The organism is Adhaeribacter sp. (assembly GCF_057359045.1).
In genome coordinates this window covers 1-51,535 of the sequence record NZ_JBMQUD010000011.1, presented here as the reverse complement: position 1 = coordinate 51,535, position 51,535 = coordinate 1, and the positions used below count along the sequence as shown (strand labels likewise).

Genomic DNA, 51,535 nt, shown 5'->3' with positions numbered 1-51,535 from the left:
CGATACCGGGCTACGCTACACCCCGAACAACACGAAAAACAAATTCCTGGAAGCGGCTTTTGCTAATCGCGGTGCAAACATAAAAGCTTTTTTTTAGAAAAAAAACTTTATTTTAAAAATATTCTGGCGGAGAGGGGGGGATTCGAACCCCCGGTACCCTTTAGAGGTACGGCAGTTTAGCAAACTGCTGGTTTAAGCCACTCACCCACCTATCCATCTCTTTCGGTTAAAGAGTTCGCAAATATACAATAACAATTTTCAATTAGCCAAATCTTCTCCTCTATTTTATACGCTGCAACACAAATTAAATTTAAGAATTACTATACTTATAAGATAATCAGGTTTTTGCAAATGGCGCCTTTGGTTTGTAAAATGTAAATTATGTACCCAACCGCAAGCTACCGCTAGAAGTGGCTAAAAATCCTTTATATATTTGTAGCTTTAACCGGCGGCAAAATAGCTTTCATGAACTGGTACCAAACGCTTTCCTGGCCCGATGTTTTGTGGGGAATATTTTTTCTCGGGTTGTACGCGGGCTATATTTTCCGGATAAAAAAAGCCGCTACCTATTTTAAACAAGCAGCCAATAGTATCTGGATTAAGTTTGGGCTGCGCACTACTTACTTCTTGCTGTTAATTATTGCGGTGCTGGGGCCTTCTTTTGGTGCCATGACGAAAGAAATTAAAACCATTGGCAAAGATGTTTTGGTCCTCGTCGATTTATCAGCGTCGATGAACACCCGCGATATTGCGCCATCGCGCCTGGAGCGAGCCAAATTTGAAATTGCTCAAATGGTGCCTAACCTGGATGCCGACCGAATGGGCCTTATTGTTTTCTCGGCCGAGGCCGCAGTACAATGCCCTTTAACCTTTGATCAGGATGCTTTTTTGTTGTACACCCAGTTGCTCAATACCAACCAAGCGCCGACCGCAGGCACCAATTACGAACCGGCTTTAAATTTAGCCTTACGCAAACTACAAGAAAGTACCATTACTGATTCGCTCCGGACCCAGCTAATATTGGTTATAAGCGACGGCGAAAATTTTGGCGATAACCTTAGGCCATTATTACAAAAGCTTAAACAAAGCCAGATTAGGGTATTTACTTTAGGCGTTGGCACTTTACAAGGCGACCAGGTGCCGGTAGGAAGCCGGTACAAAAAAGACCGCAACGGGCAAAAAGTTATTAGCCGCTTAAATCCCGAACCTTTACAAGAACTGGCCCGCCAAACTAATGGAGCTTATTTTGAGATATCCGATGTACGAAACGAAACAGAAAGCCTGCTGCGGGCGATAAACTTAGTATCGGGCATTGTACACGAAACCCAAACCATCGACATCACGGCTAATAAATATATTTATCCGCTTCTTTTTGCGTTATTATTAATAGTGGCCGATGTACTGATAACCGTAAATGTTATTAAAATATGAGGTATATCCTCCTGGTGTTTCTTCTTTTTTCAACGTTGGGTGATGGACTAAAAAAAGCAGCGCGGGTAAATACCGGCGTGCAACAGGCCCATTATTTATATGGGTTAAAAAAATACGAACAAGCAGCAGGGGTATACCGGTTTTTAAACGATTCGCTGTCTGTAAAAGACGATGAATTGGTGATAAACCTGGCGCACGCTACCTACCAAGCCGGTCAAATAAAACAGGCTCAAAAATATTACCAGCGCCTCCGCAATAATGCTAACCCTCAAATCCAGGCTGCCGCTTTAAACCAATTAGGTATTTTATCTTTCGAGGAAGATAACCCCGAAAAAGCTTTATATTATTTTAAAAGAGCAATTATTCAGGAGCCGAGCGACGATGTGGCCCGTTATAATTATGAACTGGTACAAAAATACCAAGCCCAAAACCCGGTTAAAAAGAACAGCAAAAGTAAAGGCCAAAAGCAGGAACAACCGGCTCCCGAAAATAAAAAGTCTGAGGCTAAAGCAGGCCAGAAAGAATCTCCGGGGGGTAACCCGGATTACCAGAACGATTTTAATAACAGCGGCAAAGAGCCGGCTCAGCAAAAGCCTCAGTCAACCCCTGGAAATAATCCAGGAGAAAATCAAAGGCAGCCGGCAAACCAAGGCCAGGCTGAAAAGCTAAACCAGGGAACAAACGGCGGAGATAAAAAAGGATTAAACCAGAACAATCAGCCACCCGACCCTAATAGTTTAAACCAAGGCTCCGACGAGGCGGTAAAAGAAAAAGAGAGGCAAATGCAAACCTTGCGTCAGCGTTTAAGCAAAACCGATCTTACGCCCGAAAAAGCCACCATGCTGCTCGATGCCATGCGCCAGGCCGAATTACAATATTTGCAACAACTACCCCGGCAGCCAGCCAAGCGTATAGATAAAGATAAACCAGATTGGTAAGGGCTTGTGCCGTAAAACCAGTTTTGCCGAAGTTAAATTTTAAAGACTTTAAAGTAAAAGCATTATGCAAATAAAAGAAGTTTACCTTGTTGCGGCCGTCCGGACACCCATTGGAAGTTTTGGCGGCAGTTTAGCCGCTTTAACGGCTACCCAGCTGGGTGCAATTGCCATTAAAGGCGCTTTGGCCAAGGCCGGCGTAAACCCCGCCGAAGTACAGGAAGTAATTATGGGCAATGTATTACCCGCTAACTTAGGCCAGGCACCGGCGCGGCAAGCGGCTTTATTTGCCGACTTGGGCTACGAGGTAGAATGTACAACGGTAAATAAAGTTTGCGCATCGGGTACCAAAGCCATTATGTTTGGGGCGCAGGCCATTATGCTGGGGCACAAAGAAGTAGTAGTAGCCGGCGGTATGGAAAGCATGAGCAATGTGCCCTTTTATTTAGATAAAGCGCGCTTTGGCGCTAAACTGGGGCACGGCCAAATGATAGACGGCTTGCTTAAAGATGGCCTCTGGGATGTATATAACGATTACCACATGGGCAATGCCGCCGAAAATACGGCCCGCGAAATGGGTATTACCCGCCAGATGCAAGATGCTTTTGCCATTGAGTCTTACCGCCGCAGTGCCGCCGCCGCTGAGGCCGGTTACCTTAAAGACGAAATTGTACCGGTTGAGATTCCGCAGCGGGGCAAAGACCCCGTACTGGTTACCACCGACGAGGAGTACACCAAAGTAAATTTCGATAAAATTGCTTCGCTTAAACCGGTATTCGATAAAGAAGGTACCATTACGGCCGCCAACGCCTCTACATTAAACGATGGGGCCGCAGCTGTGGTGCTCATGAGCCGCGAAAAAGCCGAAGCCTTAGGCGTAAAGCCCATTGCCCGCATCCGGGGGTTTGCCGATGCCGAACAGGAACCCAAATGGTTTACCACTTCGCCGGCGCTGGCTATTCCCAAAGCCTTAAAAAATGCGGGCCTCTCCCCTGCCGAGGTAGATTATTACGAGATAAACGAAGCGTTTGCCGTAGTATCGCTGGCCAATAACCAAAAGCTAAACCTGCAACCCGATAATGTAAATATTTTTGGCGGCGCCGTCTCGTTGGGTCATCCGTTAGGGGCCTCCGGAGCCCGCATTGTAACCACCTTGTGTAACGTATTAGATAAAAAAAACGCTAAAATTGGTGTAGCCGGAATTTGTAATGGCGGCGGCGGTGCCTCGGCCCTGGTACTGGAAAGAATTTAAATGTATTCGCTTTTAGGCATGATTTTTTCGGTAGCCTTACATTAAAAAGTAAGGCTACTGCGTTTATAAACCAATTAGTAGTCATAAGCAGTAAGAACTTAGTACCCTGATATAATAGAAAAGAATATGACCGAATTCTGGGAGTCTAGCTTTCAAGATAAACAAACGATGTGGGGATTTGAGCCGGCTGATTCGGCAATGGCAACCGTAGATTTATTTCGAAAAAATGGCTTTCATAAAATTTTGATTCCAGGATTTGGTTACGGCAGAAATGCAAAGAGTTTCACCGATAATGGCTTTAGTGTAACCGGGATTGAAATTTCAGAAACAGCCATTGACTTAGCAAAAAAGCACTACGGAGATAATGTAAAAATGCATCATGGTTCTGTTAGTGCAATGCCGTTTGACCAGGAGTTGTACGATGGAATTTTTTGTTATGCTTTGATTCACTTATTAAGCGCAAAAGAACGAATAAAGCTGATAGATGCTTGTTACTATCAACTTGTACCTGCTGGACACATGGTTTTTGTAGCGATTTCAAAACAGGATAGCACTTATGGGGAAGGAGAAAAATTAAGTAAAGACAGATTTCTAACCAGGCATGGAGTAAAATTGTTCTTCTACGATTCAGAGTCAGTAGAAATGGAATTTGGGAAATATGGACTAGTTGAAGCCAAAGAGATACAGGAACCCGCACATAATACCGGGAACAGACCCTCTCAAAAATTCTGGCAAATTATATGTAGAAAAGAAGAAAAATAAAAATATACAGTTCAGGCATGTTAATGGTAAAATCAAGGGTAATTGCTTTGCTCAACTTTGGTATAATCTAGTAGCTGGTTCCCCCGCAATCAACTATTTTGTATTTCCGTGGCTATTGTCTATTATTTATTAATTCTGGCAGGGAACATTTAAAGTATTAGCACCGGTTAAATATTAATTACGCAACAAACCAATAACCAAAATAAACAAACAGTTTCGTCTATACATTTTCGTTTTAAGGTTTAGCTGCTCGTAAATATTATCTCATTTTAAAGTATGTTTAAATTTATTCGTTGGTCAGGTTGGTTGTTTATACTTTTTGTTTGCCATACGGCTGGTTGGGCCCAGGTAAAAAAAGTAGTAACTTACCACGACACCTTAAATCAGAAGGTTAAGGAAATATATTTTGTATTACCTTCCGATACCGTGCCCCACGGAAAATACCAGCGCTTTTACCGCAGCGGCAAATTACAAGGTATTGGTAAGTTTGTTAAAGGCAAACGCGATAGCATCTATACCGAATATTTTGAAGATGGAAAGAAAAAATTATTTATCACTTATGTCGATAACCAGAAGCAGGGGCCTTTTACCTCTTACTATCCCAACGGTAAAGTACTGCAGGAAGGCACTTACTTAAACGATAAACAAAACAATATTTTTAAAACCTACTACGAAAATGGCCAGGTTAAAACTGAAGCTAACTTTGTAAACGATGTTCCCAATGGTCTAGTAAAAGAATATTATCCCGACGGTACCCTAAAATCGGCAATTATGTATGCCCGCAACGAACAAAACGGCCCGGCCCATACTTATTACCCCAACGGCAAACCCCAATCAGAAGGCAATTTTAAAAACGGCTTACCCGACGGATTATTTAAAACTTACTACGACAACGGCCAACTGGAAACCGAAGCGCAAAATGTAAATGGCAACAAAAGTGGTATTTTTAAAAGCTATTACCGCTCTGGTAAAATAAAATCCGAAGTAACCTATAAATCGGTAGCTATAACCAATCCCAAAGAACAAGCGCGGGTAAGCACCAGTATTGTTACCGACCGTCAGGCTTTCCGGAGCAACAGTACCACTAGCCAAATAGATGGCCTAGCCAAAACTTATTACGAAAATGGCCAACTCTTGAGCAGTGTAAACTACCTGAATGGGGTTAAAAATGGCTTGGCGCAATATTTCTACGAAAACGGCACCTTAAAACAGGAAATCCGGTACGCCGATGCGGGTACTACCCAAAAAATTGCCTCTTATTACCCATCGGGCAACTTGCAAGCCGAGCAGTTTGTAAAACAAGAAGTTAAAACCGGCGATTGGAAAACTTATTTTGATGAGGCAAAAAAAATTAAAACAAAAGAAACCTATGCCAATAATAAATTAGAAGGCGACCGGCTGGAATATTTTGAGAATGGACAAATAAAAGAAAAGGCACCTTATCAGAAAGGGAAAATAATAGGTATTGCCCAAAGCTTTTTTCCATCGGGTAAAATACTTTCCGAAACTGAGTACAAAGCCGGACTCCGGAATGGTTTTTTTAAACAATATTACGAAGACGGTAAACCCGCTATAACGGGCCTTTATAAAAACAACAAAAAATCCGGCATTTGGAAAGAATTCGACGAAGCTGGTAAAATAACTAAAACTACAACTTTCCGCAACGGGCAAGAGGTTTCTGCCAATTAATGCATTTAAATACTCACCACATTATAGCCGGTAATCAGAACACAATAAATAATACACGGGTGTAGTAATCAGCATAAAAAGCTGTAGCCAGAATAGGTATATTGTCTGTAGCTGTTTATATAGCTTTTACTCATCTGTTTGCAAAAAAACTTACTGCTTTTAGCCTATCACAGATAGCTTGGGTAAGATGGTACTGGCATTAAATCCATTTACCGTTCAAGTTCCTCCCCTTCTACTTTACAACTTTACAAGCTTTTTACACCGGACCTTTATATAAATATTCTTCCTGGCACCCTTATAATCAATTTAAATCTTCCTTTCAATTAGGCTTTAAAAATCTCTTTACTTATTTATATAGGATTTTTTATATATAATTAGACAAATCCATATAACATGAAATTAATAATTAATGTATAAATAATTATATAATAAACTTATCTTACTTAAATATGTAAGTTGTACTTTTTCACAATAAATCGTTATATAATCTCCTATCACCACATATAACCACAAACACATCATTGTATTCCTTCCATACTACTTCGCCATAATACTCAGTTTAACGACATGTTTCATAAATTCGTCGAGCAAAATGGCATGTTCGTCGAAAATAATTATATGATTTTTTCCATGTAGTAAATTTAAACATCGAAAAACTAATAATGTATGAAATTAAACTTTACTAACATTTACGCTACAAGCAAGCAAAGCAAATTTTCTTACTTATGTTACATTGCCGCCTTAACCATCTGTATTTTACTGCTTTTACCCAATACAGGTACAGCCCAAATACCTGGTTATATTGTTCAGCCGGCAACCAACGGAGGCAATAAAGTTTTAGACCCTAATAGCGATGGCTACGTGTCTAAAACTACCGCCGGTTTTATTGGGAACGACATAGGTGCAGATTACAGTGAAATTAATTATCGCTTGTTTCCGCAGGTATTAATTGAACCACATTCTGATTTAAAGACCGGGGGTTCTACCAATTTTACCGACTTAATGAAAGACCCCTGGTACGCATTCTTCGATGGTACCAATTTTATTTTCCGGGTTCGGGTAGGCAACAACTCTGCGGCCTCTAAAGGCTTTAGTGTTTTAATCGATTCCGATAACATATTTTCGGGTACCGGTACCAATCCAGGTTTTGAGTACGAAGTTTTATTGGCCACTAACTTTGATGTGCGGATAATAAAATTATCGAATAACGCTACGGTATATACCGCCTCGCACCTCTCAAACTCACAGCGTTCAGTTGCTTTATCTACTACCAACGATAACCCTGATTATTTTATTGATTATTTTGTTCCGTTGTCTGGTTTCCAAGGTGCTATTACAGCAACAACGCCACTGCGTTTATCAGGCATTTCGGTTACCAGTGCCCAAAGTGGTATTACCGGTACCGCCGCCGATATTGGTGGCCTTAACGATTTAAATTACATAGACCGGAACCAGGCCTGGACGGCCGCTATTAATTCGTTTCCGCCAACCAGCCCTAGCGATATTTTAAACGGTGGTTTTAAGCCCTTGCTTACCAGTGCACCGGTGGTAAAAGGTCCTATTGCTGTTACCGATGTGGCTGTATTAGGTACTTCTACAGAGCCGGCCGGAACCGTTATTTCGGTTTATCAAAACAATATTTTATTGGGTACAACCACTTTAACCGCCAATGGTACCTGGTCGCTTGCGGTAGCTGCCAATACTTTGGTTGCGGGTAATACTATAACCGCAAAAGCTAAAAACGGTAACAATAGTTTATCTGATGCTTCTAACGCCGTACTGGTCGGACAAGCCGGGCAGGCAGGCCAGATTGCCTGTTCATCGCCACCACCCACTCCTACATTAGGTACTATACCAAGTAGCGGTAAAAATATACCGGTTACCATACCTGGCAATACCACCACCAGTTTTTACGTAAACCTTTACCGGATATCGGATACAGGGCCAGTGCTGGTATTTACCTCTGCCGCTCTGGCGGCTACTACTGCTACTTACACTTTCACTTCTACTTTACCTAGCAACGGCGAACATTACGCTGAATTAGTTTATGCGAATAATGCAAACTGTGTTTCTGAGCGTTCAAACTCATCTTGTACCGGTAATAGTACCAAAGCTTTAACGGCTCCAACTTTTGCAACCACTTCCATTACTGCGGCTACTACCAGCATTACCATTAACACTACCGCTAATACTTATGTTACCTTATTTGCAGATGATATAGAAATAGCCGAAGGAACGGCAACCGGCACCACGATTACTTTCAATAACCTAACTCTTAAAAACGACCAAGTATTAAACGTTAAAATAAGTGCCACCGGTAGCTGCGGTGCTTCCTCAGCTAACGTTACAGTTGGCCGCATTGCCCCGGTAATATTAGGGTCTTATTGTACAGTATCGGCTGGCTCTACCCTTACCTTTACCGGTACCAGCCCAGAAATTGGAGCCACAGTCCGGATGTATAATTCGGGGGGTACGCAAATTGGTACTACCACTACCGTAAATGCAAATCAGCTTTGGTCTTTAACCATTAGCGGAGTTACGCCAGGAAGTTATTTTGCCCGTACAAGTACCGCTAGTGGTACCAACCTGAGTGCTAACTCCAACACCATTTCTGTTACTTCCCAAACCGCTACTACCGGCCTGACCATAAACGCTCCTATAAACGAAAGTGCTGGTTCTAACGGTATAGTTTCGGGCAATGCCCCGGCCAATGCTACCGTAAAAGTTTACATAGATGGTACTTTGCTGGGAACTACTACTGCCCTATCTAACGGTACCTGGTCGGTAACTGGTTTATCACCGCTAGAGTTGTATCTGGGCGGTTTTGTAACGGCAACCGTAACCAGTGGCGGCCTATGCGAAAGTAACCAGGTAAATGGTTCGGCGGTGCAGTGTAGTATGCCGCCGGCCGCTGTATCGGCAACCTTTGGCGCCGCCTCTTTATCGGTTTGTAACGAAGGTACAGTTAGTGCCACCATCACCAATTCTGAAGCCAATATTGCTTACCAAATAACTCTAAACGGTGTAGTAACTGGCAACGTGACCATAGGTAATGGCGGAACCATAACCGTAACCTCCGGACCTATTACCGCTGGCGGCACTTTGCAAATTGTAGCCCGCCGCAACTACTCGGCCGCTTGCCAAACCACTTTGAGTGCCAGTGCCACGGTAACTTTGCTTACGCCGGTACCCGCTAAACCAGTTATTGCAGCGGCCGCCAGCCAGGTATGTTATAATAGCAGCACTTTAATTAATATTACTTCTGGGTTAGTGGCCAACGATAAATATCAGCTTAAAAAAGATGGCGTCTTGTTTGGGGCCGAAGTTACGTATACCTCGGGCACATTAAGCTTAAATACCGGTGTAATCAATACCTCGGCTACTTTTACAGTAGTACATAAAAACACCAGTGGTTGTACCGCTACCTCTGATGCGGTAACCGTTAGCCCCCAAGGCCCGGCCAACAATGTAAGTGTTACCGTAAATAAAAACTCTTTATGTATTAACGAACCCGTAACCATTAGTGTAGCCACCGAATACAACAATACCAGCACCTATACTTACCAAATATTCCAATCGTTTAACAATGGCACCCCTACCCAGGTGGGTACTACCTTAACCGGCAATGGATTGGTGCAATCAGTTACTACGCCCAGTCTTACCACGGCCGGTACCTACGTATACACCGTGCGGGTTTCGTCGCCGACTTGTAGTAACGTAGCATTAACTCAATCCCAAACAGTTGTTGTGGGCTCGTCAGTAAGCATTGCCACTGTAGGCTCTACCATGAATGCTTGTTACTCAACTACCTTAACCGGAAACCAACCTGTTTCGGGTCAGGGAACCTGGACCCTGGATTCTAAGCCAACCGGCGCGTCAAATCCGGTATTCTCGAATGTAAACCAAGGCAATAGCATTGTTATGGGTTTAACTTCCGGCACTTACGTATTCCGCTGGACCATTAAGCAAACCTGTAACGATGGGTCTACTTCGTCTAGCTATGCCTTGCTTACCGTAAATGCCAACTGCCCTACTACGTACAATGTAAATCAACCGTACTACGTAAACGGTTATAACAATAACGATGTACTGGCTTACCCTTATGACAGCGAAGGTTTTGACCAAACCAGCACCAACAACTTTAGTTTGGTATCGGGCAATTTACCTGCGGGCGTTGCTTTAAACCCAACTACCGGTAGTATTTACGTATCTAATAATGGTGCGCTGGCTATGTTTAAAGGTCCTTACACGGTAAATATTACCATAAATGCAACCGATGCCCTGAATAACCTAACCACCAATATTCCGGTTACCTTAACTTTTTATCCTGAGGCTTCCCAAAGTTCTATCGACAGAACCCCGGTTACAACCTTACCGGTAGAAATACTTTACTTTACCGGTAAATTCCAGGATGGACAGGCAAAATTAGTATGGGCTACTGCTACCGAAAAAGATAACCAATATTTTCAGGTAGAAAGAAGCCTGGATGGTACTAACTTTAAAAGCCTAGGCCAAATAGCGGGTGCCGGTAATAGCATACAAGTGGTAAAATATGCTTTCACCGACAAACAAGCACCACAAGGCACCGTTTATTACCGCCTGAAACAAGTAGATTATTCTACCAACTATGCTTACAGCAAAATACTGGGTATAAATTGCAGTAATACAACCCAAACCATGGTGCCGCAATTACTGGCGTACCCTAACCCTACTGGTGGTAAAATTAAATTATCAATCTCAACAGGTGTGGCTACCACTTACGCCATAGAAGTGCGGAATTTAACCGGTCAACTGCTGCTCACGCAAGCGGTAAACCTCGACAGCAACACCAGCGAAACCGAATTAAGTCTCCAGCATTTACCTGCGGGCACTTACCTGGTAACCGCCCGCTCTGCCGATAAACAGTTAGTTACCCGTGTGGTAAAAAATTAATGTAAATATTATAACTAAAGCCCGGCGCATTTTTGCACCGGGCTTTTTTTTTGTTTAACCTATATTTAACCCAAGCTAACATTCTGTTCTATTTATACCATTTGTTTACAAATATTTAGCCTGTGGGAATTAATTTAAACAGATATTTTCGCAAGTAATTTTTGCTTTTACCTTAACCAACGCGCTCTTAAAATAAAAAATGAATAAATCAACTATGTTCTGTACCGATTGCCTTTAATAATGCTTAACTTTGCGGCGCATTATTAAAACCTAATAAATTATACATGAAAGTTTTAAAATTTGGCGGCACCTCCGTAGGTTCACCTACCAACATGAAATCGGTGGCTCAGTTAATCAACACGCCAGACCCTAAAATTGTTGTGCTATCGGCTATGTCGGGCACCACAAACAAATTGGTTCAAATATCGGAGCAGTTGTACCAGGTTAATTCCGAAAATGCTACTGCCCTGATTAACGACTTGCATCAGACTTATAAACAGGTAATTGACAGCCTGTATCAGGCCGATAAATATAAACAGAAAGCCCTGGACTTTATTCAGTCTCATTTTGAATTTATAAAAGCCCAGGTTAAAAATAATTTTACCGTACACGAAGAAAGAGGTATTCTGGCCCAAGGCGAATTATTATCGACTGGTTTATTCCATTTATTCCTCGAAGAAAGCAACATTCCTTCGGTTTTATTGCCGGCTCTTAATTTTATGCGCATCGACGAAAACGAAGAGCCCGATGCCGCTTTTATTGCCAAGCAATTAGCCGAAGACCTAACCCAATATCCGGGCACGAACTTATTTATTACCCAAGGTTATATTTGCCGGAATGCCTTTGGCGAAATTGACAACCTGAAACGGGGTGGCAGCGATTATTCGGCTTCCCTGATTGGGGCGGCCATTAACGCCGATGAAATTCAGATCTGGACCGACATTGACGGGATGCACAACAACGACCCGCGCATAGTAAAAAACACTTATCCCATTGCCGAGTTGTCGTTCGACGAAGCCGCCGAGCTGGCGTATTTTGGTGCTAAAATATTGCACCCATCCAGCGTACTGCCGGCCAAACAAAAAAATATTCCGGTGCGGTTACTCAATACCATGCAGCCCGAAGCCAAAGGTACTACCATTTCGGCGCGTACTGCTGGCCGCAATATTAAAGCAGTTGCTGCCAAAGATGGTATTACGGCCATTAAAATTAAATCAACGCGTATGCTGCTGGCGTACGGCTTCCTGCGGCGCATTTTCGAAGTTTTCGAAGAATACCGCACCTCTATCGATATGATTACCACTTCTGAAGTGGCCGTATCTTTAACTATTGACAACACCAAGCACCTGAAAGAAATTGTTACGGAACTGCGCGAATTTGGTACCGTAGAAGTAGACCAGAACTTATCTATTATTTGCCTGGTAGGTGATTTTATTGAAGAAAAAACCGGCACTGTATTGCGTATATTCCAGTCGTTGCAGCACATTCCTTTGCGTATGATTTCTTACGGCGGCAGCAAAAACAATATTAGCCTGGTAGTTAACACCGAAGATAAAAACGAAGCTTTAATTGCTTTAAACGAAGGTGTTTTTACAAAAACAGAACAACCCGCTCATGCTTAAAGATATGGTAGAGAGTTGGCAACACGAACCAACTCCCTTTTATTTATACGACCTGGAATTATTACGCCAGACTTTAGAAAGCGCCAGAACAGCCGCCGAAAAATATAATTTTCAGGTACACTACGCATTAAAAGCCAACAGCAATAAACCCGTGCTAAAGCTTATCCGTCAATTTGGCTTTGGTGCCGATTGCGTAAGCGGCAACGAGGTAAAACGCGCTTTAAAACGTGGTTTTAACCCCGACCATATTGTATTTGCCGGAGTAGGAAAATCTGATGCCGAAATAAATTTTGCGCTGAAAAGAGATATATTCTGCTTTAACTGCGAATCGACGCAGGAAATTGAAGTGATAAATGAACTGGCGGGCAAGTTAGGTAAAGTAGCACAGATAGCTTTGCGCATAAACCCCAACGTAGATGCCAATACCCACAAATATATTACTACCGGCTTAGAAGAAAATAAGTTTGGAATTAACTTGTGGGAGTTAGAAGGTGTCCTGACTTTGTTACAGAGTTGCCCCAATATAAAATTAATCGGTTTGCATTTTCATATCGGTTCGCAGATAACCGATTTAAATGTTTACAAAAATCTTTGTTTGCGGGTGAATGAAGTGCAACAATGGTTCCTAGACCGACAAATTTCTTTGCCCCATATTAATGTGGGCGGTGGCTTGGGCGTAGATTATTACCACCCCGACGAAAAACCCATCTCGGATTTTGAAAGTTATTTTGCGGTGTTTAACGAACATTTGCACGTACAACCCGGCCAGCAGGTTCATTTTGAATTAGGCCGGTCGTTGGTGGCGCAGTGTGGTTCTTTAATATCGCGGGTATTGTACATCAAGAAAGGCTTAACCACCAATTTTGCTATTCTGGATGCCGGCATGACTGAATTGCTCCGGCCTATGTTGTACCAGGCGTACCACAAAATCGAAAACTTATCCAGTGCAGATGCTGAGGTTAAATACAACGTGGTAGGCCCTATTTGCGAATCGACGGATTGTTTTGCGAAAGATGTTTTCTTACCTGAAACCAAGCGCAACGATTTTGTAGCCATTCGTACGGCCGGTGCTTATGCCGAAGTGATGGCCTCGGAATACAACCTGCGCGACAAAGCCCCGGCGGTTTACGTTGGCCTGGAAGTTAAAAGCACTTATTAATAATTAAGAAACTATTAAAGTTTACTGCAGAGCGCATATTATTTAATAAATAAAAAGGGCACCTTACTCAGGTGCCCTTTTTATTTATTATTTACTATTCATTATCTATCTCTAAAGTTTATAGATTACAAATCCAAGGCTCGTTTTTTCAGTACCCGGAATTCTTCGTCGGTTATAGACCCGCGAACCCGTAACTGCTCCAGCCGTTCTATGGTCGAGATAGATTCTTCAACCCCTTTAGAATTGGAATTTGTATCGCCGCCGGAAACCGGTGGTGCCACGTAGCGGGCATCATCGCTTGTCCGGGTATGCGTATGCATATCACTGTTATCGTTCACCCGGTTTGAGTCGTAAAAACGCGAGTCGTTAAAACTTTCGTCCTGGTAAAAGTCGCTGGATATACGACGCGGTGCTACTGTGGCTTGCGACTCGGTTTGCGTATAATTAGCGTTGTTTACGCTCCGGTTACGGTCATTGGGGTGCATATAAGCTTCCCGCACCGAGTATTCATAATCTTCGGTAATGGCCCCGCCCTGGTAAGTAGGGTAACTGTTTATGGTATTCGAATCGATATTGGTAACAAAAACGTTGTTGCCTTTTTTATCGAGGGCGGCGGCCCCTATGGGTACCAGCAGGTAAGCTTCGTAGCCATCATTAAAAAACCGCTTATCGGCAGCCAACGATAAATACCGCACTTTCATCTCCTGGGTATCTACAATTAAATCTTTTACCACACCCAGGCTTTCGCCATCAGAACCTACTACGCGCCAGCCGCGCACATCGGGGTTATCTTTAGCTACTTTAAAATCTTTGGAGTTACTTAACGGAATCAGGCGGTCAGACCCGCTATTTCTTATTTCTTCGTTTTTCATAGTTTTTTCGCATTTACAGTGTTTCTAAACAATGGGGGTTTACACCAAAACCAGAGGTGTACTAACCGAGGTAACCATACCGGTAGCCGGCACATCGTCATCTATTTCGGTGGTTTCGGGTTTATACGCAAATTCGTAAACAGCCCAGGCAATTAATGCCAATAGCAACAGGAGCAGAAGCCAACGCCAAACCGGCGCTTTTTTTCGTTCAATATTAATTTCAGCCATAGTTTTAAATAAATTTTAATTTGTTTACAGGAGTTACCGCACAAGCGACGGACAAGTATTTCCAAAGTTCACCTCCCGGCCGTTTGCCGCCTAAATTTTAAATCTAAAAACAAACATGAAGGCCACTACTTTTACCGGCTTGGCGTACAAACCCAGAAATATTTTCCTGAATTTTTAATACGCTGACGATCAATAATATGTTTGCGCACGGGTAAAAGTAGGCCCTGCCCGATAGCTAAAACGGAATCATTTACCCCGGCAAAGAGCCAAAATTTTACGTACTAAACCGAAGAAGATAATAGGAAAAGTAAAGTGTAAATTTTATAAAAATATGAATGCTGCTTGCTGCTGAAAACCGCACGTTTAACCGTATTTGTTTTATTTAAAACGGGCAGGTTAGGCTCCAGTTAAATGCTTTGATTAAATACAGGCGGGTAATTAAAAATTAAAAGAGAAATAAAAAATCCGGCTCGCTGGTAAGTATGGGCTTAAATGCAGCAAACTCATTGGCCAGTTGTAAAGCATTTCCGGTCGCGTATTTATCGGCACTTAATATAAAAATATCTTCGCCAAGGGCCTCTACAATTTCGGTTTTGGTCCGGCGGGTTAATTTTTGCAGATCTTCGCGGGTATAGCCGGGCTTAAGCGTAAGAATAAACTGGTTGGTTATGCCCAATAAATTATCCCCTACCGGTGATTTAAAAGCCGGATTAGCGTAACGCACCACCTCGGCTTTGGCCAGAAGTACCAAAGCGGCTTCTACTTCGGTGCAGGTTAAACCATCTTGCAGTAACACAATGGTGGCATCGGCACTACCGGTATTATAACTATTTTCGATACCCGCCAGAAAAACATATTGAGCGATAAACGCTTCTTTTTCGGATAGCGTAATAGCAGGGTCAAAGCCAATAATTATTTTAGTTGTATTTACCGTACCCAGGTTTGCCGGGGCATTGTTATACAAATAAGAATATTCCGGACAAGGTGTAGTACGTTTTTTCCGTAGCCATTCGGTTTGCGCCGCCTGGCCGGTAAGCTGAGGTTCTAAATATTCTTTCTGGCAACCCATTGCCAGCACACAAAAAAGCCCCAAATAAATATTGGTTATAATTATCCGCCCCATACCAATTCCGTTATTATTTACCTTTAAGTTTACGCCCGCCCAACTGCATTAGTTAAACAAACCAGTCATTATTTAGGTTATTTACCAGTTTTGCGGTTAATACTAATTATTATGGGTATAAGTAGTTATTTTGAGGCTTGAAATATCTTTATAACTTTGCCTGCTTGTAGCCAAATAAAACAAATGAAGGCTTTAAAAGAAACCAATTTCCTGTTTCCGGAGCAAACCGGTTTTTATCGCGGCAAAGTACGTGATGTGTATTATTTCCAAGATAAGCTGGCCGTAGTTGCTACCGACCGAATTTCGGCGTTTGATGTGGTATTACCCCGGGCCATTCCGTACAAAGGGCAGGTACTAAACCAAATTGCGGCTTACATGCTGGCTGCTACCGCCGATGTGGTACCCAATTGGGTTTTGGCCCAGCCCGACCCCAGCGTAACCATTGGCGTTAAATGCGAACCGTTTAAAGTAGAAATGGTAATCCGGGGTTATTTAGCCGGGCATGCCTGGCGTGAATACAAAAGCGGCAAGCGCGAAATTTGCGGCCAGGCCTTACCCGAAGGGCTCCGCGAAAACGATAAATTGCCTCAACCTATTATTACGCCGACCACCAAAGCCGCCGAAGGCCACGACGAAGATATATCGCCCGAAAACATTATAGCTACTGGTCTTGTTACTAAAAATGATTACGAGCAACTGGCCCAATATACCCAGGCCTTATTTGCCCGTGGTACCGAAATAGCCGCCGCGCGCGGCTTAATTTTAGTAGATACCAAGTATGAATTTGGCAAAGCAAACGGCAACATATACCTTATCGATGAGATTCATACCCCCGACTCTTCAAGGTATTTTTACCAGGACGGTTACGCCCAACGCCAGGCCGCCGGCGAACCACAACGGCAATTATCGAAAGAATTTGTGCGGCAGTGGCTCCTGGATAATAATTTTAGCGGGCAAGCCGGGCAGCAGGTACCCGAAATGAGCGACGAATGGCTGGCCGAAATATCGGGGCGGTACATTGAGTTGTACGAAGTAGTAACCGGCCGGGAATTTGTTAAAACACCTTACGATAACGTTTTAGAACGAATACAAACTAGTATACACCAAAACATTTTAGCGGCAACGCCATAATAAATAGATAAATAATCTTTACCTTCGCACTTAGAACCATATTGCAATACGTATGAAATACACTATCGATAAAAAAGAAAATTACACCATCATTACCATTGATGAGAAAAAATTAGATACTACTATTGCTCCTGACCTGAAATCTGAATTTGTTAAATTAAATGCCGAAGGCATTAGTAACCTGATTCTGGATTTGAGCAATGTAAAATATACCGATTCTTCGGGGTTAAGCTCTATTTTGATTGCTAATCGTTTGTGTAACTCATCTAACGGTTTATTAATTTTGGCTGGTTTGCAAGACCATGTCATGAAACTGATTACCATCTCTAAGCTGGAGTCGGTTTTAAATATTTTACCAACCGTAGAAGAAGCCATTGATCGGGTATTTTTGCACGAAATTGAGCGCGATTTAACAAACAAAGAAGAATAGTTTTAGCACCGGCGGATATTGGATTTTGAGTTAAAAATATTAGGCAGTTCTTCGGCCACACCATCTCATAACCGTAACCATACCGCCCAGATATTAGCCATTGGCAACCAGTTAAACTTAATTGATTGCGGCGAAGGCACACAAATGCAGCTGATGCGCTATAAAGTAAAGCATCAGCGCATTTGTAATATTTTTATTAGTCATTTGCATGGCGACCATTTTTTTGGTTTGTTTGGTTTACTCTCTACCATGCACCTGCAACAGCGTACCACACCCCTTACCATTTACGGGCCGCCCGGTTTAGCTGATATTTTAACCCTACAGTTTAAATATTCCAACACCCAGTTTTCGTTTAAACTCGATTTTCACGAACTGGATACTTCGGTTTACAAAAAAATTCTCGACGACAAATTTATAACCGTACACACGCTGCCCATGCAGCACCGGGTAAGTTGTTGCGGCTTTTTATTCCGGGAAAAACCCAAGCCCCGCCATTTAGTTAAAGCAAAACTTCCCGGTTTTCTGTTGCCGCCCCAATTAATACGGCTTAAAAACGGAGAAGATATTCTGGACGAAGCCGGCAATATATTAGTCCGGAATGCCGATGTTACGTCTGCCCCCAGCCATAGCCGTTCGTATGCTTACTGCAGTGATACCCGGTATAAAGAAGACCTGATTCCTTATATAAAACAGGTAGATTTGCTTTACCACGAGGCTACTTTTTTAGATAATATGCGCGACCGGGCCGTTTATACCTACCACAGCACCGCTAGGCAAGCTGCCCTGCTGGCCCAGAAAGCCGAAGTAAAACGCTTATTAATCGGTCATTTTTCAGCGCGCTACAAAGATCTAAACGTTTTACTCGAAGAAGCCAAAGCCGTTTTCGATAATACCCACCTGGCTATAGAAGGTAAAACCATTGGCTTACTGGAATAATTTACCGGTTCTTTAAATCAGTGAACTGATACCTACCGCCTAAACACCTGCAGCGTTTATTTTTATATAGCAGTAGCTTAATACCCAAACGTAGTTTAAATTAGGCGCAGTAAAACAGATTCTTTCCCATCTATCTTATGTCGGCACCCGATTCTCTTTTGCAGCAGAAAAAAAATAATTTATTTTTAATCCTGGGTAGTATTTTCCTGGCCAATGCATTATTAGCCGAATTAATTGGTGTAAAAATATTTTCGGGCGAGGCCATTTTTGGTTTGCCGGGTGCGCAAATTCCGGTGCTCGCCAACTTTAAACTCGATTTTAATTTAACGGCTGGGGTGGTAATCTGGCCCATTGTTTTTATTACCACCGATGTAATAAATGAATATTTTGGGAAAGCCGGGGTTAAGAAAATAAGCTTAATTACCGTAGCACTTATTATTTATATGTTTCTGGTAATTACGGTTATTACCCATTTGCCTCCGGCTCCTTTCTGGATTGATGTTAATAATCCAGATGCCACCGGTCAACCTTTTAATATTGATTATGCTTTTAATGCTATATTCCGGCAGGGCGGCGGCATTATTATTGGTTCGGTTACGGCTTTCCTAATTTCGCAGTTCTTAGATGCCTCGGTATTTAGTTGGTTCCGGCAACTTACCGGCAACAAAAAAATCTGGCTGCGGGCCACAGGCTCTACTTTGGTATCGCAATTGATAGATTCTTTGGTGGTGCTGTTTATTGCTTTTTACGTTTTTGCCGACTGGAGTTTGGCGCAAGTACTTTCGGTAGCGTTTATTAATTACCTGTATAAATTTACCGTAGCCATATTACTTACGCCGCTGGTTTATTTGGCCCATTACCTCATCGATAAATATTTAGCTAACGGTACCCGCCAGGTTGTTGCAACTTTGGAAGAAGACCAGACTTTACGGGTTTAAACCGGCAAACAACTGCCGTTCTAATTTACTTGCCCGCAGTAGGTATCTTTAGTTCTTCTAAGTAAATTGCGCCAAATTTATTACGTATGTCCAGAATATTAACCGGAATACAAAGTTCGGGCCGGCCGCATTTAGGTAACCTGCTCGGGGCTATTTTGCCCGCTATCGAACTTTCTAAGCAATCGGCGAATGAGTCGTTGTATTTTATTGCTGATTTACACTCGCTTACCACCGTGCGCGATGCTGATGCATTGCGCCAGAATACCTACGCGGTAGCTGCGGCGTGGCTGGCCTGCGGTTTCGATACCGACCGCAATATTTTTTACCGCCAATCAGATGTGCCGGAAGTGTGCGAGCTTACCTGGTACTTGAGCTGTTTTACGCCCTTCCCTATGCTGGCCAACGCGCATTCATTTAAAGATAAATCTAGTCGGCTGGCCGATGTAAATGCGGGCTTGTTTACTTACCCGGTGCTCATGACCGCCGATATTATTTTGTACGATGCCGACTTTGTGCCCGTGGGAAAAGACCAGATGCAGCATCTAGAAATCGCCCGTGATATTGCCACCGCCTTTAATAATCGCTACGGCGAAACTTTTGTAGTGCCGCAGGCCCGCATCGATGAAAACGTAATGACAATACCGGGTACCAACGGCGAAAAAATGAGTAAATCTTACGGCAATATTATTGATATTTTTGCCCCGGAAAAAGAACTTAAAAAAGCGGTTAAATCAATTATTTCGGATAGTAAATCTTTGGAAGAGCCCAAAAACCCGGACGAGGATACTACTTTTAAATTATACGCTTTGCTGGCTTCGCCCACCGAAACCGAAACCATGCGCCAAAATTACCTCAATGGCAACTATGGTTACGGCCACGCCAAACAAGCGCTTTTTGAGTTAATTTTAAATAAGTTTGCGTCGGAACGGGAACTGTTTAATTATTACCAAAGTAATTTACCCGAAGTAGATCAGAAACTACAAATTGGCGCCCAAAAAGCCCGCGAAATTGGTTCTAAAACCTTAAACCGGGTCCGCGAAAAAATTGGTTATTTAACTAAATAAATCAGACTTAACTAGCTAGAAAGTTTTAAATATACAATTAGCTTAATTAAAAATCAGCATTAAAAGCGCCCCTAATTTAGGGCTCCTGTCAGGACACAAAGCAAAAATTACCCTGTCATGCTGAAAGCATCTATTGATTAGAAAGTAGAGTAGGGAATTAAAGTTATTACTAGAGGTACCTGTAAGGTATTCTAACCCAAAGTTCCTTTTAGGATAGCAATATGAATCTTGATTTATATAATTGAATTACCTTTAATCCGTGTCCTAATCGTAGTTAAATATAGGAGGAACAGGACAGGTAAAATTACACCTGCTATTAATACAAGATTATTTTCGTCGTACTACATAAAATAAAAATCCTGAGTTAACCTTCATGGTAAACTCAGGATTTTATATGCCAGTATTGCGGGTTTATTCTGCTTTCCAAACTTCTTCCTGCACGGTACTACCCACCAACAAAATCAACCGGGTAGGATTAGGTACCAACACCAGGCGCGATTCTTTATTCGGATATTTATCGGTATCAACCCATACGCCTTCGCCTTTTAGCGGCACATTGTTATCGGTATTGGTTAATTTGCTCGGTAAATAAGCCGTTGGCAAAAGTACATCCGAATCGGGACAAATGCGTTCATGCACTTCTTCCAAAACCCCTTCTAAATAATCGCCGTAGGTTTCGTTAAATTCATCTTCCATGTCATGAAGCTCTTCCTCTGCATCATCGTACCGCTTATCGTTATACGATAATTTGCTTAATTCCTCTTTTTTCCGGATTAATGATACGAGAGAAGTATTTAATTCTGTAATATTCATAAAAGCACGAGCTATAGATTTAGCACAAAGTTTAAAACATGAATCAGTAATTGCAAGTAAATATCTATATTTTACAAAATAACTAATTAAGTTCGAGAATTAAATTACTTAATTAATAAATTAGCAAAAATCAACCGGAAGAATAGTGGGCCAAACAAATGCAGCTTAAACCAGAATTACGGATTGCCAATTAAAAAATTTAAACTTACCCAGGTTAAATTTTCGGTAATATTTTACTGGTAAATGAGGCAAAATTTACTTTCCGTAAAAACGCTTAATTTTTACTTTTGCCCAGTATAAACTAAAACTTTACCCGGTACCAAATGCGTACCACAATGAATTAAAAAATAAAACTATGTTAGAACCAGCTATTCAGAGCAAAATAGACGCCTGGCTGAACGGGCCTTATGACGACGAAACCAAAGCCGAAATAAAACGATTAACCGACCAGGGCGAAACCGAAGCTTTGGGCGATGCTTTTTACCGCGACCTGGAATTTGGTACCGGCGGTTTACGGGGTATAATGGGCGTGGGCAGCAACCGTATGAATCGCTACACGCTAGGCGCCGCTACCCAGGGCTTGAGTAATTATTTAAAAAAATCTTTCCCGAACGAGCAAGTTAAAGTAGCCGTAGCCCACGACAGCCGCAACAACAGCCCGGAGTTTGCCCGCATTGTAGCCAGTATTTTTAGTGCCAACGATATAAAAGTATATTTTTTTGAAGCCCTCCGCCCTACCCCGGAGCTCTCGTTTGCTATCCGGCATTTGGGCTGCCACAGCGGCGTAGTGCTTACGGCCTCGCACAACCCCAAAGAATACAACGGTTACAAAGCTTACTGGAACGACGGCGGCCAGGTAGTGCCCCCCCACGACAAAAATATTATTCAGGAGGTAAATGCCATTACATCGGTAGAAGCGATAAAATTTGAGCCGAAAGAAGAAAATATTCAAGTAATCGGGGCCGAGGTAGACAATGCTTACATTGAGATGGTAGCCAACCTGGCGGTAAACCCCGAGGTAATTAAACGGCAACAGGATTTAAAAATAGTTTATACCCCTATTCACGGCACCGGCATTACTTTGGTTCCTAAAGTACTAGAGCGATTAGGCTTTACCAATGTAACTATTCTGGAAGAACAAGCTACCCCCGATGGCAATTTCCCGACGGTGGTTTACCCCAACCCCGAAGAAAAAGAAGCCATGAGCCTGGCCTTGCAAAAAGCAAAAGATTTGGATGCCGATTTGGTACTGGCCACCGATCCGGATGCCGACCGCGTAGGCATTGGTGTAAAAAACCTGGACGGCGAGTTTGTGCTCCTGAATGGTAACCAAACCGGCAGCTTGCTTATTTATTACCTCATTAAAGCCTGGAACGATGCGGGTAAACTAACCGGTAAAGAATTTATTGCCTACACCATTGTTACCACCGATTTGATTGGCGAAATCGCGAAGAAATACGGGGTAAAATCTTACCAAACCTTAACCGGCTTTAAGTACATAGCCGAAGTTATCCGGTCTTTAGAAGGCCAGGAGAAATTTATTGGTGGCGGCGAAGAAAGTTACGGTTACCTGGTCGGCGATTCGGTGCGCGACAAAGATGCTGTGGCCTCTTGCGCCATTATTGCCGAAATGGCAGCGGCAGCAAAAGACCAGGGTAAAACGCTGTATCAGCTCATGATTAGCATGTACCAGGAGTTCCGGTTTTACAAAGAAGATTTGATTTCGCTTACCAAAAAAGGACAACGGGGCCAGCAAGAAATTGCCGAAATGATGCAGGAATTGCGCCAAAACCCTCCCCAAACCATTAACGGCTCGCCGGTAACGGAAATGCGCGATTACAAAAGTGGCGTAATTACCCAATTAGCTTCCGGCGCAACTGAATCTTTCGAAATGGAACGGTCTAACGTACTGCAATTTATTACCGAAGACGGCTCTAAAATATCGGCCCGGCCATCTGGTACCGAACCCAAAATTAAATTTTACTTTAGCGTTAACACCGAATTAACCACAGAAGCAGATTTCGATAAAGTAAATAAACAACTCTCTGATCGTATCCAGAATATTATAACGGATATGAAGCTGAAATAAAAGTTTTATTTTTCAGAAAGCAGGCCCGGAATAGGGCCTGCTTCTTTTTAAAACTGATTTATGAAAAAGTAGAAATACAAACGGCTGGGATAAGCAGGAGCCATTATAAAAAACAGCTATTTACAAAATAATATTATTGGTAGCAATGGAAAAACATAAGGGAAGAAAGATAGGACTAATTCAAAACCGGCTTTCATTTAACATAAAAAGACTAATATACATAAATATAAGTTGTAAATATTAAAAAATTTATGTTAAATAGAATATTCCATTACTTAAAGAGTAGTTGGGCGATGGAGAAAATTAATTGAATAAACTTCAGTTTTTTACAATTGGAAATTTAACGATCTCTTATTCCCTACTGCTCTGTTTTACAATTAAACAGAGCTATATTAAATTAGTACGTACCTGAAAATACTTTACAGTTTATACAATTAAAGTTCTATTTAATTTATCTACTAACCGCACAGTTTCCTTATGCCTGCCAAGGATAATGCGTATTTAGCTGCTGAACTATCTGAAATCATACTTTTTCTGACTTATATTTTATACTGTTGCTTAGCTACTTTAATCATGGTCTCTAAGGCAGTATTCTGCAATTGTAATTGCGTTACTTGCGCTTACTTTTTTTCTGCTTCAGTACAATCTTTAAATAATGGCTTAACGTACCGGCTAAGTGTTGCAGCATTATAATCGTTACATTCTGCGTACAGGAATCAAGGCGAGTAATTCGTTGCCTAAATAAATTTAAAAAAGGATCAAAACCTTTACTTCTATCGGTCGCTTTAACTTCTTTGGCTCCTTAGTTAATTTTGAGCGCGAGACCATCAAGGAAAAACCAAAGCTGATTTAGTAGCAACCAAGACCAGAGGGAAACCGAGTGTTTGATTTTCCGAAGAAAATAGAATAAGCCATGTCGAATATAAATTTTTATTAATCCATTAGTAAGACTGTAATGTAGATGAAGACTTTAGGAACATGTAAAGCACACTAAGAATATATCAAAAAATTCTACCTCATATACCAATTTGGTACTTATGTCAATACTAAAAAGTAAAGCCAACAGAGGTCATAATGTTTCGGGGAGCTCCCGGGAAAGCCCGAACGTAATCGTAACCACCAACAAAGTAATATTTATTGAAGATGTTATTCAGATTAGCACTTAACCTGAATTTATTAACCTGGTAGAATAGCGCGGCATTTACAACGGTATAAGATGGCCAGTATTGCCACACTTTATTACCGGTTGTTATAGCATCAACCGGTAACTCCATCCGGCGGTTGCCCACGTAATTTCCACCAAAGGCAAACCCAAAACCTTGCAGTTCGGGACTGGTAAAGGTATACTTCGCCCATAAACCGGAGGAATGTCGGGGAGCATTAGGGGCCTCCTTCCCATTTTCAATTTCCAAATCAGATTCTAAAACCTGGGTTTGGTTAAAAGCATAATTAAAATTTAAACTAAGGTTGGTGGTTACGCGCCCGGTCAACTCCAGTTCGGTACCCTGTGATTTCACCCGGCCGTTTTGCCGATAGATAGGGTTGCCTGCATCCGTTATCAGACCAGTGTTCACCAGCATATCCTTTTTCTCAATGTAAAAGAAAGCCAGTGTGGCAAATAATTTCTCCTGTAAAAACTCGCCTTTAAGTCCGGTTTCGGCTTGAAAACTCGTCTCGCTTTTAAAAGGGGTGCTGCTGCCATAATTTTCGGGGTTGCGCACAAAGGCCGGGTCGATGGGCTTATAGCCCTGGCTGTAACTGGCAAAGTAGTTAATGTTGTTTCTTACCTTATAAGTCAGGCCAGCGCGCGGCAGCAAAACATTCTGGTTAATTTTTTCGGTTTCTGTCTGGTATACCCGCTGGTCGCGGAAAAATTCCTGGCGCAAGCCCAGCAGCAACTTTAACCGCTCGGTTACCTTAATTTGGTCTTGCACAAAAACACCGGTGGTGCTGTAGCCCGAATTCAGGTAATCGACGAAAAACAAAGCCAAGGGCCGGCGGATGTATTTACTTGGGTCGCGGAGCTCGTAAGTTGGCTTATTCAGGTCAAATAGCAGGGGCACTTTTTTGCCATCCATCTCCATTTCCCGGGCTTCCCACTGGTGGCCCTTCTGGTCTGTCTGAAATTTTATATGGTCGAGTCCGGCTATTAAATGGTGGTGCAGTTGGCCGGTATGGCCTTTTACTGAAAAGTAGGTAGCTATATTATCGGTGTACTCGCTTATCTTTTTCGCCATATACCGCATATTCATAATTGTATTGGCGGGCGCATCGGCAAAAGTGTTTAGGGTCCGGTGTTCGCTCAGGTCTTCGTGATAAATAAACTTCAGGTAAGCCGCATTAAAAGAAAGCCAATCGGTTAGTTTATGATTCAGCGTGGCATTAACCGAAATATCTTTTACCTTATAATAATCGCTGGGCTGGCTTAAGGTAAACGACCGGGGCAAGGCGTAAAAATCGCCGCCCCGAATGCCCATGCCGCGGTCCAGGAAACCATTAAAGGAACTGTAAACCAATTCGGCATTAACGGTGGTTTTAGAGGTTGGCCGGAAAGTTACGGTGGGGGCTATCAGCAAAGAGGTTCTGTCGTTTACATCCCGGAAGGTTTTGGTATCTTCAAACCCCACGTTGAGGCGGTAAAGCAAACTTTTATCTTCGTTTAGTGGCCCCGTAAGGTCTACGGCGGTGCGCACGGTCTGGAAGCTACCGACCGAAAAATTAACGGCTTTCCGGTGTTCTTCTAAAGGCTTTTTAGTTACCAGGTTTACGGTTCCGCCCGGGTTGATATCACCGAATAAGGCAGCGCCGGGACCTTTCAGAACCTCGATGCTTTCAAGGTTAACGGTTAGCGGTACCCGGAAAAAACTGGTGCCGTAGCCGTAGCCCGACCTTAACCCGTTTACCAGGCGAAAACCGGTGCCGAAACCATTCCGGAACCCCCGGATGGTCAAGTCGTCGTAGCTGGAATATTGGTTTACACCGGCCAGGTTATTTACTACCTCGGTAATCTGGAACGCTTGCTGCTCCTCTATTAATTCTTTGGTTACCGACGAAATTGTCTGGGGCACGTCTATTACCCGGCTTTCTATTTTAGTACCGATAAAACTTTGCTTATTAACGTAGTTGGTTTCTTTACGCCCCAATACTAAGACCTCCTGCATCAGGTTATCTTTTTGCGTCAGGGTTATATTTATTTGTATGTGCGGCGATACCTCCGATAAGGTAACCCGTTCTACTTTTTCAGAAAAACCTACCCCTCTGAGCAGCAGCACGTATTCCCCGTAAGGCAGGTTACCAATACGGAAATTTCCGGCCAGGTCGGTAGTGGTTCCTTGGGTTGTACCTTGCAGGCCTACAGAAATTCCCACTAAAGTATTTGCCTGCTTATCTGTTACCACCCCGCTTATGCTGCCCAGGTCTAGGGCAAAAGCCGGTACCCCGAATAAAAGGAGTAGCATGAATCCAAAACAATATTTCATTTTAATAAAACTATTAAGGTTAAATCCTTCAGGCATAACTAAAGGTTAATCCGGTTCTTTTAATTTGGGTTCCTGTTTCCTGGGTTTCGGTAAGCATAAAATCCAGATGCTGGGTTCTGAAGATAGAATCATCGTCCTGACACACCAGACGAAAGCCTTGTTTCTGCCAAAATTCCAGTGCTCCGGTTAAGAAAGGATGGGTATGTAGGTAAAGCGTTTCCACGCCTTTCTGGAGGGCTTGCTGCTTTAATGCTTTTACCAACCGGGTGCCCAAGCCGGTCCTTCTTAGTGCCGGCTCCACATAAAGCTTCAGTACTTCATTGGTGGCTTGGTTCGGGTAAGTTAAATGAGGAAACCGGTGGTCGTACGGGCGCATGCCAATGGTACCGACCAGCTGCCCGGCCGGGTTGGTTGCCATCAGAAAGTTTGCCTGTTTATCTTCTAAATAGCAGGCTTCAAAGTGGGCCAAATCGTAGGGCAATTGGCAGTTATTAATCATCGGAAAAAGCTCCCGCCGGAATTGCATGACGTAAGAAATTAATTCCGGAATCCTCCCCTTTTCTACTTCTTCTATTTTCAACTGCATAAAATATTATTTACCTGCCACCACCAAGGTTTTATTATTTACCTGAACGGTCGTGAAATTTACATTATAAACATGCTCCAGAAAGGTGCTATCGTGGTAGCCAAAGCCTGGCGGCGGAGATACAATCGTTTTATTCTTCATGAAAAAACAGTTATCGGCATACAGAAAGGCCAGATTGGGGTCATGCATAATAGCGATAATCGTATACTGCTGCTGCGCCAGTTTTTTCAATTTGTCCAGTACATAAGCCTGGTAGTACACATCTAAATGGTTGGTGGGCTCATCCAGCATAATAATTGAGGGGTTTTGCACCAGCACCCGGGCCAGCATCACCAATTGCTGCTCCCCACCCGAGAGCTCGGTATAAGGCCGGTCTATCAGGTGGCTAATGTCCAACTCCGCCAAGGCCTGCTCTACTTTTTCCAGGTCTGATTTTTTAGGGCTAAATGTAGAGAAAGCTGCCCGGCCCGTCAGTACCACGTCTCTTACATTAAAAGGAAAAACCGCCTTATGAAACTGCGGCAAAAAGCCAATAACGCTGGCGCACGCGGCATAGGAAAGCTCTTTGCGCTCTTTGCCCAGGAGTTTCACCGAACCGGTCCGGTATTTTTCCAAGCCTGCTATAATATTAAAGAGCGTGGATTTTCCGCTTCCGTTCCGGCCCAGCAATACCGAGAATTTACTGGGGGGAAAAGAAATATTTACCCCGTTCAGGATGGAAGTATTGCCGTACCCAAAACTTAAATTATTAACTTCAACTGCCTGCATCATACCCAATTAATTTTATTTCTTTTCATTAAGAAGATGAAAAAAGGTGCCCCGAACAGCATGGTAAAAATGCCAATGGAAATTTCGAACTGCATCAATGACCGGGAAAAGTTATCGATAATCAGCAGGAAAGAACCGCCAAAGAAAATATTGGCCGGTATTGCTTTCCGGTTGTCGGGGCCAACCAGCATCCGGGTCAGGTGTGGTAGAAAAAGCCCGTACATACTTATAATACCTGCTGCAGCCACCGCGGTGGCCGTGGTTAAGGTGGCCAATGCTACTAGCAAAATTTTATCTATCCGGGGGTTTACGCCTACCGCTTTGGCTTCCTGGTCGCCTAAAGCCAGCAGGTTAAGGCGCCACCGCAGCAAATACATACCCAAAACGCCAAACGCCACCGGGGCAGCCGCATTATTTACTTTATCCCAGGAGGCATGGTGCAGATTGCCCATGGTCCATTGCACAATGGCCTGCAGTTTATAAGGGTCGCTGATATATTGCACCACGGTAAGGGCCGCGGTAAATATGCCCGAAACAATCATACCCGAGAGCACAACTGCCACAATAGATGTTTTCTTATTTGAAAAGGCAAAGGAATAAGTAAGCAACACTGAAATCACGCCCCAAACAAAAGCCGAAATATTAATGTGGATGAGCGGAAACGCGATGGCCAGCGCTGCCCCAAAAGCCGAACCGGAAGAAATACCTAATACATAAGAATCTACCAGCGGATTGCGGAAAATGCCTTGTAATACACCACCCGAGGTCGCCAACCCAGCCCCAATAATAAATGTTAAAATTACACGGGGCAGCCGTATGTTCTCTATAATATTATTAATCAGGTGCAACCGGGGCGCCTCTTCACTAATATTGCCTGCCATTACGGCCTTGCTCCACTCCCAGTAATCAGCTAAATTAAGGCCCGGCGAAGGCCCAACCGTTAAGGAATATAACAACAGGGGTACCGGCAAACCATAAATAATAAAGGCTATGAGGGCTTTTTTCATTCAAACAGGGCCTTTGCTTTTGCACCGTACAGGTTTTTCATAATTTCCTTCCGGTTCTGCTCCAGGTTGAAAGTTCCCTTTTCGGCATAAGCCATATTATGCAGCTCGATGGCGGCATTCATGATTTTAAGCGTGTGCGGGTCGTAGAAAAACGGCGGGTCCAGCACGTAAACCGCTTTGTTTTTTACCGCCGACAGGACAGATAATTCTTTTTTGCTGTATAAAACGGCCGGGTCGGTGCTCCACAGCAGGATAAGGTCCGGGTCCCAGCCAATCAGGGTTTCGGGGTTTACATTGGGCTGGTCTATGGCAAAGGTGCAGGCATTAACTACGCCGGCCAGTTGAAAGCACTCGTTCATCCGGCTGTTCTGCCCCGAAGTGGAATAAATCCGGCCACCGGACCAGGCATAATAAACCGATTTTTTAGGTCCGCCATGACTGGATTTCTGTTTAATCTCATCCAGCTTTTTTCGGGTATAAGCCAGCAGTTCCTTCGCCCGCTCATAGGTGCCGGTGAGCTTGCCTATGCTTTCCAGTTCCTTAAATAGCTGCTCATTGGTTTGCGGCGACACCGCAAACACCTTTATCCCCAGGCTTTCGAGCAAATTAATGGCATCGGTCTGTCCTGATGCCATAATAACCAGGTCGGGCTTCAGGGCTAATACACTTTCCATATTGGTAGAGGTTTCCCAGTTTCCCGGCGTGGGCAATTCTTTGCGGGCAATACGAGGGTCTAGCCGGCTGAAATATTTAAAAGTTGCGGGCTCGGTGTATATTCTGTGCTGAATGCCCACTAACGTATGCTCCGCGTTTAGCATGTACATGCCATCTAAAGCACCCTGGTAGAGCACAATTACCCGGCGGGCGGGCGCGCTAAGTTGCACTACCTTGCCCCGTACATCTTTTACTTCAATGGCACTCTTGGTTTTCTGTTCGGAGCCATTTTGAGGGTTGCAGGAAACAATTAAACAAAAACCTTTAATTAATAACAGCCACCTCTGTAGCAATATGTAGTGCCTTTTACCAAATAAATAGTTAACAGCACTTGTTCCATCCACCATATACGTTTTTTTAGCTTAAAAATTTTGCTCCGTTACCCAGAGCAAAGCTGCTCCTTTAATGGCCGTTCACAGGCGGAAAGAGCAGCTTCATGCTTGAAAAACAAATCTACGGCGGATGGATTAGAGAGAAATAAGCGCAGGATTAGAGAGAAATTATAATTTGATTAGAGCCAAATTAGAATAAAATTAGAATTCTGACCGGGCATAACAGGTACGCTTGTTTTCTTTACGTTGGCTACAGCGCATTAATAAAATAAAGAAAGCCAACCGAAAACATATCTTCCCGTCGGGGCGAAGTACGTGGTATATTTTCTGCGCGGCCATTTAAATACGTGTTTAATGAAAAGTAATTGGCAAAAAATCGTAAATTCTGGTCACTCAACGGTTTATATTCCAGCCCGACCCAATATCCCACTTTATTTCTGAAATTATTGCCCAATGTTGAGTTATCTCTCATACCCGCTGACTCGTACCAGCCTTTTGTGGTAACATACCATTTAGGAATAACCTCGTAATCGAGCCGTAAAACCGCTGTATTATAGTGTACATTCCTGGCGTAAAATAAGCTATTATCCGGTAGCCCTTCCAGAGCGTTATAGAAAGGAGAAACAATATTGGCGAAATCAACGGCCTGATAGGTTGTTTGCAGGTCCAGGTAAGTGCTAAACCGGGGCAAAACCAGTTTGTTGCCCAAAGAAACCGACCTGTTTACTTTTCCCGCGGCGTATTCCGAAATATTAAAGGTGTAAAAGGTCCGGAATTTATTCTCCGCAAAGCCGCCCCGCCAGGAAGCATATAAACCCAGGGGCGTAGCGGATGGCTTTAGCCCATTTAAGCTATACCCCGAAGCGGCGAATGTACTCGCAAAGCTCCGGTTATAGGTATTGTACACTTGCAAACTTAAAGTCTGATTAGGAAGAAACTCGTAACCCAGTTTAGCGGCTACAAAGAATAAATTTAAAATATTATTAACATACTCAGTATAATGATATTCATAAGTCGGATTATTCTCAAACTCCCAGCTACCAACTTCAGCTGCCTGTTTTCCGGCGGTTAGTTGCCATTTATAATCTTTACCAAACTTGTACTGTAAAGAAGCAATATCTAAAGCACCGGGCGCATTATCTAAATTTTCCGGTGCATGCGAGCGGTTCATTCTATATCTGAAACGGAATGACACGTTTTTATTAATATCGCCCAGCAATTCAAACCGGGATTCATCCAGTTTTAGATGTGAAATATCTTTATTTGAAATTTTATTAGAGAAGTTTAACGAACTTCTAAGTAAAAAATTAATATCGAAGTTAGTGGGTCCATCATTCTCTCCACTTTTATCAGAAAGTTTATCGAACAACGTGTTACTGTTGTTGCCTTCCTGCGCAAAAAGAGAAAAGCACGTACATACGGTAGCAATAAGCAGGAGAATATTTTTTTTAACCATTATAAGCTGTAACTGGTTAGATTTAAATTAAATCTTTAGTTGTGGTTTAATACCAGAAGTAAGGCAGAAGATTCTTTCCTATTTTGTTACACCTGATGGTGCTGTATAGGAGTTTGCCGGAACACCATTCGTTCCGTTTTAATGCTACTCACAAGTGTTTCCGTAAGCTTTCACCATCTGCCCGGGATGCAGCACCCTGCTTTCCAAACGTAGTCCAAAATTACCGCCTAGTAAGAGCTGATACAGACCAGCATCATAAGCGACACTTACCTCCTGGTTTTGGTTGAGAAATATAGGTACGTGTTTATTCCCAATCTCAAAACAAACCCTGCCCATTTCATGGATGCTTTTGGGCTCCACTACAATACATTCGCAGGGTTTAATTTTAAGCAGCACGGTAATTTGTTTATCGGCGAACAGCAAAGCGCCATCCTCTAATACCGCCTGACGGTCTTTCTGGATGAGCAGTTCCAGACCCCGGTTTGTTTTTCTTTTAATCCGGGACCTGATAACTTCATACCACTCTACTTCCAGGTAATGGATTGTTTCTGCCGCTGGCTGGCTTTGCTGCTGTTCCCCGATAATCGTTACTTCAAAAGGCTGTTCTTCGGGCATCTTTTTAGAGCTGCGCAGCCTGCAAACTGGCTTTCTTTTCGGTTACTTTGTTTACAAGCCAGTCGCACCAGGCATCCAATCCATCGCCTTTTAAACTACTCATAGTTATTACCTCGAGGGTAGGATTTACCTCTCTGGCATCTTTTGTAACTGCCTCTACTGAAAACGGTACATAAGGGAGCAGGTCGGCTTTGGAAACCACCATTAATTCGCTGGTTAAACACATGCGGGGGTACTTTTTAGGTTTATCGTCTCCTTCGGTAGCTGCCAGCAAAGTAACCCGGAAATCTTCTCCCAGGTCAAAAGCAGCCGGACAAACCAAGTTGCCGACATTTTCTATAAATAATAAATCCACACCAGATAAGTCAATATGGTCCAGGGCTTGTAAAATCATCTGGGCTTCTATATGGCACATGCCGCCGGTAACAATCTGAAGGGCATTTATGCCTACATTTTTCATCCGGATGGCATCCCGGTCCGTTTCGGGGTCGCCGACCAGTACGGCAATATTTAACCGGCTGCTCAGTTTTTTACCAGTTTCCTGCAAGAGGGTGGTCTTTCCGCTGCCCGGCGACGAGCAAATATTAATTACCAGCACATCGGGCAGCTTTTCACGGATTGCTTTCGCGACAAAATCATTCGCTTTTAGTAAATTAAGCGTAGTATGGTCGCTTTGTACAGCGCCTACCGGCATTCTGTTACTCTTGGGTTGAGCTATATTATTCATGGTTTTCTTATTTTCTGATAAATTCTACTTTACTAATTTGTAATTCTTCTCCCTGAACGATTTTTTTACTGGGCGTACCACAAGAGCAAACAAACCGGTGCTGGAGGACCTGAAAGTCTTTCTGGCAACTGGTGCAATGGGCGATGATGGGCAGTAAACGCACTTCCAATTCTACATCTGCCAGTTCCGGCTCTTCCTGCATCAATGCTTCGAAAGCGTTTTGTATCAGAATCGGTTGAATATTGCTCAACAAGCCTGCCTCTACCAACACCTTCGAAATATCTTTGTACTTATCAGGATAAGCTTCCTGCAACGTACTGAATATGTTTCTTACAACTGAAACCTCATGCATACCTGTAATTCTTTAATTACCACTCTTATTATTATACTACCTGCCTTTCATGCAGCTTTATAGCTTTGATTTTTTTAAAAAAAGCTATTTTACGCTTCTACTGGTATTTTCAGCTTGCTAATAGCGGGCATCATACTCGGCTCTAAAACAGGCGCAGAATCCTTATTTTGCGCCTCTGCATTTGTACTTTCGGCCTCCTGAATTTTATCCAGGGTAAATTCCCAGCAAAGCTGCCCCATGGTTACCAGCCAGTCGTGGAGCATATTGCCGTCATTGCCCAGGGCCCTTATCATCACGGCATTAGGCGCGCACTGCGTAAAACCGAAAGATATTTCCTGGTACTGGCCTATGAGAATCTCATCGAGTTCTTTTTTCAATTCATCGCCGTAGGGAGAAACATAAAACAAGGTGGCCTGGTGGGTAAATCCTTCGTAGAACAAAATAGATTCTATCGGCTGCTTATCCGGCTCCAGCAACTGATTATCCAGCAGCAGCAGTTTGTTATCGACAAAAATTTTGGTAACACTATGCAACCGTGAAAACTGGAACGACTCGCCCGAATGTACCCGGCCCGAAGCAATAATATCGCCCCAAATCAGGCTGCCGTTTTTAGCTACCTTTATTAAGTTCACCGTTTTGAATATAGAACCTTTGAAAGGCGTTACCGGATGCGGAATGTATTGCAACACCCCTCCGGCCTTAATATTTACCAGCGTATCTTGCTGTGCCCCCTGTCGCATAGGATGCAACTTGTTGAAGGATTGGGTAAATAATCTGAGCTGCGCTTTTTTCTGCACATCAACCTGTATCGTCAATTCATCACCATCCATCATACCGGGAGAGGCGCTCATAATAATGAGCTCAAGATGGTTGTGGAGTAATTTACCGCCATAATGCACTATTTTATAGGGGGCATTATGAAAACTGTTTTTCAAAACAGTCCGCTCCTCTTCATACTCTGCACTAACGGTGATTTGACTTTTAAGCATCTGCTGTGTTGTTTTCTAATAAAGCATTTGTTTTAATCCAGGCAATCACTTTATCCAGGCCCTCCAGCTTCATCAGGTTGGTAAATACAAAAGGGCGGTCGCCCCGCATCTTCTTCGAATCTCTTTCCATTACGCCCAGGTCGGCGTTAACATAAGGAGCCAGGTCTATTTTATTTATTATTAACAGGTCAGACCTCGTGATACCAGGGCCTCCTTTACGCGGAATTTTATCGCCTTCGGCTACGTCAATCACAAAAATGGTAACATCGGCCAGGTCGGGGCTAAAGGTAGCCGAGAGATTATCGCCGCCACTTTCCACAAATACAATTTCGGTATCCGGATGCTGTTCTACCAGGTCTTCTACCGCTTCCAAATTCATCGAAGCATCCTCGCGGATAGCAGTATGCGGGCACCCACCCGTTTCTACACCCGCAATCCGGTCTGCCGGGAGGGCCGAATTTTTCACCAGAAACTGGGCATCTTCCTGGGTGTAGATATCATTGGTAACGACACAGATGGAATAATCATCTTTCATTTTTCTGGTTAACCGCTCAATTAAAGCTGTTTTGCCCGACCCCACCGGGCCCGCTACACCAATTCTTACATGTTTTCTATCCATGGGTAAATTATATTTTTAATTATTATGAGATATACAGTCTGGAATATTGTTTCTCGTGTTGCATACAGCGTATTTCCTGCCCTATACAGCACAGCCCTACCAGGTCTTCATCCAGCGTTTCCTGTTTTTCTATTAATTCCTGTATAAGGGGTTGTAGTTGAAACAAGATTTTTTGACCGTCGTTTTGGCTTATGGGTACCAGTTTGGCACAGTTGGTAACGATACCAGCCAAAGTATTGTAGTAAAAAGCACTAAGTGCATCTTGGCGGGGAATTTCGTGCGCATGGGCATACATGGCGAAAGCAACCGGATAATGGCCATGTAATTTGCCTTCCTGAATTTTTTTCAGATAGTTGGAACACCTGGCAACCGGCTTCAGGTCCTGGGTTAGTTTCAGAAACCTGATAGCCAACTTTTTGCTGGCCATTCGTATTTCCATCGGCGCTTTTAAAGCCGTAATAAATTCGTCTTGCTTATTAAAATGGGAAACCGGTTTACGCTCATCCAGCATTTTCCAAGTTTTCATTAGAAAAGCGGCATCGTTATAATAGGTCGTATGCATCAGCATATTCCTGGCATAGGTATAGGCAGTCGCAGAATCTTTTACAATGCCCTGGCTTACATAAGATTCCAGTCCATAGGAATGCGTAAAGCTTCCTATCGGAAACATAGAATCATTAATCTGCAATAATGTTAATAAAGGATTCATGCGATGCCTTATTTTTAATTTTGATGCGTTGGTGATAATCAACGGTATGTTTGTTGACGTTCAGCGCATGGGTTTTGAGTAATTTCCGGGTCTCTCTTTTGGGCTCGTATCCAAAACGCTGCAGCAATTGAAACAGCGGGTTTTCATAAGCTACCAGTACGTCTGCCGCTTCGTTAATAAAAATAGGAATGTGTTTATTACCTATTTCAAAACAGATGACGCCCATAGCGCGGTAACTTTTAGGCTTAAACACAATACAATCGGTTGGCTTAATTTCTACTACTATGGCAACCGACTCATCTATGTATAAAATATCCCCTTCTTCCAGCGGCGTGCTATCTTTCCGGATGCCCAGCTCTCTACCCTGCCGGGTTTTTTTGCGGATAATAGTTTTAGCGGTATCGAACCAATCTATATCTACTACATCTACCTCCAGACCCTGCAAGCGCTGTTCTTTAATATTTCCGATTACTCTCTCTATGCGAATCATGTCTGACAGATGAACACCGGGTTTTCACTGCCGGTGACCATGAATCTGGTTTGTTTTAGAACAAGAAATACAACTGGCCCATCGGCACTACTTTTATAGGCTCGCAGGTAAGAACTTGTCCATCGGCGGTTACCGTATAAGTTTCGGGGTTAACCTCAATTTTAGGCATCACATCGTTATGCACCATGTCTTTCTTGCCTACTTTGCGGCAACCTTTTACTGGCAACGATTTTTTATTAAGTTTTAACCGCTGAATGCTGCCGTTTTTAAGCGAAATTGCCGATACAAAATTGAAGCTGCATTGCTGGATGGCTTTACCGTAATGACCAAACATATGGCGGTACATTACCGGCTGCGGCAACGAAATAGAACCATTCGGGTCGCCCATCTTAGCCCCTACCACTAATCCTCCTTTTATAATCATATCGGGTTTCACACCAAATAAGCCGGTATCCCACAGTACTAAGTCAGCGTGTTTGCCTATTTCTACCGAACCTACGTACTCATCAATGCCGTGGGCCTTGGCCGGATTAATGGTGTATTTAGAAATGTAGCGCTTCACCCGGAAGTTATCGGCACCTGTTTTATCTGGGGCCAGCGGGCCTCTTTGTAATTTCATTTTATGGGCGGTTTGCCAGGTGCGCAGTATTACCTCACCTACCCGGCCCATGGCCTGGCTATCCGACGACATAATGCTGAACACGCCCATATCCTGCAATATATCCTCCGCTGCCATAGTTTGCGGCCTGATGCGCGAATCGGCAAAGGCTACATCCTCCGGAATACTTTTGTCCAGGTGATGCACCGACATTAACATATCCAGGTGTTCATCGGCGGTATTTACCGTGAATGGTTTGGTTGGATTGGTAGAGGCGGGTAGTACATTGGGGTACATGGCTATTTTAATAATATCTGGTGCGTGCCCGCCACCGGCTCCCTCTGTATGGAAGGTGTGTATGGTTCGGCCATTAATGGCCTTAACGGTATCTTCCAGGAAGCCGGCTTCATTCAAAGTATCGGTATGAATTGCTATCTGTACATCGTACTTATCCGCCGCTTGCAGTGCAATATCAATAGTTGATGGCGTTGACCCCCAATCTTCGTGTAATTTAAGGCCCAAAGCGCCGGCTAATATTGGCTCAGATGCTGTTTTAACGGTAGAGGTATTTCCTTTCCCAAAGAAACCCAGGTTCATGGGTATGGCCTCGGAGGCCTCCAGCATTCTTTCAATCCAGTATTTACCGGGGGTTACGGTGGTTGCCAGGGTGCCATCTACCGGACCGGTACCGCCGCCTATCATGGTGGTAGTGCCACTAAAAAGGGCCACATCTATCTGCTGGGGGGCAATAAAGTGAATGTGGGTATCAATGGCACCGGCGGTAACAATTTTACCGGCACAACCGTGCACCTCGGTAGCGGCCCCAATAATCATACCCTTGGTTACTCCTTGTTGGGTATCCGGGTTACCGGCTTTACCTATGCCTACTATTTTACCATTCTTTATCCCGATATCGGCCTTTACAATACCCCAATGGTCCACAATAATGGCATTGGTCAGGCACATATCCAGCACTTCATCCTCAGTAGCCGAGGTAGACTGCCCCATGCCATCCCGGATGGTTTTGCCGCCCCCAAATTTATTTTCTTCCCCGTAGGTGTTAAAATCTTTTTCTATCTGAATAAATAATTCAGTATCTGCCAGTCGCACTCTATCGCCGGTGGTTGGGCCAAAAAGCGCCGCGTAGCGGTCTCTAGGAATATACAACTCACCATCAATATATTTAACCGCTCCGGAATCTTTACCTATTGCATCCAATCCCAGCAGGGTAAGGCCGGCCGTAGAAAGTCCTACTACCTTAATCCATTCGCGTCTGTTCCAATTTGACATAGTTTCTTCTTTAAATGCTTAAACTTTATTTTTTGGTAGTTGCTCCTTTATAACCCAGACGCTCTGCTTTTTTCAGGGCTTCCTCCCGTACGTTTTCTTTCGAAACATCCCCTTCGGTGAGGTTATTAAAACCTCTTATAATTCTGCTGCCGCCTATTTCTACCAGTACTACCGTTTTCTTTTCGCCGGGCTCAAACCTAACCGCAGTACTGGCCGGAATATTAAGCCGCATACCGATAGCCTCTCGCCGGTTAAAATCCAAGGCTTTATTCGTTTCAAAAAAATGATAATGAGAACCTACTTGTATGGGCCGGTCGCCGGTATTGGCTACCTCAACGCGAACAGTTCTTCTGCCCTCGTTGGCCTTTATCTCACCTTTTTGTAATATATATTCACCTGGTATCATATCTTTAAATATTTGGTTCTGGATTTTGATTTGTGCTTACCGGACAGGATGATCGACCGTAATTAATTTTACGCCATCCGGAAAAGTAGCCTCTACCTGGATAAAGTGTAACATTTCCGGAACACCCTCCATTACCTGGTTCTTTTTTAAGAGTTTGGTGCCGTACTGCATGAGCTCGGCCACCGACTTTTTCCCATCCCGGGCTTCTTCCATCAGGGTGCCGCAGATGTAAGCAACTGATTCGGGATAATTTAATTTTACCCCTCTTTTAAGCCTTTTGGCAGCCAGTTCGCCAGCTACATGAAGCATTAATTTTTCGGTTTCTACTGGATTTAAATGCATGGTCTAATCTTTATATTTCTTTAAATAATGCTTGCCTATAAAGGCAAGAGATAACCTGATGGATATATCGCACATGAAGTTTCCGTTAGGATATAATACCAGTTTCAGACAGTGTCTTTCACACCGGATATAATCTAGCTCTATCTGCTATATTGCCAAAAGTAAACAGCCTGTATTAAGGCCATTTAAGAAAGAAATTAGAAATTGATTAGAAAGCGGGAAATAATGAGAGGAAACAGGGGTTGAAAATGGATTGGGCTGCCAGAAAATGTGTATTTATAACCAAGCCGGTCGACTTTAACTGGAACAGCTAATAAAGAGATTAAGCTAATAAATAAATTTAGATAATAAATTAAGATAGTGGTGAATAGGGATTTACCAGTGGTAATAAAACGGTTACCCTGGTACCTACGTCCACTTTGGAATTAACTTCTATATTGCCGGAATGCATTCTGATAATGTCCATGGCCAGCGGCAGGCCGATGCCAAAGCCATCATACCCGCCGGTATTAGAGGCCCGGAAATACGGCAGAAAAATTTGCTTTAACTCATCCTTGGGAATTCCTATACCCTTATCTATTATTTTTATAACAGCATTATTTCCTTCTATTGCTGCTTTAATCTTAATAATATTTTGGTTGGAATATTTTAAACCGTTTAGAATTATATTGCTTATGGCAAGGCTTAGCAGGTATTCATTTCCGTTTATATAAAGCAAATCAGAATCTTTAGGCAAAGCATTAAAATCTACTTTCAGATTATAACGGTTGTCCATTTTACGAATGGCCTGGTAAATTGTCCGAATCAATTCATCTATCCGGATAGTTTGCCAGTTATTTTTTTCTTTGCCGGTACCCGTCTTGGCTAATTCTAACAAAGTACTAATAATATGCTTTAACTTCTCGGTCTCCTGCATAATTACTTCCAGGGAATAATAGGCTTTGTGTTCCTGGTTAATCAACGACATGGCTATTTCGGCTTCGCCCGTAATAACGGTTAAAGGCGTACGCAACGAATGGGAGGTGTTGCCGATAAACCTTTGCTGGGCCCGGAAAGCGGCTTCAATTCTTTCGAGCATATCGTTTACCGTATTTTTAAGTTCAGTAATTTCCCCCGGACTGTTTTCTCCTTCCAGGCGTGTATTTAAATTAAAAGCATTAATATTATTTACCTTTTGTATGAACCGAACTACCGGGTCGAAAAGCCGGCGGGAAAAGACGATACTCGAAATTCCCATCGTGATAATGGCAATTATAAAGGCTATCAACAAGGTGGCACTGAGTCTTTTCCGGTAGGCGTTCCCTTCTATATCCCGGGCTTTGGTAAGCACCATAAAATCTTTCTGGCCTGCTTCTCCTTTAAAATAAACGCCTGTGTAGGCCGCTTTTTTTATCATTAACCTGGCATCTCCTTTCGTTAAGACTTCCCGGAAGAAATCTTCTTTCAAGGGCATGTTTGCTGCTACCGCTAACTCTTTGGGGGTTTGTTCCGGGCCAATTTCAAGAACAATATCTTCCGCTTCGAATATCCGGTGTATATGATTCTTAAGTACTTCATCCATTACCGGCTGATAATTTTTATTTTTATGGGAAATGGCAACAAGCACGGCTCTGTCTTGCATGCTTTTAAAGAAATTCTGTTTTCTAAAACCAGATGAAAGGGAGTACATCATCAGGTTAATAGATAACAGAAGCACCGCCATTAAACCGGTAAATATCAGCGTTAATCTGTATTGGACCGTTAACTTCATTGTACTTTCATTACATAGCCTATTCCCACCACGGTATGAATCAGTTTGGGAGAAAACCCTTTTTCTATCTTCTTTCTTAGGTAATTAATATAAACATCTACTACATTAGTACCCATATCAAATTCCCGTCCCCACACAGCTTCTAAGATTTCCAGGCGCTGTAAAACTTTCTTCTGATTAAGTAATAAATGTTCTAATAATTTATACTCTGTAGCTGTGAGCGAAATAATCTTGTTGTTGCGGGTAACCTCCATCGTCAGTAAATCCATCTTAAGATCGGCTAAAGACAAAGTATTATTCTCCAGGGTATGCTGCTTGGCCCTTCTGGTAAGGCTATGCATTCTGGCGCGCAACTCAGCCAATTTAAACGGCTTGGTCATATAGTCATCAGCCGTAAGGTTCAATCCTTTCACAATATCCTCAGTAGAGTCCAGAGCGGATAAGATGAGGATAGGAATATTTGGATCAAACCGGCGGATGTTGCCGCACACTTCCAATCCATTGATACCTGGAACCATAACATCCAATATAATTAAATCATAGGTATGTAAGCCCGCCAGTTTCAGGGCTGTATAACCGTCCATCACTATTGTAAAGTCAAATCCTTCATCCTCCAACCCTCTTTTAATGATGGATATCACCTTGGGCTCATCTTCTAAGAGCAATACTTTCATAACCGCAAATTTATAATAGGTACTTCACCATTTACTCTTGTATCAGAAAACATTTTGTTTTTCCGGAAGTAAATCATGTCTACAAAATCAAAGGAATGTTCTATATATAATAAACAAGAAAACCAGGCGGGCAAATTTAGTACCTCTATCAAGTATCCACTTTACTAGTTGCATTAACCTTCCAGCTGAAAGAGATTAGCTGGCCTGTTTCGGTTAATTCCCTGGTGTGGCTTTAGTTATTAATTTTTTATCCAGCGGCTTATGCCCTGATACCAGGTAGTGCCAACCGGGGCTAGGTTCAGGTAAATATGCTGGTATATAATCGTGAGGCAAAACCTTTCTTTAAAAATATTGTCTAAAGCTCTTCCTTTTCCACCCTATTGGTACGAATTTAAGCATTTTTCAAATACGCCAAATGTTTCTTACAAGTAAACTGATTTTCCTGGTAGCGGTTGACTATTTCAAGCTTACCATGCTCAGCCACTGCTGCATTAAACACCTGAACTTTAGCATATCTGAATAAGCCCCAGTCTACTGTATAACGACTATATACATCAATCACAGCTGTTAAACCCATAAATCCTTTCTGCATCGGCACCTAGGAGAGGTCAGTGGCCAATACCTGATTACCTCTTGCTATTGTTAGGTTCCTAAGCAGATAAGGATAGTGTACTTTTTATCTCCTAAAAATCCAATACAGTCAAAGTTAAAGTTCGTATTACCGGGTGTATCTTCAACTACTCCTGCGATAGTAATAGGCATTCCTGATTTCGACATCATGCTTACCGTCTGGTTTGAAATATCCCCACCATCGGGAAATAGTGCTTCAGCTGTTTGTTTAGACAGCAATACAGTAGGTAGCGTGCTGTTAGGGTCCAATTTGAACCCCTTTGGCTTAATGCCGAGTTTTTTGACGATGGAGTAATCTGCCCCGCCCTCTTTTTTTATCGGAAATCTTCCAGATGACGAATAGAACGGAATTTGAAACAAGGCTGTATTCGTCCTTCCAACTTCTTCAATTTCCGGACACTGACTTTTAATTTCACCAGCTAATGGGCCGGGGTATAGGGGGAAGTTCCATTAGGCAATTCTCGTTCGACTAAATAAATACGGTCGATGTTGCTGTTCCACTGGTCATAGCTGGTTTCATGATCGACATATAAGGTCACAAAAATAAATGCAGCTAATCCTAACGCTAATCCGGCAATATTTAAAAGGTTATACCCTTTGCCTTTTATAAATTCATCTAAACCTACGTTATATATGATTTTTTATATTTATTTCCACTATTAGGTTTAGCTTTACAATAGTAATTAGGCAATATTTTAAAACTGACAAAGCTATATTAGCTCCGGCTTACAGAAATTAAAGCCTTTCTTTATTCTTAGAAATTAAAAAGGAATAGCTACTTACCTTTATTTCACTCCCCACTTTTTTGCCCAGGCCGGATAATCTGTTTTCAGCAATTTAGCCGGGCTGGTATTATACCAACTATAACCTACCCGCCTTTCATTTTCGATTTCGGCTAAAGCGTAGTGTTTTACGGCATCCCGGCCGGCAAATATAGGTTTGTCTGTTTCTAATTCGTAAAAACGGGCCCACAACACAGATCCGGGCTGGGCTACTACTACCCTATCGCGGCCGGTTGGTTGGGCGGCATCTTTTACCAATTGCACCGACAGGTTCTGCACTTTTACCGATTCTAACCATTCAACTGCCGCTTTTACCGCTTTTTTTACATGGGCATCCGGATTGGGAATACTCATTAAAAAATAAATAATGCCCACCGACTCGGCACTGCTCAAAGAAGCCAATTCAAATTTTCTAGCCGAAGTGGGTACCAAGCTACGGTAATCGTGCTGTGCCCCCCAAGCTGTAAGCTTACCGTTTTGGTAGTACTGCGTTTTTAAAATACAGCCTATACCTTTATCCAGAGCTAATGTTGCCTGAGTCGTCAGCTTTTTGTCTACGGCCGCATAACCATCTGTTTTATCGACTACCCGCTTTATTACCCATAACACATCTACCATGGCCTGGTCGTTAAAAGTAATGTGTTTGTGATAGCTGCTGGTGTCCGGAAAAAACTGTGGCCAACCGCCATTGGGATATTGGGCGAGTAGCAAATAATTTATACCTTTTTCGGCGGCCCGCAAATATTCCGGGTTACGGGTTTCGGTGTAAGCCTTAATTAAATAATTTATTTCCAGGGTAGTAGATTTATCGTCGATGGTAGCATCGGTTTTATTTTTATCCTGGAGTAAGGTTCTTTTCCAGGTGGCCGCAATTGGTTTGGTATAATTAGTGGGGTCGCCGTGGTACTGGGGCCAGCCACCGTTTTGCCGCTGATACAAAAGCATTTTCTCGGCAGTACTATCGGTTTTACTTTCTCCAGACACTTTATTTTGGGCCTTTGTTGTACTTACTCCTTGCAAACAGCAGTTTAAGAAAATAACCAAACCAAACAGGAGCGCATTTCTGGACATTTTTACAGTAGCTTGTTAAAGAAATTTGGATTAAAGAATAAACCAACTATGGAGCTTTAAGAACCTGGTTTTGTAAGTAAATCTTTATTAAATCAATTTAGATAATAATTCCAGATTTTTATCTTACTTAAAGTAATAAACAGCAAAAAGCCTGCTTCATTTGCAGAAGCAGGCTTTTAATAAATATTGCCGAACTTAAGGTGGCTAATATATATATATATATATTAGCCCCGAAATATTACTTAGTAAGGTTTGGCTTCGTGCGAAACTTCTTGTGCTTCCTGCACGCCGGCAGATGGCGAAGTGGCACCTATTGGTCCTTTGTCATCCATCGCTTTCGCGGTATTTTTCAACCCTTCGGCCACGCGGTGGCCATAATCTTCATCGGCTAGCGTAAAGTGTTCAATCATTTTGTCTTGAATTCTTTTATCGCAGGTAGCCAAGGTATTTACCAGATTACTGATTAGCTCGTCGCGCTCCCAGTCTTCAAAATTGCGATACGTATCGCCGGCTTGTTTAAAGTCGTTGGTGCGGTCTATTTTTTGCTTCACCGAATTGGCTTCGTAACGAGGCGAGTAATCTTTACCGGCTTTGGGAGCTTCTTTTATATTGTTTAAAGTAGATGGCTCGTAGTTTACATGTTTGTTCTGGCCCGGCGCAAAATCTGATTTAAAAGACATTTGGCCACCGCGCTGGTTGGTTACCACCTGAACTTTTGGCGCATTTATGGGCAATTGTAAATAATTAGGGCCTACCCGGTAACGTTGGGTATCAGAATACGAGAAAGTACGGCCCTGCAACATTTTATCGTCCGAAAACTCCAGACCATCTACCAAAACGCCCGTACCAAAAGCCGATTGCTCTACCTCGTTAAAATAATCTTCCGGATTGCGGTTCAAAGTCATTTTGCCTACAGGCAGGAACGGAAACTGCTCTACCGGCCAAAGCTTGGTATCGTCTAAGGGGTCAAAATCCAATTCAGGGTGTTCGTCGTCGCTCATAATCTGCACGCACAGTTCCCACTCAGGGTAATCGCCTTTTTCAATGGCTTCGTACAAATCCTGGGTAGCATGGTTAAAGTTTTTGGCCTGAATGGCTTCGGCTTCTTTTTGCGTTAAGTTGCGTAATCCTTGTTTCAGGGGTTCCCAGTGGTATTTAATCAGTACCGATTCACCGTCGGTGTTTACCCATTTGTAGGTATTTACCCCAGAACCTTGCATTTGCCGGTAATTGGCCGGTATACCCCACGGCGAAAACAAGAAAGTTGCCATGTGCGTTGCTTCGGGCGTATTAGAAATAAAGTCAAAAATACGCTCACCGCTCTGAATATTGGTAATCGGATCGGGCTTTTGCGAGTGAATAAAATCAGGGAATTTCATGGCATCCCGGATAAAGAATATTTTCAGGTTATTTCCTACTAAATCCCAGTTGCCGTCTTCGGTATAAAATTTTACCGCAAAGCCCCGGGGGTCACGCAAGGTTTCCGGCGAATGTCCGCCGTGCCCTACCGTAGAAAACCGCACAAATACCGGGGTTTGCTTACCTTTTTCCTGAAATAATTTAGCCCGGGTATATTTGGCAATAGGCTCTCCGCCCACGGTACCGTAAGCTTCAAAAACACCGTGCGCCCCGGCACCCCGGGCATGTACCACCCGCTCCGGAATCCGTTCCCGGTCGAAATGAGAAATTTTTTCGATGAAGTGGTAGTTCTCCATGGTAGCCGGTCCGCGGTTACCTATGGTGCGAATATTTTGATTGTCAGTAACCGGATGACCTTGACGGGTGGTGAGATTTTGGGTGTTTTCTCCAGCTCCTGCTGCAGCACCGTTGCCGTTGGCAGCAGCGGTACCATTGTTGGGGGTTAAATCTTTTTCTTTATCCATGGTTAAAGCGTTTGTATACTCTTCTTTTAACCCTGATTCTAATTATAGGTTGCATCGATTTTATCTATTCTGTAATAGGTTTTATCTATAACCAGATATTTATAACTTATTGTGATTGAACAAATAAGAAAGATCTACCATTATTAGGGCTAATCTAAAATGACCTGCATAAAAAAACCTACTCTTTTGGAGTAGGTTTATAACAAAGCTTATAAAATGGCTTAAATTAATTTTTCTTTATTTCCTGAATCCGGATATTACGCCAGGCTACTTCCATAGGGCGGGCCACTTTGGTGGAGTGTACCTGCAGCGCAATAAAGCCGGTAGAGGTCATATCATCCGTCAGGTTGGCAACCGGTACGCCATTAATAAAAGTTTTAAGGGATGAGCCAATGGCTTCAATGCGGTATTTGTTCCATTGGCCATTTTTAAAGGCTTGTTGGGCCGTTTTGTCTTCTACTTTAAACAACCAACCCCGCCGGGCTTCGTCGTAAATACCGCCACTCCAGGCCCGCTTAGAAGGATCAATTTCTATTTGGTAACCATGCACCCGGCCATTCTGGTAAGTAGGTAAGCTGTTGCTCCGGATTTGAATTCCCGAATTCATCGCAGTATCTACTTTAACTTCTAATTCCAAAATAAAATCATCGTAATTACGCGGCGTACACAAAAAGGTATTGGGCGTATTTAATTTAGAGGTACCCACTACGGCGCCATTTACCAGCCGGTATTCGGCGGTGCCACCCCGCTTTACATAGCTATCCAGGTCTTTATCAAATAACCGCTCCCATTTTTCGCCACCTTTAATAGAGGCACACCCCGCAGCAAAAAAGGTTAAAACCACTACATAAAATACCCCAACTTTATTCCAGTTTATCATGCTTCTATTTTAAAATTATTCTGTTTAAAGCCAAATTCCGGCTTTTCGGGTAATGAAGCAAATTTTTCCGGGTGAATAACTTAAGTTTTTTAGCGGCAACGTTTGCGCAAGCTATATGAGCCTAATAATTTTTTAAGCCTATTACAAAATACCATCACTTTTTTAAACTATTTATAAACAAAAGAACAAATCAGTTTTGTCTTAAATAAACTTTGTTCTTCAATATCAGAGAAAAGTAAAAAGCCTCCGCAACCGAAGGCTTTGTAAAAAGATTAGTTATACCAGAATTTGAAGAGATTTTAAAAAGGCGGTTCTTCCGACTCGAAGTTTGATTTAGGTAAAGAGTCGCCGTTCATTTTACTACCCAACCTAATAGAATTACCCCCACCCGGCACATCGTCGAAGGTGCTGGGCGGCATACCGCCACCAAACGGATCGCCACCAAAACCTTGTTCTAAATCGCCGAACTTGGTAAACTTACCAATAAATTTAAGCGCCACGCTACCAATAGAACCGTTCCGGTGTTTGGCAATAATTACCTCGCCCACGCCTTGGGTGGGGTTACCCATTTCGTCTTCGGTTATGCCGTAATATTCGGGGCGGTACAAGAAGCACACCATGTCGGCATCCTGCTCAATAGAACCCGATTCCCGTAAATCCGAAAGCTGTGGTTTTTTATCGCCGCCGCGGGTTTCCACGGCCCGGCTAAGCTGCGACAGCGCAATAACCGGTACACTTAATTCTTTGGCCAGCATTTTAAGCGCCCGCGAAATAGAGGCAATTTCCTGCTCCCGGTTTCCGGCTCCTTTCCCCCCTTCGGAGTTGCCCGACATCAGCTGCAAATAATCTATAATAATCATCTGGATGTCGTGCTGGGCTTTTAGGCGGCGGCACTTGGTACGCAACTCCCGGATAGACAAACCCGGCGTATCATCAATAAAAATGGGGGCTTCCGATAATTTAGAAATTTTATGGTTGAGCTGGGCCCATTCGTAATCGGCCAGATTACCTTTTTTAATTTTTTCGCCTTCCAGCTCCGCTTCTGCCGAAATTAAACGGTTTACCAATTGCAGCGACGACATCTCTAAAGAGAAAATCGCAACCGGCTTTTTAAAATCTACAGCCGCATTACGCATAGCCGAAACTACGAAAGCCGTTTTACCCATCGCCGGACGGGCTGCCAGAATAATTAAGTCGGAGGGTTGCCAGCCCGAGGTTACGCGGTCGAGGGCGGTAAAGCCGCTGGGTACCCCGGTTAAGCCGTCTTTCTGGTTTTTCTTTTCTTCGAGTTCTTTAATGGCCTTGTGCATTAAAGAACGCATATCATCAAAGTTTTTCCGGATGTTCGATTCCGAAATGTCGTAGAGGTGCTTTTCGGTGCTGTCGAGTAAATCAAAAACATCGGTTGTATCTTCGTAAGCCCGCGTCAGAATCTCCGTAGACACCGATATTAGCTCGCGCTTAATGGAATTTTCGGTAATAATCCGGGCGTGAAACTCAATGTTGGCCGCCGAATTAATGCGAGTGGTCAGGTTCATGATATAATATGGCCCACCCACAATTTCCAGTTCGCCGGTTTCGCGCAACTGTTGGGTTACCGTTAAAATATCAATCGGCTCTGATTTATCGAACAAAGCCAGAATAGCCCCAAATATGCGTTGGTGCGCATCTTTGTAAAAACTTTGGGGTTTTAAAATATCAATTACTGCCGTTAACGCGTCTTTCTCCAGCATCAGCGCGCCCAAAACTGCCTCTTCCAACTCCAGGGCTTGCGGGGGCAATTTGCCAAAAGCAACCGGACTAGTAGCTTTGGGGGTCCAGTTACCTTTCGGTTTTGGAATTCCTATTTTTACGTTATTCTCCTCCATATTTACAAATCTAACGAAAGCCGCTGCCGTCTTATCAACAATTTATGCACACTGTAGTTGTGGATTGATTTATATGCTTACCTTGGGTATTGTTAATGGCGGTAACAGAAAATATAACCAAAAGGCGCAGAATCATTTACCCTTGTTTACGTGAGCAGGCGGTAAAAATGAGCTTTAACGGAAATTTATTTTTGTACATTTGCTAAGCTGATTAGTACATCGAATGAATAAAACTTCACTGCAGAATATTCACCTGATTGCCATTGGGGGTAGCATTATGCATAATCTGGCCCTGGCCCTGCACCAAAAAGGCTTACATATTACCGGTTCCGACGATGAAATTTTTGAACCCGCGTTGAGCCGCTTACAGAATGAAGGTTTATCTCCGGCCCAGGAAGGCTGGTTCCCGGAAAAAATTACCGCAGCTTTAGACGCGGTAATTGTAGGTATGCACGCCCGGCCCGATAATCCCGAGCTCCTGAAAGCCCAGGAATTAGGTTTACCTGTTTATTCGTTTCCGGAATTTATTTACGAGCAGTCGCGCCACAAACAGCGCATTGTAATTGGGGGCAGCCACGGCAAAACGTCTATTACCTCCATTATTATGCACGTGCTGAAGTACCACAACCGGCTTTTCGATTATGCCGTGGGTGCGCAACTGGAGGGCTTCGATAATATGGTAAAGCTTACCGACGATGCCCCCATTATAATTATTGAAGGCGACGAATATTTGTCTTCGCCCATTCAGCGGGTACCTAAATTCCATTTGTACCACCACCACATTGGCGTAATCAGCGGCATTAGCTGGGACCACATAAATGTTTTTCCGGACCCGGATATTTACCGCAAGCAATTCCGGATTTTTGCCGACATGACGCCCAAAGCCGGGGCCATTATTTATAACCAGGACGATGAACAGGTGCTGCGGGCTTGCGTGCCGCGTAACCCCGATGTAAAATTTATTGGTTATACCGTACACGAGCACAAGGTATACAATGGCACCACTTATTTAACTACCAAAAAGGATAATATTCCGTTACAGGTTTTTGGCGAGCACAATTTGCGCAATATTAGTGCGGCCAAAGAAGTTTGTAAATTAATTGGTATAAAATCGCAAGGCTTTTACGAAGCTTTAACCAGTTTTAAAGGAGCTGCCCGCCGGCTCGAATTATTGGGCAGCCAGGGCTCAGTACGGGTTTACAAAGATTTTGCCCACGCGCCTTCTAAGGTTTTGGCTACCACTCAGGCCATTAAAAACCAATTTCCCGACCGGAAATTAGTAGCCTGCCTGGAGTTGCATACTTTTAGCAGTTTAAACCGCGATTTCCTGCCCCAGTATAAAAACACTTTAGATGCGGCCGATATGCCTTTGGTTTATTTCAATCCTAAAACCCTGGAGCACAAACGCATGCCGCCTTTAGCCGAAGAAACCATAAAGGAAGCTTTTGGCAACCCCAGAATCCAGGTTTTTACCGATAGCCAGGCTTTGGCCCAATACCTGCTGGGCTTGTCTTGGGAAAGCCAAAATTTATTATTAATGAGCTCCGGCACTTACAACAACCTTAATTTACCAGAACTTACCACCGCTATTCTTCAAGCCTAAAAGGTTAAACCTATGAAATTAAACCTGAAAAAACCTATTGTGTTTTTCGACCTGGAAACGACGGGGGTAGATATATGCCGGGACCGTATCGTGGAAATAAGTATGCTTAAAATTTTACCAAGCGGCGAGGAAATATTAAAAACCAAGCGCATCAATCCTACTATTCCTATTCCGCTGGAGTCGAGCATGATTCATAAAATTTACGACGAAGACGTAAAAGATGCACCCACTTTTGCCCAGCTGGCCAGAGGTATGGACGAGTTTTTACAAGGCTGCGACTTGGGTGGTTACAACTTGTGCAAATTTGATATTCCGCTGCTCGCCGAAGAATTTTTGCGGTGTAACATTGAATTTGATATCAGTAACCGGGCGGTGGTAGATGTCTGTAAAATATTTCACCAGATGGAGCAACGCACTTTATCGGCGGCTTATAAATTTTATTGCGACAAAATGCTGGACAATGCCCACAGCGCCGAAGCCGATACTATTGCTACCTACGAAATTCTGAAAGCCCAGATTAAGCACTACGAAAACGTGTCGATGGTGGCTGCCGATTTAAAAGAGGTTTTTCCGGTTACGAACGATATGCAGCAATTGCACAAATTTACCGCCCAAAACTGCGTAGATTTAGCCGGACGGATTATTTATAACAACGAAGGCAAAGAAGTTTTTAACTTTGGCAAACACAAAAATGTGCCCGTAGAAGAAGTATTCCGGAAAGAACCCAGCTATTACGATTGGATGCAGAAAGGTGATTTCCCGCTGTACACCAAAAAGGTACTTACCCGCATTAAATTGCGCAGCAGCAACAACGCTTTCATGAAAATAAGCAATTAATTATACTTAAGCGGCATGCCGGTATTAATGTGCTTTATCTGATTTCAGGCAAAAAGCCATTACCAGCAACGAGATTAAAGCTAGCTTCTTTTTAGTCATTTTAAATTTTAATTAAATTTAACATTTATTTTCCGGATAGATTTATACCGGTAAATAATTAAGCTGTTGTTAGTTGATTAATTATTAACAGCAATTAATAAAAAAAGCTGTAATGTAATTTTATCTCTTTACTTAAAACGCTTTAAAGAAATAATTATTAGGTACTTCAGGTTTTTTATTATGAATCTGTTTAGGTTTTTTGAAATGACATTAAGGTTTGCCCTGGCCGCATGTTTTCGCCGGCATGTAGTTGGGCAAAAGCTAAAAAATTGGCCGTAAAAACACCACCAATGGCAGCGGTCCCTACTATTTAATAAAACGCCAAACAAGTTCTATGCCTCTGCGGTAAATTATCACCTCAAAAATATTTAAACCAAATAAAAAAGCTGATGCGGTAAATCCCCGCACCAGCTTTTTTGTTTCTGGCTTAGTTTATTTTTTTTTGTAATACTTAAGCGCTTCGGGCATTAATCGCTGAATATCCCGGATACGGGTAGCATCGGTAGGGTGCGAAGACAACAATTGCGGTGGTGCTGCGCCTCCTTTTTGTGCCGCCATACGTTCCCAGAAAGG

At 43.0% G+C, this 51,535-nt stretch carries 44 protein-coding genes and 1 tRNA gene; 16 read left to right on the top strand and 29 right to left on the bottom strand.

All coding sequences use genetic code 11. The features are described from left to right. Positions 1-124: 124 nt before the first annotated feature. Positions 125-215: transfer RNA gene (locus ACO1R6_RS02290), tRNA-Ser, on the bottom strand. Positions 216-465: 250 nt separating this feature from the next. Here ACO1R6_RS02290 and ACO1R6_RS02285 point away from each other — a divergent pair. From ACO1R6_RS02285 to lysA, 8 genes are all read left to right on the top strand, one after another. Further along, positions 466-1,431 (top strand): vWA domain-containing protein, encoded by a 966-nt coding sequence (locus ACO1R6_RS02285; RefSeq protein WP_486261848.1) that lies wholly within the window; start codon positions 466-468, stop codon positions 1,429-1,431. Beyond that, positions 1,428-2,369, top strand: coding sequence for a hypothetical protein (locus tag ACO1R6_RS02280; protein WP_486261847.1), 942 nt, complete (start codon positions 1,428-1,430; stop codon positions 2,367-2,369). Before ACO1R6_RS02285 ends, ACO1R6_RS02280 begins: the two co-directional genes overlap by 4 nt. A 64-nt stretch (positions 2,370-2,433) precedes the next feature. Beyond that, entirely contained in the window at positions 2,434-3,618 is a 1,185-nt protein-coding gene (locus ACO1R6_RS02275; RefSeq protein ID WP_486261846.1) for an acetyl-CoA C-acyltransferase, read from the top strand. Positions 3,619-3,744: 126 nt separating this feature from the next. Further along, positions 3,745-4,380: a class I SAM-dependent methyltransferase gene (locus ACO1R6_RS02270; protein ID WP_486261845.1), complete on the top strand. Its 636-nt coding sequence runs from the start codon at positions 3,745-3,747 to the stop codon at positions 4,378-4,380. 276 nt (positions 4,381-4,656) lie between these two features. Continuing rightward, positions 4,657-6,069, top strand: a complete 1,413-nt coding sequence (locus ACO1R6_RS02265) for a toxin-antitoxin system YwqK family antitoxin (RefSeq protein WP_486261844.1) — start codon at positions 4,657-4,659, stop codon at positions 6,067-6,069. A 666-nt stretch (positions 6,070-6,735) separates the two neighbouring features. Further along, a complete protein-coding gene (locus ACO1R6_RS02260) occupies positions 6,736-11,001 on the top strand; it encodes a T9SS type A sorting domain-containing protein (RefSeq protein WP_486261843.1) in 4,266 nt (1,421 codons plus the stop codon). A gap of 284 nt (positions 11,002-11,285) precedes the next feature. After that, positions 11,286-12,623, top strand: coding sequence for an aspartate kinase (locus ACO1R6_RS02255; protein WP_486261842.1), 1,338 nt, complete (start codon positions 11,286-11,288; stop codon positions 12,621-12,623). Next, entirely contained in the window at positions 12,586-13,782 is a 1,197-nt protein-coding gene (lysA, locus tag ACO1R6_RS02250; protein ID WP_486261841.1) for a diaminopimelate decarboxylase, read from the top strand. Before ACO1R6_RS02255 ends, lysA begins: the two co-directional genes overlap by 38 nt. A 125-nt stretch (positions 13,783-13,907) precedes the next feature. Here the strand turns inward: lysA and ACO1R6_RS02245 are convergent, their stop codons facing one another. The 3 genes from ACO1R6_RS02245 to ACO1R6_RS02235 all read right to left on the bottom strand — a co-directional run bounded on the left by ACO1R6_RS02245 (position 13,908) and on the right by ACO1R6_RS02235 (position 16,005). Beyond that, positions 13,908-14,654 (bottom strand): PRC-barrel domain-containing protein, encoded by a 747-nt coding sequence (locus ACO1R6_RS02245; protein WP_486261840.1) that lies wholly within the window; start codon positions 14,652-14,654, stop codon positions 13,908-13,910. 39 nt (positions 14,655-14,693) lie between these two features. Then, entirely contained in the window at positions 14,694-14,882 is a 189-nt protein-coding gene (locus tag ACO1R6_RS02240) for a hypothetical protein (RefSeq protein ID WP_486261839.1), read from the bottom strand. Positions 14,883-15,327: 445 nt separating this feature from the next. Beyond that, positions 15,328-16,005 carry a hypothetical protein gene (locus ACO1R6_RS02235; protein WP_486261838.1) on the bottom strand — a complete coding sequence of 226 codons (678 nt, stop codon included), beginning with the start codon at positions 16,003-16,005 and terminating at the stop codon, positions 15,328-15,330. A gap of 183 nt (positions 16,006-16,188) precedes the next feature. Here ACO1R6_RS02235 and ACO1R6_RS02230 point away from each other — a divergent pair, with 183 nt between their 5' ends. The 5 genes from ACO1R6_RS02230 (at position 16,189) to trpS (ending at position 20,504) form a co-directional block, all read left to right on the top strand. After that, the gene (locus tag ACO1R6_RS02230) at positions 16,189-17,136 is read left to right on the top strand and encodes a phosphoribosylaminoimidazolesuccinocarboxamide synthase (protein WP_486261837.1); all 948 of its coding nucleotides are present in this window, start codon (positions 16,189-16,191) and stop codon (positions 17,134-17,136) included. Positions 17,137-17,188: 52 nt separating this feature from the next. Further along, positions 17,189-17,566: an STAS domain-containing protein gene (locus tag ACO1R6_RS02225; RefSeq protein WP_150092066.1), complete on the top strand. Its 378-nt coding sequence runs from the start codon at positions 17,189-17,191 to the stop codon at positions 17,564-17,566. Positions 17,567-17,584: 18 nt separating this feature from the next. After that, positions 17,585-18,502 (top strand): ribonuclease Z, encoded by a 918-nt coding sequence (locus ACO1R6_RS02220; protein WP_486261836.1) that lies wholly within the window; start codon positions 17,585-17,587, stop codon positions 18,500-18,502. Positions 18,503-18,639: 137 nt separating this feature from the next. Then, complete coding sequence (locus tag ACO1R6_RS02215; protein ID WP_486261835.1) at positions 18,640-19,440, top strand: queuosine precursor transporter; 801 nt, start codon at positions 18,640-18,642, stop codon at positions 19,438-19,440. A gap of 86 nt (positions 19,441-19,526) precedes the next feature. Further along, a complete protein-coding gene (gene trpS / locus ACO1R6_RS02210; protein ID WP_486261834.1) occupies positions 19,527-20,504 on the top strand; it encodes a tryptophan--tRNA ligase in 978 nt (325 codons plus the stop codon). 411 nt (positions 20,505-20,915) lie between these two features. Here the strand turns inward: trpS and ACO1R6_RS02205 are convergent, their stop codons facing one another. Next, the gene (locus tag ACO1R6_RS02205) at positions 20,916-21,317 is read right to left on the bottom strand and encodes a hypothetical protein (protein ID WP_486261833.1); all 402 of its coding nucleotides are present in this window, start codon (positions 21,315-21,317) and stop codon (positions 20,916-20,918) included. Between the two features lie 355 nt (positions 21,318-21,672). On the opposite strand from ACO1R6_RS02205, the gene ACO1R6_RS02200 reads away from it, so the two are divergent. Beyond that, complete coding sequence (locus tag ACO1R6_RS02200; RefSeq protein ID WP_486261832.1) at positions 21,673-23,406, top strand: phospho-sugar mutase; 1,734 nt, start codon at positions 21,673-21,675, stop codon at positions 23,404-23,406. Positions 23,407-24,452: 1,046 nt separating this feature from the next. Here the strand turns inward: ACO1R6_RS02200 and ACO1R6_RS02195 are convergent. The 24 genes from ACO1R6_RS02195 to dnaB form a co-directional block, all read right to left on the bottom strand. Then, positions 24,453-26,864, bottom strand: coding sequence for a TonB-dependent siderophore receptor (locus ACO1R6_RS02195; RefSeq protein ID WP_486261831.1), 2,412 nt, complete (start codon positions 26,862-26,864; stop codon positions 24,453-24,455). Between the two features lie 49 nt (positions 26,865-26,913). Then, on the bottom strand, positions 26,914-27,471 hold the full coding sequence (locus ACO1R6_RS02190; RefSeq protein WP_486261830.1) for a GNAT family N-acetyltransferase: 558 nt from the start codon (positions 27,469-27,471) through the stop codon (positions 26,914-26,916). Positions 27,472-27,477: 6 nt separating this feature from the next. Further along, positions 27,478-28,242, bottom strand: coding sequence for an ABC transporter ATP-binding protein (locus tag ACO1R6_RS02185; RefSeq protein WP_486261829.1), 765 nt, complete (start codon positions 28,240-28,242; stop codon positions 27,478-27,480). Continuing rightward, positions 28,239-29,246, bottom strand: a complete 1,008-nt coding sequence (locus ACO1R6_RS02180) for a FecCD family ABC transporter permease (RefSeq protein ID WP_486261828.1) — start codon at positions 29,244-29,246, stop codon at positions 28,239-28,241. The genes ACO1R6_RS02185 and ACO1R6_RS02180 overlap by 4 nt, the downstream gene beginning before the upstream one ends. Next, on the bottom strand, positions 29,243-30,253 hold the full coding sequence (locus ACO1R6_RS02175; protein ID WP_486261827.1) for an ABC transporter substrate-binding protein: 1,011 nt from the start codon (positions 30,251-30,253) through the stop codon (positions 29,243-29,245). The genes ACO1R6_RS02180 and ACO1R6_RS02175 overlap by 4 nt, the downstream gene beginning before the upstream one ends. A gap of 289 nt (positions 30,254-30,542) precedes the next feature. Then, positions 30,543-31,748 (bottom strand): porin, encoded by a 1,206-nt coding sequence (locus ACO1R6_RS02170; RefSeq protein WP_486261826.1) that lies wholly within the window; start codon positions 31,746-31,748, stop codon positions 30,543-30,545. 144 nt (positions 31,749-31,892) lie between these two features. Continuing rightward, positions 31,893-32,363 carry an urease accessory protein UreE gene (locus ACO1R6_RS02165; RefSeq protein WP_486261825.1) on the bottom strand — a complete coding sequence of 157 codons (471 nt, stop codon included), beginning with the start codon at positions 32,361-32,363 and terminating at the stop codon, positions 31,893-31,895. A 4-nt stretch (positions 32,364-32,367) separates the two neighbouring features. After that, positions 32,368-33,090, bottom strand: coding sequence for a hydrogenase nickel incorporation protein HypB (gene hypB, locus ACO1R6_RS02160; RefSeq protein WP_486261824.1), 723 nt, complete (start codon positions 33,088-33,090; stop codon positions 32,368-32,370). A 7-nt stretch (positions 33,091-33,097) separates the two neighbouring features. Next, the gene (locus ACO1R6_RS02155; protein WP_486261823.1) at positions 33,098-33,442 is read right to left on the bottom strand and encodes a hydrogenase maturation nickel metallochaperone HypA/HybF; all 345 of its coding nucleotides are present in this window, start codon (positions 33,440-33,442) and stop codon (positions 33,098-33,100) included. Between the two features lie 89 nt (positions 33,443-33,531). Next, positions 33,532-34,431: an urease accessory protein UreD gene (locus ACO1R6_RS02150; protein ID WP_486261822.1), complete on the bottom strand. Its 900-nt coding sequence runs from the start codon at positions 34,429-34,431 to the stop codon at positions 33,532-33,534. Further along, positions 34,424-35,050 carry an urease accessory protein UreG gene (gene ureG, locus ACO1R6_RS02145; protein WP_486261821.1) on the bottom strand — a complete coding sequence of 209 codons (627 nt, stop codon included), beginning with the start codon at positions 35,048-35,050 and terminating at the stop codon, positions 34,424-34,426. Before ureG ends, ACO1R6_RS02150 begins: the two co-directional genes overlap by 8 nt. Before the next feature lie 22 nt (positions 35,051-35,072). Beyond that, a complete protein-coding gene (locus ACO1R6_RS02140) occupies positions 35,073-35,759 on the bottom strand; it encodes an urease accessory protein UreF (RefSeq protein WP_486261820.1) in 687 nt (228 codons plus the stop codon). Continuing rightward, a complete protein-coding gene (locus ACO1R6_RS02135) occupies positions 35,728-36,249 on the bottom strand; it encodes an urease accessory protein UreE (protein WP_486261819.1) in 522 nt (173 codons plus the stop codon). Before ACO1R6_RS02135 ends, ACO1R6_RS02140 begins: the two co-directional genes overlap by 32 nt. A 55-nt stretch (positions 36,250-36,304) precedes the next feature. After that, positions 36,305-38,137 (bottom strand): urease subunit alpha, encoded by a 1,833-nt coding sequence (ureC, locus tag ACO1R6_RS02130; protein ID WP_486261818.1) that lies wholly within the window; start codon positions 38,135-38,137, stop codon positions 36,305-36,307. 25 nt (positions 38,138-38,162) lie between these two features. Further along, a complete protein-coding gene (ureB, locus tag ACO1R6_RS02125) occupies positions 38,163-38,543 on the bottom strand; it encodes an urease subunit beta (protein ID WP_486261817.1) in 381 nt (126 codons plus the stop codon). A gap of 36 nt (positions 38,544-38,579) precedes the next feature. Beyond that, the gene (gene ureA / locus ACO1R6_RS02120) at positions 38,580-38,885 is read right to left on the bottom strand and encodes an urease subunit gamma (protein ID WP_486261816.1); all 306 of its coding nucleotides are present in this window, start codon (positions 38,883-38,885) and stop codon (positions 38,580-38,582) included. A gap of 352 nt (positions 38,886-39,237) precedes the next feature. After that, positions 39,238-40,506 carry a sensor histidine kinase gene (locus ACO1R6_RS02115; protein WP_486261815.1) on the bottom strand — a complete coding sequence of 423 codons (1,269 nt, stop codon included), beginning with the start codon at positions 40,504-40,506 and terminating at the stop codon, positions 39,238-39,240. A gap of 125 nt (positions 40,507-40,631) precedes the next feature. Next, a complete protein-coding gene (locus ACO1R6_RS02110; protein WP_486261814.1) occupies positions 40,632-41,309 on the bottom strand; it encodes a response regulator transcription factor in 678 nt (225 codons plus the stop codon). 391 nt (positions 41,310-41,700) lie between these two features. Then, the gene (locus tag ACO1R6_RS02105; protein ID WP_486261813.1) at positions 41,701-41,901 is read right to left on the bottom strand and encodes a hypothetical protein; all 201 of its coding nucleotides are present in this window, start codon (positions 41,899-41,901) and stop codon (positions 41,701-41,703) included. A 50-nt stretch (positions 41,902-41,951) separates the two neighbouring features. Further along, positions 41,952-42,299: a hypothetical protein gene (locus ACO1R6_RS02100; protein ID WP_486261812.1), complete on the bottom strand. Its 348-nt coding sequence runs from the start codon at positions 42,297-42,299 to the stop codon at positions 41,952-41,954. A gap of 425 nt (positions 42,300-42,724) precedes the next feature. Then, positions 42,725-43,792, bottom strand: a complete 1,068-nt coding sequence (pelA, locus tag ACO1R6_RS02095) for a pectate lyase (protein ID WP_486261811.1) — start codon at positions 43,790-43,792, stop codon at positions 42,725-42,727. 242 nt (positions 43,793-44,034) lie between these two features. Beyond that, positions 44,035-45,675 (bottom strand): catalase, encoded by a 1,641-nt coding sequence (locus tag ACO1R6_RS02090; RefSeq protein ID WP_486261810.1) that lies wholly within the window; start codon positions 45,673-45,675, stop codon positions 44,035-44,037. A gap of 226 nt (positions 45,676-45,901) precedes the next feature. Next, positions 45,902-46,555 carry a 3-keto-disaccharide hydrolase gene (locus ACO1R6_RS02085; protein WP_486261809.1) on the bottom strand — a complete coding sequence of 218 codons (654 nt, stop codon included), beginning with the start codon at positions 46,553-46,555 and terminating at the stop codon, positions 45,902-45,904. A gap of 299 nt (positions 46,556-46,854) precedes the next feature. Continuing rightward, positions 46,855-48,423, bottom strand: a complete 1,569-nt coding sequence (gene dnaB / locus ACO1R6_RS02080; protein WP_486261808.1) for a replicative DNA helicase — start codon at positions 48,421-48,423, stop codon at positions 46,855-46,857. A gap of 223 nt (positions 48,424-48,646) precedes the next feature. Between dnaB and ACO1R6_RS02075 the strand changes: the two genes are divergently transcribed. Further along, positions 48,647-50,026, top strand: coding sequence for a UDP-N-acetylmuramate--L-alanine ligase (locus ACO1R6_RS02075; RefSeq protein WP_486261807.1), 1,380 nt, complete (start codon positions 48,647-48,649; stop codon positions 50,024-50,026). A gap of 12 nt (positions 50,027-50,038) precedes the next feature. Then, positions 50,039-50,863 carry an exonuclease domain-containing protein gene (locus ACO1R6_RS02070; RefSeq protein ID WP_486261806.1) on the top strand — a complete coding sequence of 275 codons (825 nt, stop codon included), beginning with the start codon at positions 50,039-50,041 and terminating at the stop codon, positions 50,861-50,863. The last annotated feature ends 672 nt before the right edge of the window (positions 50,864-51,535 follow it).

What these genes read in the sequence shown, in the direction of transcription:
- ACO1R6_RS02185 (WP_486261829.1), bottom strand. Translation starts at nt 28,242, where the DNA reads ATGATGCAGGCAGTTGAAGTTAATAATTTAAGTTTTGGGTACGGCAAT.
- ACO1R6_RS02115 (WP_486261815.1), bottom strand. Translation starts at nt 40,506, where the DNA reads ATGCAAGACAGAGCCGTGCTTGTTGCCATTTCCCATAAAAATAAAAAT.
- ACO1R6_RS02215 (WP_486261835.1), top strand. Translation starts at nt 18,640, where the DNA reads ATGTCGGCACCCGATTCTCTTTTGCAGCAGAAAAAAAATAATTTATTT.
- ACO1R6_RS02225 (WP_150092066.1), top strand. Translation starts at nt 17,189, where the DNA reads ATGAAATACACTATCGATAAAAAAGAAAATTACACCATCATTACCATT.
- ureA (WP_486261816.1), bottom strand. Translation starts at nt 38,885, where the DNA reads ATGCATTTAAATCCAGTAGAAACCGAAAAATTAATGCTTCATGTAGCT.
- ACO1R6_RS02165 (WP_486261825.1), bottom strand. Translation starts at nt 32,363, where the DNA reads ATGCCCGAAGAACAGCCTTTTGAAGTAACGATTATCGGGGAACAGCAG.
- ACO1R6_RS02170 (WP_486261826.1), bottom strand. Translation starts at nt 31,748, where the DNA reads ATGGTTAAAAAAAATATTCTCCTGCTTATTGCTACCGTATGTACGTGC.
- ACO1R6_RS02150 (WP_486261822.1), bottom strand. Translation starts at nt 34,431, where the DNA reads ATGCTTAAAAGTCAAATCACCGTTAGTGCAGAGTATGAAGAGGAGCGG.
- ACO1R6_RS02070 (WP_486261806.1), top strand. Translation starts at nt 50,039, where the DNA reads ATGAAATTAAACCTGAAAAAACCTATTGTGTTTTTCGACCTGGAAACG.
- ACO1R6_RS02240 (WP_486261839.1), bottom strand. Translation starts at nt 14,882, where the DNA reads ATGGCTGAAATTAATATTGAACGAAAAAAAGCGCCGGTTTGGCGTTGG.
- dnaB (WP_486261808.1), bottom strand. Translation starts at nt 48,423, where the DNA reads ATGGAGGAGAATAACGTAAAAATAGGAATTCCAAAACCGAAAGGTAAC.
- ACO1R6_RS02280 (WP_486261847.1), top strand. Translation starts at nt 1,428, where the DNA reads ATGAGGTATATCCTCCTGGTGTTTCTTCTTTTTTCAACGTTGGGTGAT.
- ACO1R6_RS02245 (WP_486261840.1), bottom strand. Translation starts at nt 14,654, where the DNA reads ATGAAAAACGAAGAAATAAGAAATAGCGGGTCTGACCGCCTGATTCCG.
- ACO1R6_RS02260 (WP_486261843.1), top strand. Translation starts at nt 6,736, where the DNA reads ATGAAATTAAACTTTACTAACATTTACGCTACAAGCAAGCAAAGCAAA.
- ACO1R6_RS02190 (WP_486261830.1), bottom strand. Translation starts at nt 27,471, where the DNA reads ATGCAGTTGAAAATAGAAGAAGTAGAAAAGGGGAGGATTCCGGAATTA.
- ACO1R6_RS02235 (WP_486261838.1), bottom strand. Translation starts at nt 16,005, where the DNA reads ATGGGGCGGATAATTATAACCAATATTTATTTGGGGCTTTTTTGTGTG.
- ACO1R6_RS02085 (WP_486261809.1), bottom strand. Translation starts at nt 46,555, where the DNA reads ATGATAAACTGGAATAAAGTTGGGGTATTTTATGTAGTGGTTTTAACC.
- ACO1R6_RS02135 (WP_486261819.1), bottom strand. Translation starts at nt 36,249, where the DNA reads ATGATTCGCATAGAGAGAGTAATCGGAAATATTAAAGAACAGCGCTTG.
- ACO1R6_RS02155 (WP_486261823.1), bottom strand. Translation starts at nt 33,442, where the DNA reads ATGCATGAGGTTTCAGTTGTAAGAAACATATTCAGTACGTTGCAGGAA.
- ACO1R6_RS02140 (WP_486261820.1), bottom strand. Translation starts at nt 35,759, where the DNA reads ATGAATCCTTTATTAACATTATTGCAGATTAATGATTCTATGTTTCCG.
- ACO1R6_RS02200 (WP_486261832.1), top strand. Translation starts at nt 21,673, where the DNA reads ATGTTAGAACCAGCTATTCAGAGCAAAATAGACGCCTGGCTGAACGGG.
- ureB (WP_486261817.1), bottom strand. Translation starts at nt 38,543, where the DNA reads ATGATACCAGGTGAATATATATTACAAAAAGGTGAGATAAAGGCCAAC.
- ACO1R6_RS02270 (WP_486261845.1), top strand. Translation starts at nt 3,745, where the DNA reads ATGACCGAATTCTGGGAGTCTAGCTTTCAAGATAAACAAACGATGTGG.
- hypB (WP_486261824.1), bottom strand. Translation starts at nt 33,090, where the DNA reads ATGAATAATATAGCTCAACCCAAGAGTAACAGAATGCCGGTAGGCGCT.
- ACO1R6_RS02105 (WP_486261813.1), bottom strand. Translation starts at nt 41,901, where the DNA reads ATGCAGAAAGGATTTATGGGTTTAACAGCTGTGATTGATGTATATAGT.
- ACO1R6_RS02275 (WP_486261846.1), top strand. Translation starts at nt 2,434, where the DNA reads ATGCAAATAAAAGAAGTTTACCTTGTTGCGGCCGTCCGGACACCCATT.
- trpS (WP_486261834.1), top strand. Translation starts at nt 19,527, where the DNA reads ATGTCCAGAATATTAACCGGAATACAAAGTTCGGGCCGGCCGCATTTA.
- ACO1R6_RS02180 (WP_486261828.1), bottom strand. Translation starts at nt 29,246, where the DNA reads ATGAAAAAAGCCCTCATAGCCTTTATTATTTATGGTTTGCCGGTACCC.
- ACO1R6_RS02075 (WP_486261807.1), top strand. Translation starts at nt 48,647, where the DNA reads ATGAATAAAACTTCACTGCAGAATATTCACCTGATTGCCATTGGGGGT.
- ACO1R6_RS02285 (WP_486261848.1), top strand. Translation starts at nt 466, where the DNA reads ATGAACTGGTACCAAACGCTTTCCTGGCCCGATGTTTTGTGGGGAATA.
- ACO1R6_RS02110 (WP_486261814.1), bottom strand. Translation starts at nt 41,309, where the DNA reads ATGAAAGTATTGCTCTTAGAAGATGAGCCCAAGGTGATATCCATCATT.
- ACO1R6_RS02205 (WP_486261833.1), bottom strand. Translation starts at nt 21,317, where the DNA reads ATGAATATTACAGAATTAAATACTTCTCTCGTATCATTAATCCGGAAA.
- ureG (WP_486261821.1), bottom strand. Translation starts at nt 35,050, where the DNA reads ATGGATAGAAAACATGTAAGAATTGGTGTAGCGGGCCCGGTGGGGTCG.
- ACO1R6_RS02265 (WP_486261844.1), top strand. Translation starts at nt 4,657, where the DNA reads ATGTTTAAATTTATTCGTTGGTCAGGTTGGTTGTTTATACTTTTTGTT.
- ACO1R6_RS02230 (WP_486261837.1), top strand. Translation starts at nt 16,189, where the DNA reads ATGAAGGCTTTAAAAGAAACCAATTTCCTGTTTCCGGAGCAAACCGGT.
- ACO1R6_RS02195 (WP_486261831.1), bottom strand. Translation starts at nt 26,864, where the DNA reads ATGCTACTCCTTTTATTCGGGGTACCGGCTTTTGCCCTAGACCTGGGC.
- pelA (WP_486261811.1), bottom strand. Translation starts at nt 43,792, where the DNA reads ATGTCCAGAAATGCGCTCCTGTTTGGTTTGGTTATTTTCTTAAACTGC.
- ACO1R6_RS02255 (WP_486261842.1), top strand. Translation starts at nt 11,286, where the DNA reads ATGAAAGTTTTAAAATTTGGCGGCACCTCCGTAGGTTCACCTACCAAC.
- ACO1R6_RS02090 (WP_486261810.1), bottom strand. Translation starts at nt 45,675, where the DNA reads ATGGATAAAGAAAAAGATTTAACCCCCAACAATGGTACCGCTGCTGCC.
- ureC (WP_486261818.1), bottom strand. Translation starts at nt 38,137, where the DNA reads ATGTCAAATTGGAACAGACGCGAATGGATTAAGGTAGTAGGACTTTCT.